A 52,210-nucleotide genomic window follows, 5' to 3' on the forward strand; every position below is an offset into this window, starting at 1 on the left:
CCGCTCTCCGAATCGACCATTGTCGGCACTTCGATCGGCCGCGCCCTGACCGGGCAGCGGCCGGTGGCGTTCATCCAGTTCGCCGATTTCCTGCCGCTCGGCTTCAACCAGATCATTTCCGAGCTCGGCTCGATGTACTGGCGCACCGATGGCAGCTGGCAGGCGCCGGTGATCCTGATGGTCAGCTGCGGCGGCTACAAGGCAGGCCTCGGCCCGTTCCACGCCCAGACCCTCGAATCGATCCTCGCCCATGTGCCCGGCATCGATGTGGTGATGCCCTCGAGCGCCGGCGACGCGGCCGGGCTGCTTAACGCCGCCTTCCAGAGCAAGCGGCCGACAGTCTTCCTCTACCCCAAAAGCGGCCTCAACCTTTCCGACCGTCGCACCTCCGACGATACGGCGAAGCAATTCGTGGTCCCCGGCAAGGCGCGCGCCGTGCGCCAGGGCAACGACCTGACGCTGGTCACCTGGGGTAACCCGCTGACCCAGTCGCTGCTCGCCGCCGAGACGCTGTCGGGCGCCGGCGCCGAGCTCGACGTCATTGACCTCCGCTCGATCTCGCCCTGGGACGAGGATGCCGTGCTCCGCTCGGTCCGTCGCAGCAAGCGGCTGCTGGTGGTGCACGAGGACAATCACACTGCCGGCTTCGGCGCCGAAGTGATGGCGACAGTGATGGAAAAGGCCGGTCTCCCGGTCAGCGCCAGGCGCGTCACCCGCGACGACATCCACGTGCCGTTCCAGTTCGAGCGGCAGATCGATACCCTCCCCTCCTACCGCCGGATCATGGAAGCCGCCGCCGCGCTGCTCGAGTTCGATCTCGCATGGGAAGCGCCCAAGGCCGATGCCGGCCCTGCCGCCATCGCGGCGATCGGCTCGGGCCCCGCCGACGATGAAGTCGAGGTCGTCGAGCTCCTGGTGAAGCCGGGCGACATGATCAAGACCGGCGATCTGGTCGCGGTCGTCGAGGCCACCAAGGCCGCCGTCGACGTACAGGCGACCGTCACCGGCAAGGTGCTGTCGATCCCGGTCGAACCCAAGCAGAAGATCGCCGTGGGCGCACCGCTGATGTTCGTCGAGGCCGACGCCTCGGTGGCGCGGCAGCAGGCGACCGTTACCGCCGAGCGCATCGACAAGGCCATCCTGAAGCGCCGCGGCGCGCCGCAGCCCGCCCCCGTTACCATCGGCCGCGCCGAGGTTCCCGTCGGCGTTGCCGGCATTGCCGGGATCACCGGCGGGCGCAAGGTGCACAATGCCGACCTCAAGGGCAACTGGCAGACCCGCGACGCCGGCGACATCGTCAAGCTGACCGGCATCGAGAGCCGTCGCTGGGTGCAGCCTGGCGAGACGGTATTTTCCCTCGCCGTGTCCGCCACGCAGAAACTGCTCGACGAGCAGCAGCTCGAAATCAGCGACATCGACCTGGTGATCGCGGCCACCGGCACACCCGATGTGATCACCCCGTCGCTTGCCTGCCGCGTCGCCGACGCGGTCAGCACCGCCGGTCGAGCCAGCCTGCCGGCCTACGACATCAATGCCGCCTGTTCCGGCTACCTCTACGCGCTGGCCAATGCCCGCGACTACGTCACCAACAACCCGAACGCCCGGGTCCTGGTGGTGACGTCAGAGGTGCTGTCGCCGCTGCTCGACCAGAACGACTTCAACACCGCTGTGCTGTTCGCTGATGCCGCCACTGCCTCCTTGGTGCAGGGTCCGGGTCACGAACAGCCGACGCTGTTCACCTTTGCCCAGCCGACGATCGCCGGCGCACCGGAATCGGGCGAGCTGCTGAGCGTGCCGCGCGCCGGTGAGGGCTATATCAAGATGAATGGCCGCGAGGTGTTCGCCGACGCCGTCCGCGCCATGTCGGCGACGCTGACCTCGGCCTGCGCGGCGGAAGGCATCACCATGGACGATATCGACCTGATGGTGCCGCACCAGGCCAACCAGCGCATCATCGACGCCATTGCCCGCCGCTCGGGCCGCCCGGCCCACTCGATCATCCGTAACCTCGGCAATACCAGTTCCTCGACCATCCCGCTGGCGCTGATGGACGCGCTGCCCACCACCAAGCCCGGCGACCGCCTCGGCCTCGTCGCCTTCGGTGGCGGCATCACTTACGCGGCGGCAATCGCCACGGTGGGTTCGGGGCGCTAGCGGTCGGCACCAGCCCCTGCAGCAGGCCGACCAGATCGGCCTGTCGATGCATGCCGGTCTTGCCGAATACCGCCTGCACCTGGTTGCGCACGGTCGCCGCGCTGGCGCCGGTGCTCGAGGCGATCTGGCCGATGGTCATGCCGCCGCCGAGCGCCCGGGCGATCCTCGCTTCCGCCGGCGTCAGGTCGAACAGCCCCTGAATCACCGTGGCATCGGGCAACTCGCGCAGGGTCACCGGCGTCATCAGCAACACCGCCGCCGCCCCGGTGAACACTTCGCGAGCCGACGCACGGATCGGCAGGATGTGGGCCACCATTGCCGCATTGCCGTCCCCCGCGGGAACGGGGATCGAGCGCACCGGCCCGGTATGGAGCCCGGCCTCCGCGGCCTCGAGCGCCGTGGTCAGCATTTCGTCGGCTCGCGGATTGGCGAGGCCCAGGCGCGTCGGGCGCGACTGCACCACCGAGGGGGTCAGCGCCTCGAGCATGCCGTTGGTGGCGATGGCTGCACCGCGCGGTCCGAGGACGGCCGCGGGAATGCCGACCATCTCGAGCGCCGCGACGGCTCCCTGGGCGCGCTCGAAGGCGATGCGCGCCGACATCAGTGCCGCCCGCGCCAGGTGCGGCCGCAGCAGGTCGAGGCGCTCCACCACTTCGCGCTCCACCGGCCCATCCTCGAGCCGGCGCTCGCCGTGGAAGATCAGCAGATCGCCGGTCGGCACCTTGATGCCGGTTGCCACGCCCCAGCCAAAACCGCGCGGCACGAAGAACTCCTTGCGGATTGGGTCGGCTTCCCATTCCTCGCGGCTGAACACATCGAGATCGGTGACGAAGCCGGGATGGTCGTAGGCGAGGAGGCGCGCTGTACGGTCGTCGCGCCCAGGGTAGCCGCCCTCAAAATAGCCGCGTGACATCTCCTGCAAGCCTGGCGACGCCGTCCAGTGAGCAGCCTCGCCGCGCACCGCAAACAGCACCGTTCCCGCGACACCGCCGAGCTCCCCGAGTTCCTCGAGCACGCGCGGCCAGAGATCGGGGACAGCCCCGGCCTCGTAAATTCTGTCGACTAGTTCGTCGTCCTCCATCCGCCGCTTCCTCGAGCATGTGCCGCCTGAGTGACGTAACTCATGGCACCTCGCATTAGTTCAAATGCATCATGCGCGCGCAAGACGTTACCGGTAACAGTAGGCATGCGCCAAGGTGGCCCTGGGCGCTCATCTCGATTTCGGGTCTTCGGATGGTTGTTGGCCGGTGGCGGAGCTGCCGGCCAACTTCGTTATTCGGCGTCCGCGATTAGTCGGCGTCAACGACCTTGTCGGCATAGCCGGTGACACGTGCCGCCAGCGAGGCTTCCATGAAGTCGTCGAGATCGCCATCGAGCACCGCGGAGGTGTTCGAGGTTTCGTGCCCGGTGCGCAGGTCCTTCACCATCTGGTAGGGCTGCAGCACGTAGCTGCGGATCTGGTGCCCCCAGCCGACATCGGTCTTGGCCGCCGATTCTGCGTTCGCCGCTTCCTCGCGCTTCTGCAACTCGATCTCATAGAGCCGCGCCTTCAGCATCGCCATCGCCGTCGCACGGTTCTTGTGCTGGCTGCGCTCCTGCTGGCAGGCGACGACCACGCCGCTTGGAACGTGGGTAATGCGGATTGCCGAGTCGGTGGTGTTGACGTGCTGGCCACCGGCGCCCGATGAACGGTAGGTGTCGACCTTGAGGTCAGACTCGTTGATCTCGATGTTGATCGTCTCGTCGACCACTGGATACACCCAGGCGCTCGAAAAGCTGGTGTGGCGGCGAGCCGCGCTGTCGTAAGGCGAGATACGGACGAGGCGGTGCACGCCCGATTCCGTCTTCAGCCAGCCATAGGCATTGTGGCCGGTGATCTTGATGGTCGCAGACTTGATGCCGGCTTCTTCGCCGTCATGCATTTCCATGACGTCGATCTTGAACTTCCGCCGCTCCGCCCAGCGCGTGTACATGCGCAGCAGGATATTGGCCCAGTCCTGGCTCTCGGTGCCGCCGGCGCCGGAGTGGATTTCGAGATAGGCGTCATTGGCGTCGGCTTCGCCGGAGAGCAGCGTCTCGACTTGAGCGGAACGCGCCTCCTTCAGCGTCTCCTGCAAGGCCTGCTCGGCCTCCTTGATCACGTCGGCGTCGTTCTCGGCCTCGCCCATCTCGATGAGCTCGGAGTTGTCGCGGATCGATGCCTCGAAGGCCTTCACGGCCTTCACCTGCACGTCGAGTTCGTCACGCTGCTGCATGATCGGCCGCGCCTTCTCAGGGTCGGCCCAGAAGTTGGGGTGCTCGGTACGTGCGGTCAGATCGTCGAGACGGGCTTCAGCTGTATCCCAGTCAAAGATGCCTCCTCAGCAGGCTTACGACCTGCTCGATTTCGGCGATGACCTTGGTGATTTCGGCGCGCATTTCTATCCTCAAATCCGTTGCCGCTCATGTAGTTGAGACGAAGGGTCCAATCAACCCGTTCTTCCCCGCGTCACCTGTGCATGCTAGGCAGCGGGCTTGTTAGCGAGGGGCCGGCCGTGACGGAACGCATCGAAGGGGTAAGCTTCGTATCGAGCGGCACGCCGGAGGCGGATCGCGCTGCCGACCTGCTGCGCCAACGCTATGGTGACAACGGCTTCGATCAGGCCACCATCGTCGTCGCCCTCGGTGGCGACGGCCTGATGCTGCAGACGCTGCATCGCAAGATGGGCAGGAACGTGCCGGTCTACGGCATGAACTTCGGCTCGGTCGGCTTCCTGATGAACGAGTTTTCCGCCGACGGCCTCGCTGCGCGCCTCGCCGCTGCCAAGCCCACGCACATCTATCCGCTCGAAATGAACGTCCGGCTCGCCGATGGCTCGGAACACCGGGCGCTGGCGCTCAACGAAGTGTCGCTGTTCCGCATGACCTATCAGGCGGTGAAGGTCGAAATCCTCGTCGATGGCCAGCCGCGGCTCGAAGAGCTGATCTGCGACGGCGTGCTGCTGGCGACGCCGGCAGGTTCGACCGCCTATAACCTTTCGGCGCATGGGCCGATCCTGCCGATCGACTCACCGCTCCTGGCGCTGACGCCGATCTCGCCGTTCCGTCCGCGCCGTTGGCGTGGCGCCATTCTCAACAACCGCGCCGTCGTCACCTTCCGCACCCGCGAGGCCGAGAAGCGCCCGGTGAGCGCCGTTGCCGACAATGTCGAATTCCAGCGGGTGATCGAGGTGACGGTGCGCGAGAACCGCAGCCAGAAGGTGACGCTGCTGTTCGATCCGGGCACCGGGCTCGACGAGCGCGTGCTGAGCGAACAGTTCCGCTACTAGGTCAAGTCACCGTTGGGGCGCACAGTTTGCTCCAGGCGGGTCGGGCGGTCATCTCGTCCGACGGTTCAACCTGGTCGCGAACGCCTAAGCCGCAGGCAGCGCCAGCCGTTCGTCAGCCTCGAGCTGCGGCAGGGCCATCTTCGACTGCGTCATCCCCGCGAAGACCGACATCACGCCACGCGCCGCCCGCCGGGCGAGAATGACGTTCTGTTCGCTGAGATAGGCAAACGCCTCCTCGAGCTCAGGCGGGATCACCCCGTCATGCTCGACGATCAGCTCTTCGGTCAGTGCCGTCACGACGAAATGCCGCGCCGCAATATCATCGGCGAGGTCGGCGGCACGGGCGTGAAAGATCAGCCGCGCCAGCATGTTGCGTACCGCTTCACTGAGACCGCAGCGCGAGAACAGCGCGTTGAGCGCCGACCGGCTGCCATGCTCCAGGAGTGTGAACACCTTGTCGCGCGGCGTCTCGGACAGCTGCGCCACGCAATCGGCAAAGAACAGCACGTGCCCCTGGACGATGGCATGCAGCATCACCCGGGTCGAGACGAACTCGGCTTCCACCAGCTCTGCCGCATAGGGCGCCCTGCCCGCCGCCGCTTCCTGCTCGCCGATCGCCGTCAGCGCCGTATCGGTCGCATCGCGCAGCAGCCGCTCCAGCCGATGCGGCGCCACCGCTCCGCTGACCATGCGTGTGCTGCGCAGCGCTACCGCGACGGCCTGAACGAGAACGAGCCGCGCATCAGCCGGCAGGTCATCGCGCGCCAGCAGCAACCCACGCAGCTCGGCGTCGTCGGCGCCCTCACGGTCCGCCACCTGGCGCAGCATCGTTGGAGAGAACGGCACATCCGGTCGATCCAGCAGCTTGGCCAGTAACGGTCGTCCGCCTCTGGCCACCAAGGCCTCGGCGACCCGCTGGCTGAGCCGCTCGCGCGTCGCCGTCGCCATCAGCATGGCCTCGTCGGCGCCGCGGATCAGCGCCATCAGGTCGGCATCGACCAGCGCGGGAGAATACTGCACCACGGCGCGTGCAATCACCGGGCTATCCTGCAGCAGCGCCAGGAGGATCGGCCGCGGCGCCTCCACCGCGTGCAGCAACCCATAGGCCAGCGCACCGCGCACTCGAACCGAGGGATCGTCAAGAAAGCCGATCAGCGCCGCATAGAGCGCCGCATGCTCGTCGGCCGGGCCATAGTGGTTGAGATAGGCCATGGCGGCGAGGTGGGCCGCCTGCCCCCGCTCCTCGCTGTCGCGCGATTGGCTCAGCGCGACGAAATCCTGGTACGCAACCATCAACCTCTCCGCGGAGCGGGATCGGGAAAAGTTCTGAGGCTTTTCCGGTTCGATCTCGCGACAAAACAAAGACTCGGAGCTAGAGTGCGATTCCACGAAGCGCAATCCAGCTCTCGGCGCTGAGAAAGACGCTATCGGGGAAGGCTTAAGGAACGGTTCACCATAATTTCGGCGGCTTGGGCAGCGTGCCGTCCTGCCCGTAAAGCTGGGTGAACAGCGCGCTTCCCTGCGCTTCCGACGCCGGGCTCAGCAGCGTCCGCGCCTGTACCTCACCGTCGCTGGAGAACAGCGAGGTGAACGACATGTCATCCGGCGAGAACCGCGATGGGATCGGGGCCGTGTCCCACTTGCCTGCCGGCGCCGCCGGGTCGACCGCCAGCTGCTGCGCGGCAAAGCGCGGATCGACGGCGCCGTCGTGCTTGGCGACCAGCGCCCGGTAGACCTCGCGAATCGTCCGCGCCTCGCCGCCCTCGTAGAAGATCGTCCGGTTGGCCTTGGCCTGCTTGGGGAACAGCTTGGCGGCGATCTGGTCGGGATCCTGGAGGCCGGCATTGAACAGCTTCTCCGCCCCCTGTGCCCCAAGGAAATGCGCGATGTAGAGCTCGCCCGGGCTCGGCATGCGGCCGAACTTCTCGAACAGATACGCCCCATTGCTCCGGGTGAACGCCGCCGCCATATCCGAGGCGATCTGCGGATCTTCACGCAGTTTCAGAACTTCCTGCCGCAGCGCCTTGTCAGCGATATAGTAATCGCCGTCGGAATCGACCTTGATGGCGTCCGCGTATTGCCCGTAGCCGAGCCGCGGCCCCTCCTCCTTCATTACCTGCAGCCAGGTGCTGTCGAGGAACTGGAACAGCCCGGTCGCACTCGACGTCCGGGCCTTGGCTTCGGGGTTGAGGCTGCTTTCACGGATCGCCGTGCGCAGCAGGTAGTCGAAGTCGACATCGCTCTTCGCCCCTGCCGTGTCCATGGCATAGGCAAGTGGCTGCGGCACCGATATCGGCTTCACGCCCATCGACTCGAGGGGTCCGTTGCTAACGTTCGGTTAACCAATCGCCCGCGACTGGTTAACGAATGGTTAGCCCTGCCACCTCGTCACCACTTCATCGAGGTTCGGCCGGTCGCGGTCTTCGATCACCGTGGTCGGGGTGCCGATATGGATGAAACCGACAAAGCGTTCGCCGCCGCGCGCCCCGAGCATGGCCTGCGCCTCGGTGTCGAAACCGTACCAGCGGTTGGTCCAGCTGGCGGCAAAGCCCAGGGCAAAGGCGGCGTGCGAGAGGTTGAAGCAGACATTGCCGGCCGATAGCAACTGCTCCATCTCCGGCGCCTTGGGGTTGGGCTTGGGCGACAGCAGCACGCCGATGGTCACCGGAGCCGGCAGGAACTGCCGCCGCTCGATATCGAGCCCAGCCTCATCGAGTTCGGGCCGCTTGCGCTTGGCGATCTCGGCGAGCTTGTCGCCGGCTTTGATCCGGTCGTCACCCTCGATCAGAATCAGCCGCCACGGCACGAACTTGCCGTGATCTGGCACGCGCGTGCCGATGGTCAGAATCTCGCGCAGCTCGTCCGGCGTCGGGCCCGGATCCTTGAGGAAGCCGATACCGACGGAACGGCGGGTTTTCAGGTAGTCGCGCAGTGCGGCGTTGATGGGCATGGTCTGGTCCTTGCGAGCGTCCGGTCCTTATGACACAGCTTTTCCCCAATCCAAGCGTAGGCACGCGAGGCATTTTGAAGCGAGGCGCTGCGGGGCGCCGGTTGCGGAGTCTTAGGGTGAAGCTCAGGTACTGGATCGGCATTCTCGGGATCGCGGCGATGCTCGCGCCGATGCTGGCGATCGCCGAGGATCCGCCGGTTCCCCTGCCCCGCCGTGCCGATCGCATGCCGCAGCAAGCCGTAGAGCAACTGGCCAACGCCCCTGCCGCCGAAGTCGCGATCCCCGAGGCGACGGAGACCCCCGTCGTCGATCCGGGGCCGGCTGCAGCCGCCGCCGAAGCCGTGGCGGTCAACACCACGCCGCAACCGGTGACGCTGATGGCCAAGATCACCGAGGACGGCAATTCGCTGCCCGACGGTGTCACCTGGCGCGTTTTCGAGACCCGCACCGATGCCTCCGGCGACCTGGTGCTGGCGCAAAAATCCGATGACGCCACCGCACATCTCGAACTGCCGCCCGGCAGCTATGTCGTGCACGTCGCCTATGGCCGCGCCCAGACCACCGACACGCTGACCGTGGCCGAGGGCGAGAACTCTAAATCTCTGATCCTTGATGCCGGCGCCATGCGCCTCAACGCAGCGGTGACCGGCGACGTGGCGATCCCGATCAACCTGCTGCGTTTCGATATCTACACCAGCGGCAGCACTGAGGCGGATCGGACGCTGGTGGCGCAGAACCTCAGCCCTAACGACATCGTCACCCTCAACGCCGGCACCTACCACATCGTGTCGTATTTCGGCGACGTGAACGCTGTGGTGCGCGCCGACCTCCGAGTCGAGCCCGGTCAGCTGACCGATGCAACGCTCTACCATCGCGCCGCGCAGATCTCGTTCAAGCTGGTCAGCGAGGCCGGTGGCGAGGCCATTGCCGATATCGACTGGACGGTGAAGACTGCCGACGGACAGACCGTCTTCTCCAATATCGGCGCCTTCCCCTCGACCGTATTGGGTGAAGGCGATTACCTGGTCTTCGCCAAGCGTGGCGACCAGGTCTACAACCGCGAGTTCCAGGTCCAGCCCGGTGCGGCCAAGGAGATCGAGGTCCTCACCGCGGTCTATTGAGGCCATCTCGAAAAATCTTCACAGCCCGTGTCGATCTCTCGATCGGTCGCTCGTCGTGTCACTGCAGCAGGATGAACTCGCGCCATACGGGCCGCGACGTCCGGGCACAAGGAGACCGAAGATGCGCTTCATGATCATCGTCAAAGCCACCGCCGACAGCGAAGCCGGCATCATGCCGCCGCCCGAGAGCTTCGAGGCGATGGGCCGCTTCAACGAGGCGCTCATCAACGCCGGCGTGCTGCTGACGGCTGAGGGCCTGCACCCCTCGAACCAGGGCGCCCGCGTCACCTCGGAGGGCGGTAGCCTGATCGTCAGGGATGGCCCGTTTGCCGAAACCAAGGAACTGATCGCCGGCTTCTGGGTGATCAGCGCCAAGTCGCGCGACGAGGCGCTCGAGTGGGTCAAACGCATCCCGTTCGACGATGGCGAGACCATCGAGCTCAGGCGCGTATTCGAGGCGGCCGACTTCGCCGAGATCGTCCCGGCAGAGGCCGTCGCCCAGGAACAGGCCTGGCGCGACGCCACCCAGAAGCCCATCACCAACTAACGACAACACGAGGACATCGACATGAAGTTCATGGTCATCCGCCGGGCGGACGCCGAGACCGAGGCCGGAGTGATGCCTGGCGCCGACCTGATCGCCGAAATGACGCAGTTCCACGAAGACGCGGCCAAGGCCGGCATCGTCATCGCCGGCTCCGGCCTGATGCCGACCTCCCGCGGCGCCAAGGTGAAGTTCAACAATGGCAGGCCCACCGTCATCGACGGCCCTTTCACCGAGGCCAAGGAGCTGATCGCCGGCTACACCCTGATCGAAGTGCCGTCGCGCGAGGCGGCGATCGAGTGGGTGAAGACCTGGCCCAGGCTCGACGGTCACGGCAATGTCGAGATCGAGATCCGCCAGCTGTTCACCGAAGAGGATTTCGGCGAGGCCTATACCGAGGCCATGGCGAGCAGGGACGCAGCCCGCAACCCGGTCCGCAACCCTGAGTAAGCCACCTTGCTCACCCCAGGGATGAGCAAGGTGCTCACCCCAGGGATCACCATCTTGCTCCGCCGGATCGGATTTGGTCTGATCCGCTGCCATGACCGAAAGAGATACCCATCGCGCCATCGAGGCGGTGTTCCGCATCGAGCAGGCCAAGCTGATCGCTGGTTTGACCCGAATCGTGCGCGACGTCGGCCTTGCCGAGGAGCTGGCGCAGGATTCGCTGATCGTCGCCCTCAATCACTGGCCGGAGAGCGGCGTCCCGCGCAACCCGGGCGCCTGGCTGATGCAGACGGCTAAGCGCCGCGCTATCGACTATTTCCGGCGCAACAAGATGGCGGCGCGCAAGCTCGACGAGCTCGGCTACGACCTGCGGGAGATCGAATCCACCGCGCCCGATCTCGATACCCCGCTCGACGACGATGTCGGCGACGACCTGCTGAAGCTGATCTTCACCTCCTGTCATCCCGTGCTCTCACCCGAGGCGCGGGTGGCGCTGACGCTCCGCCTGCTCGGCGGGCTCACCACCGACGAGATCGCTCGCGCCTTCCTTTCCGCCGAGCCGACCATTGCCCAGCGCATCGTGCGCGCCAAGAAGAGCCTTGCCGAGGCCGGCATGCCGTTCGAAGTCCCCCGCGCCGAGGAGCGTGCCGGTCGCATGGCGTCGGTGCTCGAGGTGCTCTACCTGATCTTCAACGAAGGCTACTCCGCCACCGCCGGCGATGACTGGACCCGACCGCAGCTCTGCGAAGAGGCGATGCGGCTGGGCCGCATCCTCGCCGGGCTGGCGCCCGACGACGCAGAAGTCCATGGGCTCGTCGCGCTGATGGAGATTCAGGCGTCCCGCCTCCGCGCCCGTACCGGCGCCAATGGCGAGCCCGTGCTGCTGCTCGAGCAGAATCGCGCCCTGTGGGACCAGATGCTGATCCGCCGCGGCCTCGCCGCCCTCGACAGGGCCGAGAACCTCGTCGGCGCCGGCCCTTACGTGCTGCAAGCCGCCATCGCCGCCTGCCATGCCCGGGCCCGCAAGGCCAACGAGACCGACTGGCGGCGCATCGCGGCGCTCTACGACATGCTGGCCGCGATGACCCCAAGCCCGGTGATCGAGCTCAACCGCGCCGTCGCCCACTCCATGGCCTTCGGCCCAGCCTCCGGTCTCGCCATCCTTGATGCGGTTGCCGACGACCCGGCGCTCAGGGGCTATCACCTGTTGCCCAGCGTCCGCGGCGACTTCCTGGTGAAGCTCGGCCGGCTGGCCGAGGCCCGGCTCGAGTTCGAGCGTGCCGCCGGGCTCACCCGCAACGAGCGCGAGCGCATCCTGCTGCTCGACCGCGCGGCCGCCTGCCAACCGGCCGCTTGAGGTCTTCCCGTCGCGACTATCTGCTCTGCGCGAATTGTTCTGAAGCAGAACGCTGTTCCGCTATCTCCGTTACATTTCACAGTGCTATAGAGCGAGAGCTTGCAGCAGAAGCATACAGTATGGCTCAACCCGACCGCCGATTGGTCCCGATCGTATCGCTGGACATCGTGGGATATTCCCGCCTTGTCGAGCGCAGTGAACGTCAGACCCTGCGCCTCGTGCAGCGGGTCTACGATCGGCTGATCTCGCGCACCATCGGCGCCGCCGGCGGCAAGGTCTTCAAGACCATGGGCGATGGCCTCCTGGCCGAGTTCAACAGCGTCGTCGCCGCCGTGCAATGGACCGCCGACCTGCAGCGCCAGATCCATGAGCGCAAGATCCATGCCCCGGGCGGCGAGATGTTCCAGGTGCGCGCCGGCATCGTGCTCGCCGACGTGCTGGTGGCGGGCAACGATCTCTACGGCTCCGGGATCAATCTCGCCGTGCGCGTCCAAAGCCATTCGCCGGCCGGCGGCATGTGCATCACCAAGTGGATGTACCAGTACCTCGACGGCACCATCGAGCTGCCCTTCGTCGACATGGGGCCGACCGAGCTCAAGAACATCTCCAAGACCGTCCGCATCTATGCCTGGCATCCCTCCGGCCTGACGCGCCCGCAGCAGCCCGAGTCACCCCCGCCTCCGCCGCCGAGCAACCGGCCCTCGGTGGTCGTCTTGCCGTTCGACAATCTCTCGGGCGAGGCCGATCAAAGCTATTTCGCCGACGCCGTGGTCGAGGAAATCACCGCGACGCTCAGCCGGGTGAAGGACTTCTTCGTCATCGCCCGCAATTCGGCCTTCACCTACAAGGGCCGCGCCGGCATCGACATCCGCCAGATCGGCCGCGATCTCGGCGTGCGCTACGTCGTCGAAGGTTCGGTGCGCCGGGTCGGCGAGCGCGTCCGCATCACGGCGCAGCTGGTCGAGACCGAGGCGGGCAGCCACATCTGGTCCAACAAGGTGGACGGCGCCGTCGCCGACCTGTTCGACCTGCAGGATCGCATGGCCGCCGAAGTGGCGAGCGCCATCCAGCCCTCCATTCGCCGCGCCGAAGTCGAGCGGGCGCGCAAGAAGCGTCCGGAGACGCTTGCCGCCTATGACCTGGTGATGCGCTCCCTGCCCCACCTGTGGTCGCATAGCCCCGACGACAACCGCGAGGCCATCGACCTGCTGGCCCGGGCCCTGGCGCTCGAACCGCACTACGGCCTTGCTGCAGCGCTGGCCGCCTGGGCGCACGGCCAGCAGGTCGCCTATAACTGGACGGCGGATTTCGCCGCCGAGCGCCGCACTGCTGGTGCGCTGGTCGAAACCGCCTCGCAGCACGTTGCCGACGACCCGACTGCCCTCACCGCCCTCGCCTCCGCCATGATGATGCTCGGCGGCGACGTGCGGCAGGCCGCGACCTTCGCTGATCGGGCGCTGGAACTGGACCCGAACCACGCCTGGGCCTGGATGCGCCGCGGCTGGGGCCACGTCTATCTCGGCAACCCCGAAGACGGCCTTGCTGCCTTCGAGCGCTCGGCGCGGCTCTCGCCGATGGATCCGTTCGCCTTCAACGTGCATCTGGGCATGGGGTTGGCCAATTTCGCCGCCGGCCGGCCACAGCAGGCCATCGACTGGGCGCAGCGCGCCATGTCGGAGCGCCCCGGCCTCACCTGGCCGCATCGTGACCTCGCGGTCTACTTCGCACACCAGGGCGATCTGGCGGCGGCCCGCGACGCGCTGGAGCGTTTCCAGCGTGCGCATCCGGATGTCACCCTCGCTTCGATCGGCGATGGACTGCGCTTCATGTATCCGTCATTGCTGGCGCGCTATCTGCAAGGCCTGCAACTGGCCGGATTGCAATAGGCAACTCGCGGCGCAACTTTATCCATTCCGTAAGCAGTTCACCAACACCGGATCGGCATTGTCGCCTGGGCTTTGGGGGTTTGAGCTTGGATATCCGTCTCGAGAAACGGCTTTCGCCGCGGCGTAACACTATTATCGAGGCGACGATCGTCTTCGACGGTGGCCGTACGCGGATCCGTTGCATCATCCGCAACCTGTCGGAGACCGGCGCCAAGCTCGAAGTAGCATCCGTTACCCGCATCCCCCGCACCTTCGATCTCGTGGTCGACAAGGTTCGCCCGCAGGCCTGCATCGTCATCTGGCGCTCCGTCAAGGAGTTGGGCGTGCAGTTCCGCGACCCGATAATTCGCTGAACCCCGCCTGAACCGCAGGTTCGGAATCCATTCAAAGCCCGCCTCCTATCAGACCGGCCATCGAAGCGGACGACACGCTCCGCCTCATCTTCCGCCTTCGGGTGGAATGCTCGTCTAACAGGAGAATAGAATGCAGAAGACTATTGCGCTGGCTCTGCTGGCTGCATCCATTGTTGCCTTCCCGGTCGCCACCCCGTCGTTCGCTTTCGACGCCAGCAAGAGCACGCTGTGTGGTCCCGACGCCCCGGAAGGCTACAAGCGCCCGGGCGGCTACTGCGATACCATCACCGAGAACAAGTCGCTCCTCGAAACCGAGGAAGGCTGCACCCAGTATCTGCCGAGCAGCTTCTTGCTCGGCACCTCGGCCAAGCCGGTCCTCGTCGCCGAGTACTGCGACGACGACTGGATGCTCCCGCTCGCGGCTGTCTGAGAACTCTCGGGAAGCGGTCTTTGGGCCGCTTCCTCTTTCAGCCTATTCAAATGCCGTTCATCTGCCCTATCTTAGGTATGGCAGCACGTTTCGGACACACGTCCCTTGGGGGGACTCGCAATGTCGAGGCATGCATTTTTCATCGCCGGTGATCGCGTCGTTCACGTCGCCAATCCCTGTGGTGCCGGTTTCCAGTATCAGGCGCAGTCGCACACGCTGCCGCCGCAGGCCCAGGTCGGCCCGCATCAACACGACGCGGCTGAGACCGTGCTCGTGGTGCAGGAGGGCATGCTCGAGCTGATGGTCAACGGCGCGGCCGGCTATGTCGCCGCCGGATCGTTCGTCCGTATCCCCGCCAAAGCCTGGTTCGCTTACCGCAGCGTCGGCGACGAGGCCGCCCGCCTGCTCTGCCGCACCGCACCGGCGCAACCGGCTGGCGATGGCTGCAAGATCACTATCCAGATCGCCGCCGCTTAGCCTGGCGATCTCTTCTTCGAACCAAGGGGCCTGTCCGTCTGGACGGGCCCTTTTCGTTTGCCTTCGATTCCGGCCAAACAGTCATAAGTCGTATTATGATTATGAACCGACATTGAATGCCGGGTTTCGGCTTCAATTCACGCCGGCCTCATTAAGCCTCTCCACATCGGCGGACGACATGCCCGCTTCCCCCTGCCAGTCCGCTGGCAAATCCGTTCAGGAGAGACGACTTGAAGAAGATCCTTGCCATTGCCCTGCTGCTCGCAACTTCGGCAGCATTTCCCGTTGCCACCCCGGTGCTCGCCGACTCGAGCACCAATGCGCTGTGCGGCCCCGATGCGCCTGAAGGCTACAAGCGTCCGGGCGGCTATTGCGAGCAGCTCGACCAGGGCTCGCTGGTCCAGTCCGACGGGGACTGCAACTACGTGATCGAGAGCATGCTGACGATGCTGAAGCCGGGTCAGACGATCCTCGTCGCCGAGAACTGCTACTACGAAGTCCCGGTCAAGCTCTGACAGCTCAAATGAAAGGGGCCGCATCGCTGCGGCCCCTTTCGTATCTTGCTATAGAGCCTGCTGCTTGAGGTCCGGTGGTACGGCCTCCGCTATCAGCTCGACGATCGCGTCGGTTGCGGCGATCACCTTCTGGCCTTCGGTGCCGAGGCGACGAACCGATACGGTCCCCTCCTCCGCCTCGCGCTTGCCGACCACGAACATCAGCGGCACCTTTTGCACCGAGTGCTCGCGCACCTTGTAGTTGATCTTCTCGTTGCGCGCGTCGAGCTCGGCCCGGATGCCGCCGGCCTTCAGCCGGTCGACCAGCTTCTGTGCATAGTCGTCGGCGTCCGAGACGATGGTCGCGACCACCACCTGAGTGGGCGCCAGCCACATCGGCATCTTGCCGGCATAGTGCTCGATCATCATGCCGATGAAGCGCTCGAGCGAACCGAGGATCGCGCGGTGCAGCATCACCGCGTACTTCTTGGTCCCGTCCTCGGCGACGTACATGGCGCCCAGCCGCTCCGGCAGCACGTAGTCGAGCTGCAGCGTACCGACCTGCCAGGAGCGCCCGATGGCGTCCTTCAGGTGGAACTCGAGCTTGGGGGCATAGAAGGCGCCCTCGCCCTCGGCGATGACGAAGTCGTAGCCGGTGGCCCTGAGCGCATCGCCCAGTGCCTTCTCCGCCGCGTCCCAGCGCTCGATGGTGCCGCCGAACTTCTCCGGCCGCGTTGCGAGCTTGATGACGACATTCTCGAAACCCATGTGCTCGTACACCGAGTACAGCAGGTGGACGAAACGCTCGGTCTCGGCCTGGATCTGCTCCTCGGTGCAGAAGATGTGGGCGTCGTCCTGCGTCATCTGCCGCACGCGCAGCAGCCCATGCAGCGCCCCATGCGCTTCGTTACGGTGGCAGCAGCCGAATTCGGCCATGCGGATCGGCAGGTCGCGGTAGCTCTTGATGCCCTGGTTGAAGATCTGGATGTGGGCCGGGCAGTTCATCGGCTTGAGCGCCATGAGTTCCGCCTTGCCCGACAGCACCGGACCGGTCTCCTCGGTGCCGGGCACCTCGTCAGGCACCACGAACATGTTTTCGCGGTACTTGCCCCAGTGCCCCGAGGCCTCCCAGAACTTGGACGACATCAGCTGCGGGGTTTTCACCTCGTTGTAGCCGTTGGCGTTCACCCGGCGGCGGATATAAGCCTCCATCTGGTTGTAGAGGACATAGCCCTTGGGGTGCCAGAACACCGACCCCTGGGCTTCCTCCTGCAGGTGGAACAGGTCGAGATCCTTGCCGATGCGGCGGTGGTCCCGCTTCTCGGCTTCCTCGATCATGTGCAGGTACTCGTCGAGTTCCTTCTGGCTGGCAAACGCCGTGCCATAGATGCGGCTCAGCACCGGATTGTTGCTGTCGCCACGCCAATAGGCGCCGGCCACCTTGGTCAGCTTGAACGCCGTCCCGATGTCCTTGGTCGAGCGCATGTGCGGGCCGCGGCAGAGGTCGAACCACTGGCCCTGCTTGTAGATCTTGATCATCTGGTCGGCCGGAATGGCATCGACCAGCTCGACCTTGAAGTTCTCGCCCTTGGCGGCGAACACGCGCTTGGCCTCGTCGCGCGACCACACTTCCTTGGTGAAGGCGGCGCCGCGCGCGATGATCTCGGCCATCTTCTTTTCGATGGTGGCGAAATCGTCCTCGCTGAACGGCGTATCGCGCTTGAAGTCGTAGTAGAAGCCGTTCTCGATCACCGGACCGATGGTGACCTGCGTCTCAGGCCACAGCTCCTGCACCGCCTCGGCAAGCACGTGCGCCGCGTCGTGACGGATCAGCCCGAGCCCATCGGCGCTGTCGCGCATCACGAACTCGATCTTGCCGTCTGCCTCGAGCGGATCGGACAGGTCGCTGAGAACCCCGTTCCACTTCATGGCGACCGTCTTCTTGGCGAGGCTTGGGGAGATGCCCTCGACCACGGTGGTCCCGGTGGTGCCACGCGCATAGTCGCGTACTGCACCGTCGGGGAACGTCACCTTGATCATTTTCATCTCCAATGGAAATTGCCGGCGGAAGTGCCGGCAAGGCGGGGTGTCTAGCATGTGTCGCGGGGCTACGCCAAGCGGACGCGCAAATGCGCCCGGGGCGTGCTGGCCCCGGGCGATGTCATCAGTCCGACCGGGCAGAGGCGGTGGAGCGCTAGGTTCGCCGGCTCGATACCGCTCTGCCGATGGCAATAAGGATGCAGGCGCCGATCACGCCGGCAATCAGGTAGCCAAACCAGCCACCGAATGAGATGCCCAACAGCCCGAACACCAGACTGGCGACGATGGCGCCAACGATGCCAAGGATGATGTTCATCACCACGCCGCTGCTATTGTTCATGAACCGTCCGGCAAGCCATCCCGCTATGCCGCCGATGATGATCGCCGCAAGCCAACCCACGCCGTCGAAAGCCATCGCACGTTTTCCTTCTCGTTAAGTCGCTAGCCAGGCAGAACATTCCGGCTGGCAAGCAATAACGACGGACAACGAAAAACGATCCGTGGCTACGTCCACCGGCCATAGGCACCTGCGATCCTCGCAGGACCCATCCAGCGTCCGGCAAGCTCAGCGAAAGCCCACCCTCCAAGGTGCCCCTGGCGCACAACCGATATCGCTCACTGACCGGTTTACAAATCGGCGACAGCAAAGGATTGTCGCTCGAAGTACTCAAAGGGGGGCGAACATGCGCCGGACAATACTGCTGATCTTGGCCGCTCTCGTTGCGGCCTGCTGCTTGGCCACCCCCGCCTCGGCTCAGTCACTACCACTCAACAAATGGTACAAATACTGCGATGCGGATGACACCTGCATCGTCGAGTACCGGATTCCCAAATGGCAGGTCATCTTCCAGATACTGATCCGGCCGACGGCAAAACAACCAATTATCGCGGCGGCAATCTGGTGGCGCGACGCTGAACGAAAACCGGGCATGACCTGGCAGATCGACGACGGAAAGACACTGAATGTCCCCTATATCGAGTGCAGCAAGATAAGATGTTCGGCACAGGTCGAACTCAACAACGAATACCTTGACGTTCTTCGCAAGGGCTCGGCTTACCATCTGGGCGCGACGCGTGAGGGCCAGTATGTGCTGGTCGACGTACCGCTTCGCGGCTTTCGTGCCGCCTATGACGGCAAGCCTTCGATGACGTGGGACAAGCGCCGCAAACTGCAGGAAGCCGGGAACTTGCTCTACTAAGGAGCAGCGCCCCTACTTCCAGCGCCCGTAGCTCCATGGCGCATACCAGTGCGCGTCCGCCGGCAGCGCCTCCGGTACCGGGTCGTAGCCGTGCGTGCCACCCGGCCGGCACCGGACGATCCGCGCCAGGCCCATCCAGCCGCCGGGCCAGAAGCCGTGCCGCCAGATGGCATCGCGGGTGAACTCCGAGCAGCTCGGTGCGTGCCGGCAGGTGCGGCCCATGAACATCGACAGCGAGTAGCGATAGCCCTGTATCAGCCCGTAGGAGACGAGCTTGAACGGCCAGTCGACAATGCTCCAGAACACCTGGGCGATGCGCTGCATCAGCCGGCGGCCGCCACCTGCGGGGCCTCGATCTTGTCCAGTGCCTCGCACACCGCGTCGAACACCAGCAGCGTCGAGGTGTGGCGCGGGCGGTATTCGCGCACCGGCTCGAGATACTTGAGATCGATCCACTTGTCGCCTGACGGCGGCGGACCATCGGCCTTGAGCATCGCCGTCATCTCGTCGCGTACCCGGCGGAACTCGCTGACCGGCGTGCCCACCACATGCGTTGCGACCACGGCGGCCGAGGTCTGCCCCAGCGCGCAGGCCTGGATGTCATGGCCGTAGCCGGTGATCACCCCGTCGATGACATTGATATCCACCTCGATGGTCGAGCCGCACACCCGGCTGACCTTGCGAGCGCTGGCATCGGGATCGGTGAGCCGCCCCGGCCTTGGCTGATTGCCGGCGAGTTCGAGGATCCGGTCCGAATAAAGATCGCTGAGTTCCATCTTTTTCGCGAAACTGTTTCTTGGCCGCTGTCGTTGCCCACCTATATAGTGATGGAGATGCAACAAGTCAGCGGCGTCCATCGTCACTGACACCATACCGGGAACCGTGGGGCGACGTATTGCGTCTGTCGCCTGCTATTGACCGAGGAACCAAAGATGGACGCCAGCGCCAAGCCGCAGCACGTCAAGCTCGTCCCTGAAATCACCCGTCCCAGCCGCGAAGAAGCGGAAGCGGCGGTTCGCACGCTGATCGCCTGGGCCGGCGACGACCCGACGCGCGAGGGCCTGCTGGAAACCCCGCACCGCGTCACCAAGGCCTACCGCGAGTTCTTCGCCGGCTATGGCAACGATGCGCGCGAGGTGCTGCACAAGACCTTCAAGGAAGTCGGCGGCTATGATGACGTCGTGCTGGTGCGCGATATCCCGTTCTCGTCGCATTGCGAGCACCACATGGTGCCGTTCTTCGGCAAGGTGCACATCGCCTACCTGCCGCATGACGGCGTTGTCGGGCTGTCCAAGCTCGCTCGCCTGGTCGAGGTCTATGCCCGCCGCCTGCAGGTGCAGGAGAACATGACGGCGCAGATCATCGACGCGGTGAACGAGCACCTCAACCCGCGCGGCGCCGCGGTGATGATCGAAGCCGAGCACATGTGCATGTCGATGCGCGGCGTGCGCGCCCACGGTGCGCTCACCATCACGCAGCGCTTCACCGGCGTGTTCGCCGAGGACCGTAACGAGCAGGATCGTTTCTTCGCCATGGTCGGCAAGCGGTGACGTCACGCGCAGGGCGCTGACCGCAACCGCGATCAAGTCTGCTATATCTGGGCGGGCATAGGGTGAGCCCATGTCCGCCGTCGCCAAGACCCTCTGGATCATCGAATCGCGCTTCGGCATGCCGCTGACGCTCGAGGAAATGGCCGTACATGCCGGCGTTTCGCGTTTCCACCTGTCGCGCATCTTCCCCCAGGTGACCGGCTACTCGATCTCCACCTATCTCCGCGGACGCCGGCTCACCGAAGCGGCGAAGGCGCTGGCCGGCGGCGCCCCCGATATCCTTGGCGTCGCGCTCGATGCCGGTTACGGCTCGCACGAGGCCTTTACCCGCGCTTTCCGCGCCTTGACCGGCCTGACGCCCGAGGAAGTGCGGCACCGGCGTCGCCTCGACGACCTGCCTTTGCTCGAGCCGCTGCGCATGGATCCCGAGGTGCCGGTGGACCTGTGCGCGCCGCGCATCGAGGACCGCGGCCCGATCCGCGTCGCGGGGCTGGTCGCACGCTATGCCGCGAACGCCGATGCCGGGATCCCGGCGCAGTGGCAGCGCTTCGGCCCCTATGTCGGCAACGTTCCGGGCGAAATCCCGGGCGTCTATTACGGCCTCTCCGGGCGCTATTTCAGCGAAACCGGCGAGTGCGAGTACATGGCCGCCATGGAGGTGCGCGAGACCGCCGAGCTGCCGCGCGAGTTCACGCTGGTTACCGTGCCGGCTCAGCGCTACGCCCGCCTCGCCCATCGTGGCCATATCACCACCATCCGCTCGACCATCGAAGCGATCTTTGCCCAATGGCTGCCGACCTCCGGTTATCGCAAGAAGCACGCGCCCTGGAGCTTCATCGAGTATTACGGACCCGACTTCAACGAGCATACCGGCCTTGGCACGGTCGAAATCTGGATCGCGCTCGAGGATTGAGCGCGAGCCCGGTGCGGGATAGAACCCCGCCATGAGCACCACCTTTGCCGACCCCAGCACCCTGGACCATGAGCAGCGCGACGAGGGCACTGTCTTCGCCCCCAAGTTCGACGCGCACGGTTTGATCACAGCCGTGGCCCAGGAGGCAGGTTCAAACCGTGTCCTGATGGTCGGCTTCATGAATGCAGAGGCGCTGGCCCGTACTATCGAGACCGGAGAGGTTCACTACTACTCGCGATCGCGCAAAGCCCTTTGGAAGAAGGGAGAAACGTCCGGCGAGATCCAGCGAGTGGTGGAACTCTCGGTCGACTGCGACCAGGACGCCATCCTGATGCTGGTCGAGCAGACCGGCCGCGGCGCCGCCTGCCACACCGGCCGGAAAAGCTGCTTCTACCGCATCGTCGAAAGCGCCGGGACGCTGCGCCACAGCGGCGAGCCCCGGCTGTTCGATCCGGCTGAGGTCTACAAAGCTCAGTAATGCGGCGGCGGCGGTTCGACCGCCGGCGCCAGCGCCGGATGCGCCTCGACGTCGCGCAGCTGCGAGCCGAGGTTGCTGAGTTCGCGCTTCAGCGCCTCGATCTGCTTGAAATGCTCGGCCAGCGCCGCGTTCAGTTCCTCGATCGCCTGATCCTGGAAGGCGATCGTCGTCTCCAGCGTGACCATGCGGGCCGTGAGGTCAGTGATATCGCTCATTTGCTCTCCTCCTCAGAGGCGGCGGGGCGGCGTTCGAACAGCGGCGTGAGAAACAGGCCGGCGAGGAAGCCGCCCAGGTGCGCCTGCCAGGCGATGCCAATCGACTGCCCGATCAGCATGGGCAGGAACGGTACCGCTGCGTTGAGCACCAGCCACACCACAATGAAGAAGGCGGCGCGCTGGTTGCGCATCAGCTCCCCGAGACTCGCCATCCGGCGCCCGAGCACGTGCTCGGCGCCAGTCTCGGGATCGCGCCCGACGATCACCGGCTGGAAGATGAAGCGGCACGCTACCCCCGTAAGGCCTGCGACGCCACCTGAGGCGCCGATCAGCAGCTGCACTTCCGGCAGCGTCGTTGCGGCGAACGCCGCGGCGCCAACCGCGGCGCTCGCGAGGAAGAGAATCACCGTGGCGCGCGGCCCATAGCGACGGGCCACCGGGGTGCCGAAAATGGCCAACCAGGCGCAATTGATTAAAAGGTGCTCCCATCCCGCATGCAAAAAGGCGTGCGTGAACGGTGTCCAGAGCAGCGGTATCCACCCTCCCTCGAACCCTGCTCCGGGGATGCCGCGAGCCGGGATGAAGGCCAGCCAGTAGATGAGCTGGAGGTCCCCTTGTTCGTTAAGAACGAAGGCTCTGGCGAGGTGTACGGCCAACATCAGGCCCAGCAGCGCGGTCACCACGCCGGGCAGCAGAATGGCTGGCTGACGACCGTCAGACGTCTGATTTTGTTGGTGATTTCGCTCGTCAGACATGAAAACTCCCGGTTTTCCGGGCTTTGTAGCCCATTCCCCCGACTTATCCACACGGGGCCCGCCGCGTTAACCCTAACAATTGTTTAAGGGCGATTTCCGCTCGGGCTTTTGTCACTCTTGCTGTTGCGGCGGTCGCCCCTTCTCCGGGACGCGATGCTCGGGGTTTGGGAACAAGGCAAAAAGACTATGCAAAAGGCCAGCACCAAGGCGCTGTTCGACTATTGGAATGCGCTCCGCGGTTCTCGCAGTGCTCCGGATCGGCGCGATATCGACCCGACCCGAATCCGCTCCGCCCTCGCCAACACCTTTATCCTCGAGCTCAACGATTCCAACGAGTTCGATTTCCGCCTCGCCGGCTCGCATCTCTGCTCGGCCTATGCCCGTGAGCTGAAAGGCCGCTCCTTTACGCGTCTGTGGCACGAACGTGACCGCGACGCCATCGACACCCTGGTCCGCGCCGTCACCGAGGATCATGCGGTTGCCCTCGTCACCTTTCAGGGCACGACGGCGGTGCACACGCGCCTGTCGGTCGAGACCATCCTGCTGCCGTTGCGTCACAACGGCAGCACCCAGACGCGCCTGCTCGGCGCCATGACCTCGATCGACGAACCCTATTGGTTCGGCGTCCAGCCGATCATGGAGCAGCGCATCACCGGCCTGCGGCTGATCTGGCCCGACGACGTGTCGCTCGCCGACATGGCGAGCGATGTCGCGGCCGCCGTGCCGGCCGAAGACCTGGTTTTTGCCAGCGCCGGAGCAGCCGTCCCTGCCCCGATGAGCGCCACCGTGTTCGGGCGCACCGCCCGCCGTTACGCCCATCTCGCAGTGATCGACGGCGGCCGGCGGTAAAGCGAGATCAGGAAAAAGCCTGTCCCCGCGAAGGCGGGGATTGCAGACTTTTCCGCTTCGATCTCGCGGCAAAGCAGGGACTGGAGCGACAGTGCGGTTCAAGGAAAAGCAAATGCTGCTCCAAAAATCGCCGATTTGGCGCATTGCGCGCCGCAAGCCTTACCTTCGATTAACCAAGAGCGGACTAGTGTAGGCCAATCAATCGCTTGGCCCCCGGCAGGTCCCTCTGATGCTCACCGACAACGCACGCTCCGCGCGACCTGCCCGCTCGTATGCGCAGCTGCCGCGCTTCCAGCGCGTCAGGGTCTCGCTGCTCGGCCGCTACATGCTTACCGATCGCCGTGAGTTTCCCTGCCAGGTGCTCGAAATGTCGCCGGGCGACGCTGTGGTGATCGCGCCGATCTCGGGGATCGCCGGCGAACGCGTCATTGCCTACATCGATCATCTCGGCCGCATCGAAGGTGACGTCACCGACGTCATCGACGGCGGCTTCAAGATGGACATCGTCGCGACCTCGCGTAAGCGCGACAAGATGGCCGCCCAGTTGACCTGGCTCGCCAACAAGGACCTGCTCAACCTGCCGGAAGACCGCCGGCACGAGCGCGTGGTGCCCGACAACCGGCACTCCACTGTCGTCCTCGACGATGGCCGCCGCTACAATTGCAAGATCATCGACATCTCGCTCTCGGGTGCCGCGATCGAGCTTGCCGTCCGCCCCGCCATGGGTACGCCGGTGACGCTCGGCCGCATGCGCGCCCGCGTCGTCCGTCATTTCGGCGACGGCGTCGCGGTCGAGTTCGTCTCAGCCCAGGAAATGCTCACCGTCGTGCAGCAGAACCTGCGGGTCAACTAGAGCGCTTCGCTGTTCGTTGCGAGCGCTCTGACCCGCCTCTGATTTCCATCCGCACCGCTATGCCTAACGAGTCCTCACCAGGATCGTTCGAATTCGCATAAAAACTAGCTTGCAGTTTTTCGTTCGGGGCAATTCGGCCCCGGCATCGTGGCTTCCGTCAGGGGGCAACCACGATGTCGAAGTTCAAAGGGTTCATCGCAGCGGCAGTCGCAATCGGGATGGCGGCATTCATTCTCGCCATGCCGGCACATGCCGACCAGGTCGATTTCACCAACCCCGCCTTCGCTCCGGCCGGCGGCATCACCAGCATCCCGGTGGGCGCCTCCGAGTTCTGCAAGTCGCATCGCAGCGAATGCAAGGCCAACCCGAACGCCGTTGGCGCCATGGCGCTGAACGAGGCCCGCTGGTCTGAGCTGGTGCAGATCAACAACGTCGTCAATTCGGCCATCACCGCCATCACCGACGAGGACTATTACAAGGTCGCCGAGTACTGGGCGTACCCCGATGACGGCTATGGCGACTGCGAGGATTTCGCGCTGGCCAAGCGCAAGGCGCTGATCGCTGCCGGCTGGAACCCGTCGACCCTGCTGGTCACCGTGGTCCGCGAAGCCAAGGGCACCGGCCATGCCGTGCTGATGGTCCGTACCGACCGTGGCGACCTCGTGCTCGACAACCAGGATGGCCGCATCCTCGTCTGGAACGAGACGCCCTACACCTACCTGAAGCGCCAGTCGCAGGCCGACGCCGGCCAGTGGGTCGACCTGGTCGATCCCCGCACCACCTTCGTTGCGTCGAAGTAAGCGTCAGCCGAGCGCAGCCAGCGCCTCGGCTTCGATGCGCCTTATCCAATCACCCTTACAGGTGCTGTAGTCGTGCGAGCTGGCTCGATGCTCCTCGAAGCAGTGTCGCTTTACGGCCTCGTACTGGGCGGCGAGTTCGGCGTGAGCCACCAGATAATCGCGAAACGCCAGATGTCGCCCGATCGCGGCAGCACCCACCTGGTAGCAATGCAGGTGAACGCGGCGCTTGCCGGTCTCAGGATCGTCGAGCGTACAAAACCGCCGGCCGGCGAGGCCGTACCCCCCCCACCATCGATACCCCAGTGCCTCCACCTCCAGCCGCATGGCATCGAGCGCGTCCAGTGAGCGAACCACGGGGACAATGTCCAGGGTGGGCTTCGCCACGATGCCCGGGATGGCGGTCGATCCGACGTGATGGACGGCAAGCAGTTCCTCGCCAAGCGTCACGGCAAGCCGCTCGACTTCCGCCGCCACAGCACTTGCCCAAAGCCGGTCATGCGGCTTCAGTTCGACGGGAACGGGTGGTGCCACGCGCCGGCCGGCAGCTGGCTTACGCCGTCAGCGCGAAATAGGTGCCGACGAACATCAGGCCGGTGATGAAGGCCCAGCCGAAGCCGACGAATGCAGCGATCAGCGCCGAACTGATCGACAGTGTACCGTTGCGATCATGCTGCCAGCCCAGCTGCAGCATGATGATCGGACCACACACGAAGCTCAGTGCCAGGTAGCCGAGGCCGTGGGCAATGGTCTTGCCGTCATAGCGCAGCACCGCCTGTGCCTTCGCCAGCCACTGATAGAGGTAGGTGCCGACACCGGCGATGGCGAGCCCAACCGCCATGATCAAGCCTGCCAGCAGCAATTCCCTGAGCATTCACGCACCCTCTGAATGATCGTCTTAACTCTTTGTTAAGCATATCCAGCGCCCAGTGGGATGTCACCTGACGCACACAACACTGGTTAATTTGAGAGCGATGGCCCGCGAGGCTCAGGTCCACAGACCCCATCACCACGCGATCGGCTTCAATCTCGCCGCCATCGCCGTGCTGCTGGCTCTCGTCGGAATCGGCTTTGCCTACCTGATCGACGCCGCTGGCCGCAGCGCCCGAACGCAGGCGCACCGCCTTGACACTGAGACCACCCTGACCCGCACGCTCGGCGGGCGCGATCTCGAAATTCCGCTATCGTGGTTTCGCTACGAAGAGCAGCGGATCGAGGGCTTTGCCAAACAGATCGACCTGCGCTTCGAGCTGCCGTTCGGTGTCGACGGACACAGCGAGCCGGTGGATGTGACGCTGCTGCCGCGCAGCCGGGCGCGACCGAGCGCAGCCCTGCTCGACGGAGTATATCTCCACCAGTTCCTGCCCGAGCAACTGGCCGGCCCACCAGGTCTCGTGGGCAAGCCTTTGCGCGCCGACGGTGGTTATGCCGATGAAGTGGTCTGGTACGACCCGCTGTCGGCCGAGCCGTTCGTCGCCAAATGTTCGAAGCCGATTGCCTCGGCGGCGACAGGCCAGTGCCTGAGGACAGTCTATCTCGGGCCGGGCATCGCGGCGGTCTACGCCTTCCCCGAACCCGCGCTGCAGCACTGGCGTGATTTCGATGCGGAACTCACCGCCAGGCTGGGGCAGATCGGCGCGCTCTGAGGCGCGCGCCGCGCAGGCTCTGCTTAGTGGATCTCGTCCAGGTCGACGTCCAGAATAGCCATCTGGAAGTTGTAGGAGCGGTCGCCGTCCTCGTCGTCGACATAGATCAGGCCGAGGAATTCCTCGCCCAGATACACTTCCACGCTGTCGTTCTGCTTGTTGCGCGGGCGGACATCGATGTTCCGGTTGCCGAACTTCTGCTGCAGAAACTTCTGGAGCTTGATGATTTCAGGATGGTTCACGGCGGCTCCTTCAAGGGCATTCGCGGGGTCGATTTGGGATCGCCACAATAGGCATTGCGCCCCGGCGGGCAATCCCGTGCCGCGCATTTTTCCGCGATGAAGGGCGCAAAAAGTGGCGGAAGCGCCGCCAATCAGCGGCAGAATCAGCCGGTGAGGTCCTGCACCACGGCCAGTTGATCCATCACGGACGCCGGATGCGGCGTGCCGGCCTCGCCGATGATCCGCGCCGGAACGCCGGCCACTGTCACCCGCGGCGGCACTTCCTTGACCACCACCGAGCCGGCGCCGATACGCGCGCAGTCGCCCACGCGGATATTGCCCAGCACCACGGCGTGCGCGCCGATCAGCACGCCATTGCCGATCTTGGGGTGGCGATCTTCCTCGGACTTGCCGGTGCCACCCAGCGTCACGCCCTGCAGGATCGAGACATTGTCACCGATGCTGGCGGTCTCGCCGACCACGAAGCCGGTGGCATGGTCGAGCATGATGCCCTTGCCGATGCGCGCCGCCGGGTTGATATCGACCTGGAACACCGCGCTCGAGCGGCTCTGCAGATAAAGCGCGAAATCCTTGCGCCCCATCAGCCACAGAGCATGCGCGAAGCGGTGCGTCTGGATGGCATGGAAACCCTTGAAATAGAGGAAGCAATCGACCGCCTTGTGCAAGGCGGGATCGCGCTCCAGCGTCGCTGCGAGATCGGCGCGCGCCTCGAGCCCGATCTCCGGGCGCGACTCCTGCGCTTCGCGGAACGCCTGGCGGATCAGGTCGGCTGAAACATCCGGGTGGTCAAGTCGCTCGGCCAGACGGTGGGCGAGCGCATCTTCGAAGCCGTCGTGGTTGAGCACGTTGGAATAGAGCAGATTGGTCAGCGACGGTTCGCTGGCCACCACCTGGCGGGCCCCCGAAACCACCGCGTCCCACACCGGGTCCATGGCCGTGACATTGGCCGTTCTCAAATTCGTGCTCATAACGCTCTCCATCGGCGGATGCCGATATAAGCCAAAACGTGCTCCGATACCAACCCATAGCGCACAGATTGGTTCGCGGGCCCTGAACTCGCGCTGAATGGTTACTCCTGGGCGTGCCGCGCGAGGAATTCCAGTGCCGCCGCCTTGAACTGCTTGTCGCCGGTCGCGCGCATGTGATCGCGCCGCTCGATGGTGAACGCCTCGCCCTCAGGCAGCAGCGCCGCGAGTCCTGCCGCCGAGCCCGCCATGTCGTCGTCGCTGCCCACCGCCACCAGCACCGGCTGGCTGATACGCCGGACATCGGCTTCGCGCATCGGCTCGCGCGAGTTGACCATGCAGGCGGCGAGCGCCGCGCGGTCCGCCTTGTTGTGGTCGGCAAAGATGCGGAACTGCCGGCCGGTGCGCCCGGTCACCTGGTCCAGCGACTCGGCGGTCAGCGCCGAGATGATCTCCTCGCTGTCCTCGAGGCCCGAGATCAGGTTGAGTCCCATGCCGCCCCACACGGCGCAGCTGACCGCGTCCGGATCCTGCAGCATAAGGTAGGCGGCGATGCGGGCGCCCATCGAGTAGCCCATGATCGGTGCCCTGCCGATGCCGAGATGGTCCAGCAGCCGCTTGGCGTCCCTCGCCATCTCATGCGCGAAATAGAGCTGCGCGTCATAGAGTTTTCGCGAAGCGCCATGGCCGCGATTGTCGAAGGTGATCGGCTGGTACCCCGCCTCCACCAGTGTCTCCACCCAGCCCGTGTCGATCCAGTTGACCTTCCCCGACGAGCCAAAGCCGTGGATCAGGAGGATCGGCCTGCCCTCGCCATGCACGTCATAGGCGATGGAAATTCCGGCTGAGCTGAACTGGGGCAAGGGAGCGGCCTTTCGATTGGGGCGCTGGTTTAGCAAGTGTGGAGGCATCGTCAAAGCTACATCCGCTGGCGCGAGCCGCCCCCGCCGGATCATCAAGCGGACTCTTGGCTTCCCGGCTTCGCGCCGTTATGTTCCGGCCGAATTCGAACCCGAGGACCACCCGATGGCGCACGAGAGCACCCCGCATTTCCACAATACCCAGGGTCTGCCGCGCATCGAGGTCGGCTCCAAGGAGTTCATGTGCGTCGGCGCCCTGCCCCCGTTCGACCATCCGCACATCTATATCGACATGGGCAAGGACAACGAGACGGTCTGCTCGTACTGCTCGACGCTCTACGTCTTCAATCCGCAGCTGGCGCCCGGCACCTCCGAGCCGCTCTCGGCCGTCTATCACTCCGAAGCCGCCTGATTTCCCGATGTCCGGCAACGGACGCACCGTCTACATCGCGGGAGCCGGCATTGCCGGCATGACGCTGGCGCTGGCGCTGGCCAAGTTCGGCGCCACCGTCGTCGTGCTCGAGCGTAACACGCAGGTGCAGGAAGTCGGCGCCGGCCTTCAGGTCAGCCCTAACGCGCGGAAAATCCTTAACCGGCTGGGCCTCGACAAGGCGCTGGCTGCAAAGGCGTTCGAGCCCGCGGGCATCGACATCTATCCCTATGGCGCCAGCCAGCCGCTGGTGACGCTGGAGCTCGGCCAGGTGATGGAGCAGCGCTCCGGCGTGCCCTATACCGTGATGCACCGCGCCGATCTGGCCGACGTCCTGTACCGGGCCTGCAAGCGCTTCGCCAATATCGACCTGCTGTTCGGCGTGCGTGCCTACGATGTGGTGAGCCATTCGCGTGGCGTTTCGGTCACCGTCGATGAGGCCGATGGCAAATCGCGTTCGGCCCGGGCCTTTGCCTTTATCGGCGCCGACGGCGTCAACTCACGCACCCGCACCGGCGTTCTGATGGGGCCCGAGGCGACCTATTCCGGCATGGTCGCCTGGCGCATCACGCTCGGCCAGTCGGAGCTCGATGGCGTCTTGGCGCCGGATCGCACCAGCCTGCTCTGGGGGCCGGGCTATCATGCCGTAACCTACCCGTTACCGCACCGTCACCAGGTCAACGTCGCGCTGTTCGCCAAATCCAAGGCAGCACGCACCTTTGGCGCGGAGCCGCCACGCGCCCCGGACCTGCCCTGGGCCGCGCTGAAGAGCCGGCAGTTCGCCGCCATCCGCGAGGCCGCCGGCGACCAGTGGGGCTATTGGCCGGTCTCCACCATCACCACGCCGACCTGGTCCGAAGGCGGCGTCGGCCTCATCGGCGATGCCGCACACGCCATGCTGCCGTTCCAGGCGCAGGGCGCCGCCATGGCCATCGAGGACGCCGCCATCCTCGCGCCGCTGCTGATGACCGAAGCTGATGCCGACTCGGCGCTCCGTCGCTATGCCGCTTTGCGCCAGCCGCGCGTTGAGCGGGTACGAAAGCTCTCCAACTCCAACGGCGTTGCCTTCCACCTGGAGTGGCCGTTCACCCTGGCCCGTAATGCCCTAGTGAAGCTGCAAGGCCCGCGCGGGCATTTGCAGCGCCTCGACTGGCTCTACGGCTACGACGCCGCGCCCGATCCCGAGGGGCTGCCATCTGCGCCGCGCTTGCCGCGGCCGGATGTCCACTAGATCGTTGCCGCTTGCCTTCGTTGAAGGCGATGTGTCAACTGCCGCTCCAAAACTGGGAATAATCGCCCCGCATGTCTGTTTCTCCGCAATCCAATCTCACGCTCGCCTGCGTGCTCATCACCATCTTCCTGGATATGCTGGGCTACGGCATCATCCTGCCAGTGCTGCCGCAACTGATCGGCCAGCTCTCGGGCGGCAGCGTTGCGCAGGCCGCGGTGATCGGCGGCTATCTGGTTTTTGCCTATTCGCTGATGCAGTTCCTGTTCGGCCCGGCGCTCGGCAACCTGTCCGACCGCTTCGGCCGCCGCCCGATCATCCTGATCGCACTGGCGGGGCTGACCATCGACTATACCATCATGGGCTTTGCCAACTCGATGGTGCTGATCTTTATCGGCCACACCATTGCCGGCATCTCCGGCGCCTCGGTGGCGACAGCAACCGCCTACATCGCCGACATCACTCCACGTGAGAAACGCGCCCACCGCTTCGGGCTGATCGGCGCCGCCTTCGGCCTCGGCTTCATCTTCGGCCCGGTCATCGGCGGCCTGCTCGGCGAACTCGGGCCGCGCTGGCCGTTCTACGCAGCGGCTATTCTCGCCGGCGCCAACCTGCTGTTCGGCTTCTTCGTCCTCCCCGAGAGCCTGGCCAGGGACAAGCGGCGCAAGTTCGATATCCGCCGCGCCAACCCGTTCGGCGTGCTGTGGAGCTTGAGCAAGAACCCGGTCGTCCTCTGGCTCATGGGTTCGCTGGGCATGTTCGTCCTCGCCAGCCAGTCCTTCCCATCGGTGTGGAACTTCTTCACCATCGAAGTGCTGAGTTTCTCGTCGGCGCAGATCGGCGTGGCGCTCGGCTGTTTCGGCTTGGGCTTCGCCGCTAGCCAGGCGCTGCTGGTCGGGCTGCTGACCAAGCGGATCGGCGAGTGGTCCACGGTGTTGCTCGGCATGCTGGCCGCCGCGATCGCCTTCATCGGCACGGCCTCGATCCACTCCGAGATCCCGCTCTACTTCTTCCTGATCTTCGGTTCGCTCGCCGGTGTCGCCGGCCCGGCCATCAACTCGCTGATGTCGCGCCAGGTGCCCGACGATGCGCAGGGCGAGTTGCAGGGCGCCATCAACGCCACCAACTCGCTGGCCTCGATTCTTGGGCCCCTGCTGGCAACCCAGCTCTTCAGCCACTTCACCCAGGCCCAACCCGGCACGCCGGGCTATTTCCCGGGCGCGCCGTTCCTTGGCGCCGGCATCCTGGTGATCGTGGCAGCGCTGCTCTTCATTTACACGGTGCGCCGCTTCGACCTGATGCATCGCCCGCGCGTGGCGAAGAAGGATCACATCCACGAAATGGGTCAGCCCGGCCAGCAGCAGACCCCGCCGCATGACGAGAACGGCGATCCGGTCGAGCGCCCGGCAGGCGAATAGCACAAATGAAAATCCCCGCTTTCGCGGGGATTTTTCTTGGTGCGGCGGGTGTTGCTTACTTCCCCAGCGTTGACGGCCACTTGCCGTGCTGCTCGCCTTCGCGGTCGGTGAGGATGAAGCCGTGCGCACCGAAGAAGTCGCGCTGGCCCTGCGTCAGGTTGGCCGTGCCCTGCGCCTGGCGGTAGCTGTCGAAATAGGCGAGCGAGGCGCTGAGACAGATCAGCGGGAACTCGCCGATCGCCCCTGCCGCGACGATCTTCCGCAGCGATTTGTGCGCGTCCTGCATGATGGTGACGAAGTCCGGCACCATCAGCAGGTTGGTGGCCTCGCCCTTGGCGTAGGCCGCCGACATCTGGTCGAGGAAGCGCGAGCGGATGATGCAGCCGGCGCGCCAGATCTTGGCGATGGTGGCGAGCGGCAGGTTCCAGCCGAACTCTTCCGAGGCCTTCGACAGCACCGCAAAGCCCTGCGCATAGGAAACAATCTTGCCCGCCAGCAGCGCCTTCTCGAGCTCAGCGAGCGATACGTCAGCCTTGCCGGCGGACGGCTTGCCATAGGCAGCCTCGGCAGCCACGCGCTCTTCCTTCCGCGACGAGATCGAGCGGGCCGCGACGGCGCCCTCGATCGCGGTGGCCGGCACCGCGAGTTGCTGCGCCGCGATGGCGGTCCAGGTGCCGGTCCCCTTCTGGCCGGCCTTGTCGAGGATCAGCTCGACCAAAGGCTTGCCGGTCCTGGGCTCGATCGCCTCAAGCACATAGCCGGTGATCTCGATGAGGTAGGAGTTGAGCGGACCCTGGTTCCAGTCCTTGAACACTTTTGCGGCGGCCGCCGGGTTCATCCCCAGCCCGTCGCGCATCACGCCATAGGTTTCGGCGATCATCTGCATGTCGCCATACTCGATGCCGTTGTGGATCATCTTGACGAAATGGCCCGCGCCGCCTTCGCCGAGATAGGCGCAGCACGGCTCGCCGTTGAACTTGGCCGAGATCGCCTCGAGGATCGGCTGGGCGTTCTTCCACTGCTGCTCGGGGCCACCCACCATGATCGACGGGCCATGGCGCGCACCTTCTTCGCCACCGGAAACACCGATACCGAGAAAGCCGATACTCTTGGATTTCAGATACTCGTAGCGCCGCTGGCTGTCGGTGTAGAGCGAGTTGCCGCATTCGAGGATGGCGTCGCCCGCTTCGAGATGCGGCAGCAGCTGCTCGATCATCTCGTCGACCGGCTTACCGGCCTTGACCATGATGATGATCGAGCGCGGCCGCTTCACCGACTGGATGAACTGCACCAGGTCCGCTTCCGGGACGACCTTCTGATCAAGCCCCTGCTCTTTCGCCATCGCGACGAAATCGTCGATCTTCGAGGCAGTGCGGTTGTGCACCGCGATGGTGTAGCCGTTCTCGGCGATGTTGAGCGCCAGATTGGAGCCCATTACTGCGAGCCCGATCAGGCCGATATCGGCAGACGCCATCATTATCTCCATTGGGAGTCATTAGGATTTCTTTGCGCGGCTTTTTGGCACGGGCGACGCCCGAATGCCACCCCATCGGAGACCGGACGCAGCTACGCTGTGCACGTCCCTCACCACGAAGGTCTCTTGGTCTTACCAAGCCGCGCGTCATCTACTAGTCTCGCGCCGCCTGAGCCTGGGAGGGGCACTGACTTTGGACTCGATTTCTCTATTCAATCTGAGCGGCAAGCGCGCTCTGGTCACCGGCTCGAGCCGCGGCATCGGCTTCGGCATCGCCGCGGCGCTCGCCGGCGCCGGCGCCGAGGTGATCCTCAACGGCCGCGATCCCGCAGCCCTCGGAGAAGCCGCCGCTCGTCTCGCCGATGACGGCGCGCTGAACGTCAAGGCCCTCGCCTTCGACGTCACCAGTGAGGACAGCGTCGAGGACGCCATCGCTCATGCCGAGACGGAGATCGGCCCGATCGATATCCTCGTCAACAATGCCGGCATGCAGCACCGCGCGCCGCTCGAGGAATGGCCGCTCGAAAAGTTCAAGCAGGTCATCGACACCAACCTGACCTCGGCCTTCATCGTCGGCCGCGCCGTGGCGCGCGGCATGATCGCCCGCAAGCACGGCAAGATCATCAATATCTGCTCGGTGCTGAGCAACTTTGCCCGCACCTCGGTAGTGCCTTATGCCGCCAGCAAGGCCGCCATCGCCAACCTGACCCGCGGCATGGCGGTCGATTGGTCCAGGCACGGCCTCAACGTCAACGGCATCGCGCCCGGCTACATCCGCACCGAGCTCAACGAGGCGCTGCTGAAGAACCAGGAGTTCAACGCCTGGGTCGAAAAGCGCACGCCCATGGGCCGCTGGGGCGAACCCGCCGAACTGGGCGGCGCCGCCGTCTTCCTTGCCTCCGAGGCTTCCACCTTCGTCAACGGACACATCCTCTATGTCGACGGCGCCTTCACTGCCACCGTTTGAGAATGCCCGCATCATCATCGCTATGGGGGTGTCGTCGTCAGGCAAGTCGGCGACCGGCGCGGCCATAGCGCGGCGGCTGCACGCCCCGTTCCTCGACGGCGACGGCTATCACCCGCCCGCCAACAAGGAAAAGATGCGCAACGGCATCCCGCTCACCGACGCGGACCGCTGGCCCTGGCTGGAGACGCTGGCCGGCGCGCTGCATGACGCGGCCGAGCAAAAGGGCGTCGCGGTCGGCGCCTGCTCGTCGCTGAAGCGCGCCTATCGCGATTTCCTCACCGAAAAGGCGGGAGAGCCGATCCTCTTCGTCTTCCTCGATGGCGACATCGACACCATCCGCAAGCGCATCGAGGCCCGCAACCACGAGTTCATGAGCCCAAAGCTGCTCGACAGCCAGTTTGCGACGCTCGAGCGCCCCGACCCGGATGAGAACGTGCTGGCGGTTTCGATCGCAGATCCGATCGAAACCGTGGCCAGCAGGGTGGTCAAGCAACTCGGCCACCTGAAGGTATTCAAGCGAGGGCAATGACCCTGGCCTAGAACCCGAACGAGAACTGCCCGGTCGGCGAAGCAGCCTTTTCCAGCGCCAGCATTTCCATCTTGGCCCGGACCCCACCAGGCGAAGAGAAGCCGCCGGTGCGGCCGTCGGCGGCCAGCACCCGGTGGCAGGGAACGATCAGCGGGATCGGGTTGGCGCCCATCGCAGCGCCCACCGCCCGCGACAGCACCACGTCACCGAGCCAGCGGGCGATCGCGCCATAGGTGGTGGTCTCGCCCCAGGCGAGTTCGCGGATATGTTCGTAGATGCGGCGGTTGACCTCGGGCACCCGTGACAGGTCGAGTTCGACATCGGCGAAATTGTCGTTCGTCCCCTCGGCATAGGCGAGAATCCGCGCAGCGATCTCCGACTGACCGCTCGCATCCTCGACGCCCCCGGACTTCTCGAGCCGCGCCCGCATTTCCTCGGGCGTATCGCCCGGCAGCAGCACGCGCGAAATCCCGGCATCGGTCCAGCCGATCGCCATGGGTCCCAGAGCCGTGTCGAGCATGCGGTAGCGCATGAGGCTGAATGTAGTGAGCGTTCGCGGCGGAATGAACCCGAAAACTACGAAACTCCCGTCGCCATCAGCCACTCGCGCAGTTCGCGCCTGAGGAACCCGCGCAGCGTCCCCTCGCGCGAGAACCCCCACCACAGCACGGCGCCCTGCCACTGGCTGGCCATCAGCCGGCCGAGCAACTCCTGCCGCGCCGGATCCTGGCTGAGTCGCCGCCCCAGCGCCTGCGTCATCGCCTGGTTCCACGCCACGCCCCGGGCCCGCAGCGCCGGATCGCGAAAGTCCTCGCGGAGCAACAGCAGGCCCTGCGCCGCCTCGTCGCCCGCGCCATAGCCCGCCGACAGCCGAACCAGCAGCGCGATCGCCCCTTCCGGATCGACCGCATGGCTCGCATCGGCGCCGGCAACGTTGAGATCGAGCTGATCCCACATCCATAGGAGCGCCGCGCGCAGCAGTGCCTCGCGATTGCCATAACGCTGCACCAGTGTCGCCGGCGACAGGCCGGTGACTGCCGATGCCGAGGCGAAGGTCAGGCCGGCCGGGCCTTCGCGCGACACCAGCGCGGCGACTGCTTCTACGACATCCTCGTCAGAAATCTTGCGGGGTCTGGACATGGCTTCCAATATAAACGAATGTTCGTTTATAAACGCCTTACAGAAGTGCCAACAAGGAGAATCGTCATGGCCCGCATCGTCGGTTACATCGCTTCGAGCCTCGACGGCTTTATCGCCGACCCTCAGGAGTCCCTCACCTGGCTCACCCAGCGCACCGATATGCAGCTGGGTGAGTTCGACTACAACCTGTTCATCAAGCGCATCCGCACCGTGGTGATGGGCCGCGGTACCTATGACTGGCTGGTGCGCGAGAATATCCCGTGGCCCTATGGCGAGCAGCGCGTCATCGTCGTCACCTCGCGCCCCCTGCCCGCGCCGATCGGTCAGCTTGAGACCCGCACCGATATCGATGCGCTGGTCGCCGAACTGCGTGCGCTTGACGACGGCGACGTCTGGATGCTCGGTGGTGGCCAGCTGCAGATGGCGTTCATGGAGCGCGGCGCACTCGACGAGATCGAGATCTATGTCATCTCGCAACTGCTCGGCGGCGGCTTCCCGCTGTTCCCAGCCACCGGGTTCGAAAAGAGCCTCAAGCTGCTGTCGTCGAATACGCTCGGCGCCGGCTGCGTGCGTCTGCACTACAGTTTTGAGTAAGGCGTCGCCCTAAATAGGTTGGCTCTCCAGCACGATTTCCCACTTGTCGCCGAGCGCGATCTGGATTTCCGAGACGAGGAACGGCAGCAGCGCGTTGAACTCGTTGCGGTCGCGCTCGGAGATCCGCCATGTCGGGTCGTTCGGGTTGTCCCAGTTGACCTGCCGGTCGTAGAGCTCGTTGAGCCGCGTCAGCCGGCGGATAATGTCGTTGGAAAAGCCCCAGAAGCCGATCTCGGTGGCGTGGCCGTCGACGAACAGCGGGGCCAGCCCGTGGCTGACCATGCCGAAATCGACCAGGAACACCACCTGCTTCACCGTGGATCGCGCCCCAGTTTGCCGAGGCTCCCAAGCCGCTGCCGGCGCCTCGTCCGCCCACGCGACGGATCCTGTCTTGCTCGAGGTCATAGGACCTCCGCCATGTGCCGGAAATAGGGCGGCACCGCCCCCGGTCGGAGGCGTGGCCTCCGCTTCGACTCAAGATAGCTCACTGTCTATCGCCCCTCAGATCCGTCCGCAGGGCAAGGTTAGCCAGTTCGTCACTCGTGGGCAATTTTTGCCCAAACGAGTATCTGCCTGCTTGTGCAAAAGCTCAGGTGAGCCACACCGCAACCAGCGCCACGACAGCGGGAATCGTCTGTATGAACAAGATCTTGCGGCCAACCGTGACCGCCCCGAAGGCACCAGCGACGGCAACGCAGAGCAGGAAGAAGATCTTGATCGGATCGCCGGCCTCACCCAGCCAGATGCCCCAGATCAACCCGGCCGCGAGGAACCCATTGTAGAGTCCCTGGTTGGCGGCGAGCGTCTTCGTCTCGGCAGCGAAGGCCGGCGTCGTGCCGAACGCCTTCATCCCCTGCGGCTTGTCCCACAGGAACATCTCGAGGATCAGGATGTAGATATGAATGAGGGCGATGACGCCCGTCAGGATGCTGCCGATCATGCCCGCGACTCCATGCTGGATGCCCGCAGCGTAATGCAAAAAGGCCGCCCGGTGGGCGGCCTTCACGCGAGTCGATCCGGCAGCTCAGCGCTTGAGTGCGTCGCGCGCCGCTTCCTTGACCTTGCCGGCGGCCTTCTGGACCGAGCCTTCCACCTTGTCGGCGGCGCCGTCGGCCTGCAGCTTGCGGTCGCCAGTGGCCTTGCCGATGGCTTCCTTCACATTGCCGCGTGCCTGCTTGGCTGTGCCCTTGATCTCGTCCTTATGCATTTCCCGGTCTCCCTGGGGTTTGGCGTTCGGGGCGAATAATGCAGGCCGGCGGCCAAACGTTCCGGCCGCCAGGCGAATTAACCCGGCGGCCATGATCCTACGCCTGCCGGTTGGCATAGACCTTCATCGAACCGGACAGGTACTCGGCGAACCCCGGCTCGATCGCCTCATAGCGCGCGATGAAATCCGGGTGCGAGAGATAGAGGTCGGCGAGGCCGGCATAGGCCTCTGGCGGGCACGGCCTGCCCCACATCTGAGACACCCACGCCCGATGCCGCCCGAGCAATGGATCGAGGCTGGGTGAGCCCATCGGCAAGCCGCGGCGCAGACCCTCGGCCAACCCCTGCTCCATGTCGTGCAGCTCCTGGTTGAGCTCAAGCTTTTCGGCTTCCGACAGGCTTTCATACTTGCGCTTGCTGAGCGCGATGCGCTCCGGCATGTCACCGCCGTACTGTTCCACCAGCCAGGCCTCATACTCGGCCTGCTTGTCGGGCGAGATGCCCTTGTACAAATCCGCGTTTCTCATCGCGCGATCTCCTTCCAGACTGGCGATCGTGCGGTCGATCGTCCGGACAAGTTGGGCATAGCGCTTCGCTTCCTCGTTCAGCCGTTCGCGCTGCAGGCGCAGCGCTTGCAGCCGGTCGAAGCCCGGCGCATCGAGGATGGCGCCGATCTCTCCCAGCGGGATGCCGAGCTCTCGATGCAGCAGGATCTGCTGCAACCGCAGCAGTTCCTCCTGTCCGTAGTAGCGATAGCGGTTCTGCCCGGTGAACGCGGGGCGCAGAAGGCCGATCTGGTCGTAGTGGTGCAGCGTCCGGACCGATACCCCGGAAAGCTTCGCAACCTCTTTGACCGTCAGTGTTTTCATCGCACGCGTTCTCCGCGGGCTAAGGGGATAGTCCCTGACGCTACGTGAGGGTCAATATCGATTTGCGCAAAAGCTGCGACGCCGAGCTTCACACCGCATCAACCAGCCCTCCCGCTATCCCCGATAAATGTGGAAACTCGGTATTTCGTCGGCCGTTTCTCCCCGACAGACTGGGAGCGCTTTCAGGAAAAGGCCCGTCCCCGCGAAGGCGGGGTTTGCAGACTTTTCCGGTTCGAAAGCGCGACAAACAACGGACTTGGAGCATTTCGGCGAAATGCTCCAGACGTCTGCGAGGTGAAATGGCCCAACGGATCGACATTCAAGACCTGCTCATCTGGGCCTTTCGCCACCAGTCGGTGGAGACGGCGACCGGGGCCGATCCGGACGCGCTTACGGTCTACTGGGCAGTACTTGCCCTGCCCGTGCCGCACGCCACGGTGATCCGCCGTTTCGCCCGCGAGGCGCGCCGCCCCGATTGGCACGCTGCCCATACCCGCTGCGTTTCGCTCGACGGCGTCCGCCGGTCGCGCCGGCTCTACACCGAATGGGTCCGGGCATTGGTGGTCCTGCAGCGCACGCTCGAAGGCGCGCTCGGCCGTTTCACCGTCACCGGCCCCAGCCTCGACGACCAGCCCTGGCTACGCGAGCGCCTGCGGGCTTAGCTACACTGCCGCACTAACCGAGACAGCGCGTCCGATGAACCGGTGAGACCGAAGCTGTGGATCGGATAGCGACCGTCGGCATCGACGACGCTCAGCCCCTCGCCCGACTTCAGCAGCGCCATCAGCGGTCCGTTCGCCGGCACCTCGCTGGCGAACAAGCCATCCATTTCCTGGTAGCTCATCGACAGCCGCTGGGTAGAGACCCCCACAGTAAAGTCGACGTCGGTTACCTCGCCCAAGTCCGGTGACCGCTCGGCGCCCGCTGCGAGGTCATAGCGGATGAACACCTCACCGGCCGAGCAGGTGAGGAACAGGTAGGTATCCGGCCGATCCGTGGCGCAGGCAGCGACAGTGAACACCAGTCCACCCTCGTCCTCCTGTGCGCCCGCCGTCCAGGTCTCACAGGCCTCCTCGGCCACCGCCGGCACCACCCCTAGCAGCAGGGCGGCCGCGAAAAGCGCCAGCCGCATCATGGTGCTTCGCCAAGATAGCTGACCTCGATTCGCTGGAACAGCGGGCCTTCCTTCATGGTGCCGAGCCACTTGTTGAATTCGGCAACATCCTCGAAACCCGCCTTCTTCGCATCCGCCTCGGTCACGGCGGATGGCGACATGTCGTCGATCCGGCCGATCTGCAGCAACCCCACCTTGGTCTTCAGCGTCCCGCCCGGCTTCACTGTCGGCCTGATCCAGCGTCGGAACTGCAGCGTGACATCGCCGCGCTTGATCGCCTCCAGCACCTCGAGCTTCAGCAGCATAGGTCTTTCCTCCAAAAGCTGGCGCGGGCGGTAGGGCTCGAGATCGAGGACGTTTGCGGAACCCTGCGTCCGAGGCCCTGCAGAACGTTCCGCCCCTGCCCTTTCAAGCCTTCCGATGTCCGGCGGGCCGGTGTCAAGGTCGCAGCTCGACGGCTCGAGGACCGCCTGAGCTTTCGGAGCGACGGTTGCGGTGAAGGACTACGCGCTGACCACATCTGGCCGAAAGCGGCATCGCGAGCAGCTGCCCGAAGCTCGCATCTGTGAACTGGGAGTTGAATGACCTCAGCGATGCCCCAGCAAACTTCATTAGTTGCAGATATCGTCGTCTCGGTACTTCCGCGCGCAAGAAATAGCGGCTACGGTCAGGATAGGAGACGGCCATTCAATTCAATCGGATTTCCTGATGTGAGAACTGACCTGTCACAGCCCCCGGGAACAGTTGCAGAACGAACGACCGGCACTATTCCTCGACTTCTGATTGTTCCACCACGCCACAGCTCGCCGCTGGTTGACGTACAAGATCACAAGATCGCGCTGTCGCTCGTCACAGATGTTACGCTCAGCCTTTGCAGGAGCCGCCTCTACGATGTAATCGCGCCACACTCGGCAATGAAGCTGACGAGCGGTCCAATCTGGGAAGAGATGCTCCCCGCCGACTACGTCGTTCTGACTGACGTCGTGCTTTGCCAGCGAGAACTGCCATTTGCGTTGATGAGTATCGACGTGGTCGCAACGGGTCTGGGCCGGCGAATCTACCGCAGTGAAGTCGAGCTGCGCTCGGGTGCGCTGCAAGGCATCCATGACAGTTTTTGCGCAGTACTCGTCGATAAGATCTGCGGCGAAATCGGCGCCTACGAGTTGCAGCAATATCGACGGACCGGCGCCGCATCGGCATATGTCCACTACCTGATCGCCATGCAACGGCGGGATCGCAACGATCTCAACTCCTTGCTTCGCGCCCAGAAATCGCTGGAGCGCTCGATCCAGTTGTCGCCGGACTTTGCGCCGGCGCTGGCCCAGCTGGCGCGAACCAAGACACTGGAGTGGCTGGAGCGCGGCAGCGCGGATCGCACACTGCTCCACGAAGCTCGACATCTGGCGCAGCGCGCTTACGGCTATGAACCGAACGACAGCGCCAGCCTGCGCGAGATCGGCCACGCCACATTGTACCTGCATGACCTCGCCGGCGCCCGTGAGCTTTTCGAGGCGGCCCATGAGTTCGCCCCGAACCATGCTGACCTGCTTGTCGACCAGGCAGACGTTCTCACCCACCTTTCCCGGCACGACGAAGCCGAAGCCAAGATCTCGCGGGCTCTTTCCCTCAATCCGCTGGCACCAGACGACTATTACTGGATCGCCGGAGCCGTCAGCTTCTTCCGGGGCGAATACCGGCAGGCCCTGACGAGATTGTCAGCGATGGAGTCCCCGGGGCTGGCGCTGCGCCTGATGGCGGCCTCTGCGGCGATGCTGCACGACAAGCAGGCTGCGGCAGCATACCGGGAGCAAGCGTTGGCCCGGGATCCCGGGTTCACGGTTGAAAAGTGGCAAAGCCTCTATCCGGCCCCCAATCCGGACGACACGGCGCACTATCTCAACGCTTTGCTTTTGGCTGGTTTCTCTCGCCACGCCTAAACTCTATCTTAATTCGATTGTGGGCCTCCTGCCGTGTCATCAGGAGGATTGCAATTGAACACTTCATCCGCTTCGCCGAAGATCGCCCAGGTTGCCAAGGCCCTGCCGGCTCTGCCCCGCATTCCCAGCCGCAAGTTCTTCCGGCAGTAATCGGTGGACGGCGCCGTTTCGACGCCGTCAAGCTGGTTTGAGTATGGCGAACGCAATACGCCGGCCGCGCTGACCGTTGAGCGATTGCGGCCGCATCTTGCCTCGCTCGGCATCACCCGACTGGCGCGCCAGACTGGCCTCGACCGTATTGGCATCCCCTGCTTCTCAGCAATTCGGCCCGCTGGACTGACGCTTAGCGTCAGCCAGGGAAAGGGGCGCGACGATGCCAGCGCCATGGCATCGGCGCTGATGGAGGCCGCCGAGTTCACCATTGCCGAGCGATCGGAAGTCCTCTCCCGGCTAGCCACCGCCGATGCGCTTCGGCTGGCCGGCGAGAGCTACTACGATGCGGCCCGCCTCTTGCCACCCGATCGCCCGCTGCCCACCGGCGCACCGATCCGCTGGCTGCAGGGAAGCAGTTGGCCCCACAATGAGCCCCTCTGGATCCCCCGCGACGCCCTGACGATCGGCGAGGACGCCGCCGACCTGCCGGAAGTTGGCCGCAGCACCAACGGCCTCGCCTCGGGCAACACCACCGAAGAAGCGCTGTTTCACGCCATCTGCGAGTTGGTGGAACGAGACGCCACCTCCCTGTGGTCACTCCTCCCGGACGCCGCGAGGCTCGCGACGGAGTTCCCGATCGAGGCCGTGGATGATGCCGTGATCAGGGCATTCGGCAAACAGATAGGGGATGCCGACCTCGAGCTTCGGCTGTTCGACCAGACCACCAACCTTGGCGTCCCGTGCGTCATGGCCGTGATCAGCGAGCGCCCCTCCGACAGCACCAGATTGTTCGATATCGCCGCAGGTTATGGCTGCCACCCGACAGGAACCCGCGCCATTGGCCGCGCCATCACCGAAGCGGCGCAGACCAGAATTACCAACATCGCGGGCGGTCGAGACGATTTCCTGCCTGCCGAGTATTTCGAGCAGGCAGACGAGTCGATCGCGTTCCTGGAGCATCCTGGCCCAGGCGAGGCGCGCGCCCCCGCTTGGCTGCCGCCTGATACGCCATTGCCGCAACTGCTCGAGCAGTTGGCGGAGCGCATCGGGCCCACCGCCGAGATCGTCTGGAGCGAACTGGGCGGTGCCCCCTACGGCATCTCAGTGGTGCGGGCGCTTTCTGCGGTGCTCGAGGACAGGGAAACCAACGTCAACTGGTCACCTGGTCGGCGGGCGCTCGAGGTGCTGGCGCTATGAGGGTGCTGTTCGTCGGGCCATCGCTTTACGGCGAAACGCCGGATCTGGCGGGTATCTCGGTCCGCCCGCCGGCAAAGCAGGGAGACATCGCCCAAGCCGTCCTCGACGGCGCCGAGGCCATCGGCCTGGTTGATGGTTTTTTCGATGCCGTGGCGGCGCCATGGCACAAGGAAATCCTCTTCGCCCTCGCACGCGGCGTGACCATGCTCGGATCATCCTCGATGGGGGCGCTTCGTGCGGCCGAATGCGCGGCGTTCGGCATGGTTCCCATCGGCGAGATTGCAGAGGCCTACTGCAACGGGGCCCTCGACGATGATGCCGCGGTCGCGATTTCCCACGGCCCCGAAGAACTCGGCTACCCTCCGTTGACCGAGCCTCTGGTCAACGTAAAGCCGACGCTCGATCGATTGCGCAACCGGCAACTTATCTCCGAGGTAGAACAGCTGCGCATCTGGGACCGAGCCTGTCGGCTCTATTTCAAGGATCGCTCGCTGGAAGCCCTGCTCCCCTCAGAGGAGCGCCGGGAAATCCTTGCCGCCTATCGCGAGCACCGGGTCAACCGCAAGGCCGAGGATGCGCTGCTGCTGATCGCCGAGCTGAAGCGCAGCACCGTACGCGGCAGCCCGCTCTCGGCAGAGCCGCAGCATCCTTCGTTCTTTTCGAGGCACATCCTCCCTGGCATGCTCGGGTGACGCCAGTTGCGTTCAACGAGCGAGACATCAGGCCCACGGTCAGGCACACTGCCCCACCGGCTCAACGGCCATGCGGATGATTCCGATCTTTGAGTGGTGCGGGCGGTGGGACTCGAACCCACACGGGGATACCCCCTCCGGATTTTAAGTCCGGTATGTCTACCATTCCATCACGCCCGCGGCCGCTGAGCACTGCCACATCGGCTCGGACACTGACAACCACACAATTTGCCGCCATAGTCATTGGCGGCAGAAGGAGAGTGCACCGTGCCCAACGCGCGACCGAACCTGGTCGGAGTCAACATCTACGGCGGCCTTGGGAACCAGATGTTCCAGTATGCGGCCGGGTTGACCCTGTCGGAGCGACTCGGGACGGAGCTGTGTTTCGACATCCGCCACTACGAGCGCAGGGATCGCGGCGACCGCCGGCTGGGCCTGCGCGACTTTGGCATCGAGCTGCAATCGGCGCGGGTGCCGCCATTCAAGATCGGCCGCCGAATCGGCGCCGCGCTGCGGCTGTTGCCCAACCCCTTCCGCGGCGGCTCACGACTCGTCAGCATCGAGGGGTTTGATCCACGGTTTCTCGAGCTGAAGGCCCCCGCCGCCTTGTCCGGCTTCTTCCAATCCTGGCACTATTTCGAAGGGCACGAGGCATCGGTTCGCCGGGCATTCGACGTGCAACGGCTCGCAACGCCGCGAACCGCCGAACTCGCCGCCGAGATCGCGGCGGCGAAAAACCCTGTCGCCGTCCATATCCGGCGTGGCGATTACACTGACTCGCCCGAGACGATCGCCTTCTTCGGCCTGCTCCATGCCGACCACTATTTCAGGGCGAAATCCGCACTGGAAGCGAGAGTGGAGGAGCCCACCTACTTCCTGTTCAGCGACGATGTCGACATCGCAAAAGCCGAACTGGCAGGCTGGCCGGGGTTGCGGCCGGTGACCGGCTTCTCGGCCTACGAGGATATGTTCCTCATGTCCTCGTGCCGGCACTTCATCATCGCGAACTCGACCTTCAGCTGGTGGGCCGCGTGGCTTGGCGCCGCGCCGGACAAGCTGGTTATCGGGCCCCAGCAGTGGTTCGGGCCGGACTATCCGTATCCGGTCGATCCGACCGATCGCTCGCCGCCGGGCTGGCTTCTGGTCTGAACCGTCAGTCATCGAGACTCATTGCGTGCCGCAAACCCTGACATCAGCCGTCAGGGTCGGTGCACTATCCCTGTCGCTCCAACCTGGCACAGGAGGCCGACATGCAGTTCATCGACCGCTACCCCATCACCGTCACCGACCAGTTCATCGCCTGCCGCGATTTCTGGGCCAGGCACCTGAGCTTTTCGGTGATCTTCGAGAACGAGTGGTTCGTGCTGATGCAGGCCGATGGCGCCAGCATTGCCTTCATGTCGCCCAGCCACCCGTCGTGGCCGCCGGGCCCCGAGGGCTACGCGGCCGGCACCAGTATGGAGCTCGAGGTGCAGGACGCCGCGGCGGCGCTGGAGGAAGTGCGGGCCAGCGGCAAGGAGCCCGACTACCCGTTGACCGACGAACCCTTCGGCCAGCGCCGCTTCAGCCTGAAGGACCCCTCAGGCCTGTGGATCAACGTGGTGCAACAGCTTTAGGTTTCACCACACTTGCACGATCATAGCGTATTCGCTATATAGCTCATATGCGATAATCATGATCGAGTGAGGCCATGACCAAGATTGCTGATCTCAAGAAGCGGCTGATGGAGGATCCGACCTTCAAGCAGGAGTACCAGGCGGCGGAAGGCGAGATCGCCATCATCGAAGCGCTGGTGAAAGCCCGTACGCACGCCAAGCTCTCGCAGGCGGACCTCGCCAAAAAGATCGGCACCACGCAATCAGCGGTCGCGCGACTGGAAGGGGGACATGTCTCCCCCTCCCTGTCGACGCTCCGCCGCTATGCAGAGGCGACCGGGGCAAGGTTGAAGATCGACATCGAACTTACGACGGACTGACGGTCAGTCCGTAGCGCCGGAGATCGGCGGCACATAGGCGACGTCGAGATCCCACGGGAAGAAGATCCAGGTGTCCTGGCTCACTTCGGTGATGAAGGTGTCGACCATCTCGCGGCCCTTCGGCTTGGCATAGACAGTGGCGAAATGCGCGCCGGGGAGCATGTCGCGCACCACGCGCGCCGTGGCTCCGGTATCCACCAGGTCGTCAACGATCAGGATCTTGCCGCCATTGCGGGCCTTTTCCAGCAGCTCCGGGGCGATCGGCTTCAGCACCTTGATGCCGCTCTGGTTCTGATGGTCGTAGCTCTTCACCGCGACGCTCTCGACCACCCGAATGTTCAGCTCGCGCGCCACGATCGCCGCCGGCACCAGGCCACCGCGGGTGATCGCCACCAGCGCATCGAACGGCCCAAGCGCCTGCAGCCGCCAGGCAAGCGCCCGGCTGTCGCGGTGGAACTGGTCCCAGGTGACTGGGAAAGATTTCTGCTGGGTCTGGTTCACTTGCTTCTCCTGGACGGCCCGGCCGCCTCGATCTCAAACGGGGCCCCTGCGGGCCGGAAACTCAGTAGGCCTCGACTTCCGTCGAAAGCCCGGCGGCGCGATGCGCCTCGGCGACCATCTCGCGCACCCGGCCGGCAGCCTCGGCGAGCCGCGCCTCGTCGGACGAGCGCAGCACCAGCTCGGTCATCACGAAAGTCTGCCCCATCTGCGGGTAGCTGCCCATCTTTACATCGGGGAACTCGTCCTGGATGCGGCCGAGCGGACCACCAATGCTGCCTTCGCCCACGCGGCACCGGATGGTGATCGACTTCACCTTCTTGCCGCCCTGCAAGGTCGGCGCGATCGCCTCGAGCATGGCCAGCATGATCTTGGGCACGCCGGCCATGACGTGGACATTGCCGATGCGGAAGCCCGGCGCGGCGCTCACCGAGTTGACGATCAGCGTTCCGCCTTCGGGAATCCGCGCCATGCGCAGCCGCGCCTCGTTGACCTCGGTGCCGGTCTGCTTCCAGCGCGCTTCCAGCAGGGCGCGCGCCTCGTCGTTGATCGGCAGCTTGACGCCGAACGCTTTGGCGATGGCGTCGGCGGTGATGTCGTCATGTGTCGGCCCGATGCCGCCGGTAGTGAAAACGTAGGTGTAGCGTGCCCGTACGGCGTTCACCGCGGCGATGATATCGTCCTCGACGTCGGAAACGACGCGCACTTCCCTGAGTTCGATCCCAAGCTCGGTGCAGAAATCCGCCGTCGCGCCGATATTCACATCCTTGGTCCGGCCGGACAGGATTTCATCGCCGATGACAACGAGGGCGGCGGTAACGGCTTCGGGCGATGGCATGGTGGCCCCGGATTTGCGAGGCACAATGCATTGCCTCACCAAAGCCCGAAAGGTCAAGCAATCCGGCGGGTCATCGGGGCCGGTGCCCACAGTATTGCCCGTGGGCTGGCAACGCCAACACACTTCCAATCCTTGGCCCGAACGCCTACTTTCGTTTCGAACGGAGCTGCCATGATCACCTACGTCGAAGCCGAAACCAAAAGCCGCCGCACCTCGGGCGTCATCCCGCTGCACGGCGAAGCGGGCTTCAACGGCATGCGCAAGGCCGGCCGCCTGACCGCCGAAGCGCTCGACCTGCTGGTCGATGCGGTGAAGCCCGGCGTCACCACCGCGGCGCTCGATCGGCTCGCCTACGAGTTCGCCCGGGATCACAACGCGATCCCGGCAACGCTGTTCTACAAGGGCTACCGCCACTCGATCTGCACTTCGATCAACCACGTCGTCTGCCACGGCATCCCCGAGGAGCGGCCGTTGCGTGAAGGCGACATCGTCAACATCGACCTGACCTTGATCGTCGATGGCTGGTACGGCGACAGCTCGCGCATGTACCCGGTGGGCGAGATCAGCCGTAAGGCCGAGCGCCTGATCGACGTCACCTATGCCGGCCTCGCCGCCGGTATCGCTGCGGCCAAGTCAGGCGCCACCACCGGCGATATCGGCGCCGCCATCCAGGCGCTGGCGGAAGCCGAGCGGATGAGCGTAGTGCGCGATTTCGTCGGCCACGGCGTGGGGCAACTGTTCCACGACGAGCCCAACATCATGCATTTCGGCGTGCCGGGCACCGGTGTGCCGCTGAAGCCGGGCATGATCTTCACCATCGAGCCGATGATCAATCTGGGCCGCCCGCACGTCAAAATCCTCGCCGATGGCTGGACCGCGGTAACCCGCGACCGCACGCTCTCGGCCCAGGCCGAACACTCTATCGGCATCACCGAGACCGGCGTCGAGATCTTCACCTCCTCGCCGCGGGGGCTGTTCAACCCGCTCGATGCCCGTCGCTGACCGATGAGCGAGGGGGAGAAGCCATCGCCGGATGGACTCGGCGAGGCGGCTCCGCCCCACTATCTCGGCCATCGCGAACGTGCCCGGCAGCGGTTTCTCCAACTCCGCGAGCAACACATCGAGGATTACGAGCTGCTGGAGCTGATCCTGCAGATCGTCATCCCGCGCAAGGATACCAAGCCGCTCGCCAAGGAGCTTATCAGAGCGTTCGGCTCATTTTCCGGCGTGTTCTCAGCCACCCCGCAGCAGCTCGACGAGATCAAAGGCCTCGGGCTGGTCTCGGCCACCAACCTCAAGATCATCCAGGCCGCCGCCCAGCGCTTCGCGCGCGATCGCATGGTGCCGGACATGCCGGTCCTCAACTCATGGAGCACGCTGATCGATTATTGCCGCGCCCAGATGGCGTTCAACGATATCGAGCAGTTCCGCATCCTGTTCCTCGACAAAAAGAACCGCCTGATCGCCGACGAAGTGCAGCAGACCGGCACGGTCGACCACGCCCCGGTCTATCCGCGTGAGGTGATCAAGCGCTCGCTGGAACTGAGCGCCAGCGCGCTGATCCTGGTGCACAACCACCCCTCGGGCGATCCAACGCCTTCGCAGGCGGACGTTGAGATGACCCTGAGGATCAACGACGTCGCCCGGCCGCTGGGGATTACGGTGCACGACCACATCATCATCGGAAAGTCGGGCCACGCATCGATGAAGGGGCTGAAGCTCATCTGACGGTTCGTCCCAGCGTGCCGATCACCAGCGCTGCAACGAGCAGAACCGCGGCGACGGCGAACGTGATGTGCATCCCGCCCGCGACCGCGTCCGCAGATGCCGTCGTGACATCAGCCGCCGCCGACCCGAACGCGAACACTGCCCCCATCACGGACGCTCCGGTGATCAGACCGAGATTGCGTGACAAGTTGAGCATCCCCGAGACGACGCCCCGCTCGCCGGCGCCAGCAGCCATCATGACCCCGCTGTTATTGGCCGCCTGAAACAGCTGATAGCCCGGCGTCAGGACGACCATGGCAGCAATATAGCCGGCGACACCGAACGCCACCGGAATCGCAGCGAGCCCAACCACGCCGGCCACCATCGCGACGAGCCCGACGATGACCATCAGTCGCGCGCCGAGGCGGTCGACCATCCGCCCCGCCAGCACGCCACTCAGCGCCGAAACGACTGGGCCAACCGACATCGCGATGCCGACCAGCGCGGCGTCGAGCCCCAGCGCATGGGACAGATAGAACGGCCCGACCACCAGCGTCGCCATCATCACCGTCGACACCAATGCGTTCATGGCGAGGCTGGCGCCGAGTCCGGACCGGTGGAACATCGCCGGCCGGATCAATGGCGACGCGGCTTTCGTCTCGGCCAGCAGGAAGAACCCCACTCCGAACCCGGCAGCTGCCAGCAGGGCGATATTGAGCAACCCGAAGTTCCCCCGCCCGATGGTCATGGCCAGGGCATATGCCGCCAGCGTCATGGCGAGCAGCAGGGTACCCACCCCGTCGAAGCCGCCCCGCCGCACTGTCGCAGCGCGGCCATCGACCGGCAGGCAGCAGTACGCGAGGACGAACGCCACCAGACCGAGCGGGACGTTGACCAGGAAGATTGCCCGCCAGCCGAACCCGGCAATCAGCAGACCACCAAGCGAGGGGCCGAGCGCCGTGCCGACAGCCGACATGGTCCCGAGCAACCCCATGGTCCTGCCCGTCTGCGCCTTCTCGATCGTGTCCCCGACAAAGGCCATCGCGAGGGCCATCATGATGGCAGCGCCGAGCCCCTGTAACGCCCGGGCGGCAACCAGCAAGGATAGACTGGGGGCTGCCCCGCAGGCCACTGAGGCAATGGTGAACAGCGCAATCCCGCCCAGCAGCAGGCGCCGACGGCCGATGATGTCGCCCAGCCGTCCCACGCTGACGATCAGGGTTGTGATGGCGAGCAGGTAGGCCAAGACGATCCACTGCACATCCTGGAACGAGGCATCGAGCGCCTCGGCCATTGTCGGCAACCCGACATTGGCAATGCTGGTACCAAGTGAGGACAGCAGCATCGCCAGCGACAGCGCGGCGAGGGCCAATCCGGGGCCTCGTACCGCGGCACGAATATCAGAACGCATCAGGCTCTCCTTGGTCAGCCCTGACTAGTTCTTTCCCTGGCATGGCGGAACACGCAGCATTTGCACTTCATTCGTGCGCTCAACGCCACATCACTATAGAGTCGGCGCATGTCGACGCCCGATCTCAACCTGCTCGTCACCCTCGATGTGCTCCTCGCTGAAGGCAGCGTGGCGCGCGCGGCCCGCCGGTTGCGCCTCAGCCCATCGGCAATGAGTCGGGCCCTGGCGCGATTGCGCGAGACCACCGGCGATCCGCTGCTGGTGCGGGCCGGTCGCGGCCTCGTGCCGACGCCGCGGGCGCTCGAACTCCGCGAGCGGGTCAGTCAGTTGGTGGGGGATGCGCAGGCGGTGCTGCGGCCGCAGGAGATGCTCGACCTCACGCGGTTGGATCGAACCTTCACGTTGCGAAGCAGCGACGGTTTCGTGGAGAACTTCGGACCAGAGCTCATTGCTCGCGTCAACCGAGAGGCGCCGGGCGTGCGGCTGTGGTTCGTGCAGAAAGCCGAAAAAGCAACCGGATCGTTACGCGATGGCAGCATCGACCTTGAAACCGGTGTGGTGGACCAGACGGCCGGGCCGGAGGTGCGGGCGGTCGCCCTGTTCCGAGACCGCTTCATCGGGGTCGTCAGGACGGGTCACCCACTGAGCGAGGCGGAGATCACGCCTGCCAGCTACGCTACCGGCCGACACGTTCATGCCTCGCGGCGCGGCCTCGGCAAGGGCTTGGTCGACGAAGCGTTGGAACAGCTTGGCTTGCAGCGCGAGATCGTTGCGATCGTCGCCGGCTTCGCAGCCGCTCTGGCTCTGGCACGTGCCTCGGAGCTGATCGCCACAGTTCCTGAGCGCCACACCGGAAATCTGCGTGCCGGAATGACCAGCTTTCAACTGCCGGTCGCCGTACCGGGGATCACAGTGTCATTGCTCTGGCATCCGCGACTGGATGCAGATCCGGCGCATCGCTGGTTGCGGAGCTGTGTCCGCGACATCTGCGCCGGACGAAGCAACGTGTCGGTCTAGTCTGACGCCTCAGGCACCGGGGCCGCGCTCCTGGCGGCCAGCATCCGCCCGCGAACCGCTTTCACCACGCCCATTACCGCCTTGTTGGCCTTGAGCTTCTGCCGCAGCACCTGCCAGCCGAAGTGCCCCTTGGCGGCAACCGCGCCCAACGTCGTCAGCGGCACGTAGTGCTGGCGCACCGGCAGCTTGAGGTTGCACCAGTGGCGCTTCTCGTCGGTGAAGCCGGCGCCCATATCGAAGACACGGTAGCCGGCATCGAACACCGTCTGCATCACCCGCAGCAGGCACTGCTTGCCTGGCGAGCCGGTCTGGATCGTCGCGTCGTCGCTCATCGACGAGATGAGGCAGAACAGCCGCTCGCCATGCACAATATTGTAGCGCACCGCGACGATCTCGCCATTGAGCCGCAGCACATGCAGGCGCACATCGATGCCGGCCGCCGACGACAGCGTCGCGTCGTAGAATGCCCGTACGCCTGGCTCGGCAAACGGATCCGGCACGCCCATGGCGACGAAGCGCGCCGCGCGCTGGCGGAACATCACCTCGAGGATCGGCAGGGCCTCCGGGCCACCACGCACCTCCTCGAACTCCACCTGCCCCAGCGCCTCGAGCCGCTCGCCCTGCTGGCGATCGTGCTTGCGGCGCGATTTCGAGCGCTGCGTGGTGTTGGCATCGTCCCAGCTCGCGAACTGCGCCCGATAGAGCGTCTCCGCCTCGATCGTCTGGCCGAGCTCGGCGAAGATGTCGACGCCCCCGACGAACAGCTGCGGCACCGATTTCAGGTAGATCAGGTCGGCGCCATCGAGCCGCTCCAGCATCGCCGACCACAGCGCCGCCCGCTCGACCGAGCCGAGCGTCGCGAGCCGCGCCGCATCGACCAGTGGCGCGTTGCAGCCGACATGGGCCCCTGGAAACCACGACAGCAGCCGTACC

General features: G+C 65.0%; 64 protein-coding genes and 1 tRNA gene (2 of these 65 cut by a window edge). 35 read left to right on the forward strand and 30 right to left on the reverse strand.

What is annotated here, in order from left to right:
- A protein-coding gene (locus tag ACSQ23_RS15190) for a beta-ketoacyl-ACP synthase 3 (RefSeq protein WP_436091097.1) crosses the window boundary here: on the forward strand, positions 1-2,154 show its 3' portion. Its footprint begins 1,170 nt before the window's first position; only the last 2,154 of its 3,324 coding nucleotides appear in the window; its start codon lies off the left edge, out of view; the stop codon is at positions 2,152-2,154.
- Here ACSQ23_RS15190 and ACSQ23_RS15195 read toward each other — a convergent pair.
- Positions 2,111-3,235 (reverse strand): helix-turn-helix transcriptional regulator, encoded by a 1,125-nt coding sequence (locus tag ACSQ23_RS15195; RefSeq protein ID WP_056000133.1) that lies wholly within the window; start codon positions 3,233-3,235, stop codon positions 2,111-2,113. The two genes, ACSQ23_RS15190 and ACSQ23_RS15195, sit on opposite strands and share 44 nt — an antisense overlap.
- Positions 3,236-3,443: 208 nt before the next feature.
- Positions 3,444-4,572, reverse strand: a protein-coding gene (prfB, locus tag ACSQ23_RS15200) for a peptide chain release factor 2 (RefSeq protein ID WP_436091098.1) whose coding sequence is annotated in 2 segments (ribosomal slippage) — positions 3,444-4,502 and positions 4,504-4,572 — 1,128 coding nt in all. Because the reading frame shifts where the segments join, the coding sequence is not laid out codon by codon here.
- Between the two features lie 116 nt (positions 4,573-4,688).
- On the opposite strand from prfB, the gene ACSQ23_RS15205 reads away from it, so the two are divergent.
- Positions 4,689-5,462 carry an NAD kinase gene (locus ACSQ23_RS15205; RefSeq protein ID WP_436091099.1) on the forward strand — a complete coding sequence of 258 codons (774 nt, stop codon included), beginning with the start codon at positions 4,689-4,691 and terminating at the stop codon, positions 5,460-5,462.
- Positions 5,463-5,546: 84 nt separating this feature from the next.
- Here the strand turns inward: ACSQ23_RS15205 and ACSQ23_RS15210 are convergent, their stop codons facing one another.
- The 3 genes from ACSQ23_RS15210 to ACSQ23_RS15220 form a co-directional block, all read right to left on the reverse strand.
- Positions 5,547-6,755 carry a DUF2336 domain-containing protein gene (locus tag ACSQ23_RS15210; protein WP_436091100.1) on the reverse strand — a complete coding sequence of 403 codons (1,209 nt, stop codon included), beginning with the start codon at positions 6,753-6,755 and terminating at the stop codon, positions 5,547-5,549.
- A 157-nt stretch (positions 6,756-6,912) separates the two neighbouring features.
- Complete coding sequence (locus ACSQ23_RS15215; protein WP_436091101.1) at positions 6,913-7,764, reverse strand: lytic transglycosylase domain-containing protein; 852 nt, start codon at positions 7,762-7,764, stop codon at positions 6,913-6,915.
- Between the two features lie 69 nt (positions 7,765-7,833).
- Entirely contained in the window at positions 7,834-8,412 is a 579-nt protein-coding gene (locus ACSQ23_RS15220) for a nitroreductase family protein (RefSeq protein ID WP_082528240.1), read from the reverse strand.
- 116 nt (positions 8,413-8,528) lie between these two features.
- Here ACSQ23_RS15220 and ACSQ23_RS15225 point away from each other — a divergent pair, with 116 nt between their 5' ends.
- The 9 genes from ACSQ23_RS15225 to ACSQ23_RS15265 all read left to right on the forward strand — a co-directional run bounded on the left by ACSQ23_RS15225 (position 8,529) and on the right by ACSQ23_RS15265 (position 15,542).
- Positions 8,529-9,533, forward strand: a complete 1,005-nt coding sequence (locus ACSQ23_RS15225; RefSeq protein ID WP_436091102.1) for a hypothetical protein — start codon at positions 8,529-8,531, stop codon at positions 9,531-9,533.
- A 121-nt stretch (positions 9,534-9,654) separates the two neighbouring features.
- Positions 9,655-10,080 carry a YciI family protein gene (locus ACSQ23_RS15230; protein ID WP_436091103.1) on the forward strand — a complete coding sequence of 142 codons (426 nt, stop codon included), beginning with the start codon at positions 9,655-9,657 and terminating at the stop codon, positions 10,078-10,080.
- Between the two features lie 21 nt (positions 10,081-10,101).
- Positions 10,102-10,527 carry a YciI family protein gene (locus ACSQ23_RS15235; protein ID WP_436091104.1) on the forward strand — a complete coding sequence of 142 codons (426 nt, stop codon included), beginning with the start codon at positions 10,102-10,104 and terminating at the stop codon, positions 10,525-10,527.
- A gap of 91 nt (positions 10,528-10,618) precedes the next feature.
- Positions 10,619-11,881 carry an RNA polymerase sigma factor gene (locus tag ACSQ23_RS15240; RefSeq protein ID WP_436091105.1) on the forward strand — a complete coding sequence of 421 codons (1,263 nt, stop codon included), beginning with the start codon at positions 10,619-10,621 and terminating at the stop codon, positions 11,879-11,881.
- A gap of 119 nt (positions 11,882-12,000) precedes the next feature.
- A complete protein-coding gene (locus ACSQ23_RS15245) occupies positions 12,001-13,767 on the forward strand; it encodes an adenylate/guanylate cyclase domain-containing protein (protein WP_082528241.1) in 1,767 nt (588 codons plus the stop codon).
- An 86-nt stretch (positions 13,768-13,853) separates the two neighbouring features.
- On the forward strand, positions 13,854-14,120 hold the full coding sequence (locus ACSQ23_RS15250) for a PilZ domain-containing protein (RefSeq protein WP_055881985.1): 267 nt from the start codon (positions 13,854-13,856) through the stop codon (positions 14,118-14,120).
- A gap of 130 nt (positions 14,121-14,250) precedes the next feature.
- Positions 14,251-14,550, forward strand: a complete 300-nt coding sequence (locus ACSQ23_RS15255; RefSeq protein WP_055881987.1) for a hypothetical protein — start codon at positions 14,251-14,253, stop codon at positions 14,548-14,550.
- 120 nt (positions 14,551-14,670) lie between these two features.
- Positions 14,671-15,027 (forward strand): cupin domain-containing protein, encoded by a 357-nt coding sequence (locus ACSQ23_RS15260; RefSeq protein WP_055881989.1) that lies wholly within the window; start codon positions 14,671-14,673, stop codon positions 15,025-15,027.
- A gap of 230 nt (positions 15,028-15,257) precedes the next feature.
- A complete protein-coding gene (locus ACSQ23_RS15265) occupies positions 15,258-15,542 on the forward strand; it encodes a hypothetical protein (RefSeq protein ID WP_055881992.1) in 285 nt (94 codons plus the stop codon).
- Positions 15,543-15,590: 48 nt separating this feature from the next.
- On the opposite strand, the gene thrS is transcribed toward ACSQ23_RS15265, so the two are convergent.
- Both thrS and ACSQ23_RS15275 read right to left on the reverse strand, forming a co-directional pair.
- On the reverse strand, positions 15,591-17,561 hold the full coding sequence (gene thrS, locus ACSQ23_RS15270; protein WP_436091106.1) for a threonine--tRNA ligase: 1,971 nt from the start codon (positions 17,559-17,561) through the stop codon (positions 15,591-15,593).
- Between the two features lie 154 nt (positions 17,562-17,715).
- Complete coding sequence (locus ACSQ23_RS15275) at positions 17,716-17,976, reverse strand: GlsB/YeaQ/YmgE family stress response membrane protein (protein ID WP_055881997.1); 261 nt, start codon at positions 17,974-17,976, stop codon at positions 17,716-17,718.
- 268 nt (positions 17,977-18,244) lie between these two features.
- Between ACSQ23_RS15275 and ACSQ23_RS15280 the strand changes: the two genes are divergently transcribed.
- Positions 18,245-18,760: an invasion associated locus B family protein gene (locus ACSQ23_RS15280; protein WP_436091107.1), complete on the forward strand. Its 516-nt coding sequence runs from the start codon at positions 18,245-18,247 to the stop codon at positions 18,758-18,760.
- A 12-nt stretch (positions 18,761-18,772) separates the two neighbouring features.
- Here the strand turns inward: ACSQ23_RS15280 and yidD are convergent, their stop codons facing one another.
- Positions 18,773-19,084, reverse strand: a complete 312-nt coding sequence (gene yidD / locus ACSQ23_RS15285) for a membrane protein insertion efficiency factor YidD (protein ID WP_056000161.1) — start codon at positions 19,082-19,084, stop codon at positions 18,773-18,775.
- A complete protein-coding gene (locus ACSQ23_RS15290) occupies positions 19,084-19,536 on the reverse strand; it encodes an iron-sulfur cluster assembly scaffold protein (RefSeq protein ID WP_436091108.1) in 453 nt (150 codons plus the stop codon). The genes yidD and ACSQ23_RS15290 overlap by 1 nt, the downstream gene beginning before the upstream one ends.
- Before the next feature lie 156 nt (positions 19,537-19,692).
- Here ACSQ23_RS15290 and folE point away from each other — a divergent pair, with 156 nt between their 5' ends.
- The 3 genes from folE to hisI all read left to right on the forward strand — a co-directional run bounded on the left by folE (position 19,693) and on the right by hisI (position 21,701).
- Complete coding sequence (gene folE / locus ACSQ23_RS15295; protein WP_436091109.1) at positions 19,693-20,310, forward strand: GTP cyclohydrolase I FolE; 618 nt, start codon at positions 19,693-19,695, stop codon at positions 20,308-20,310.
- A 70-nt stretch (positions 20,311-20,380) separates the two neighbouring features.
- Positions 20,381-21,223, forward strand: a complete 843-nt coding sequence (locus ACSQ23_RS15300; protein ID WP_436091110.1) for an AraC family transcriptional regulator — start codon at positions 20,381-20,383, stop codon at positions 21,221-21,223.
- 31 nt (positions 21,224-21,254) lie between these two features.
- On the forward strand, positions 21,255-21,701 hold the full coding sequence (hisI, locus tag ACSQ23_RS15305) for a phosphoribosyl-AMP cyclohydrolase (RefSeq protein WP_055882013.1): 447 nt from the start codon (positions 21,255-21,257) through the stop codon (positions 21,699-21,701).
- On the opposite strand, the gene ACSQ23_RS15310 is transcribed toward hisI, so the two are convergent.
- Entirely contained in the window at positions 21,695-21,916 is a 222-nt protein-coding gene (locus tag ACSQ23_RS15310; RefSeq protein WP_056000167.1) for a SlyX family protein, read from the reverse strand. The two genes, hisI and ACSQ23_RS15310, sit on opposite strands and share 7 nt — an antisense overlap.
- Complete coding sequence (locus ACSQ23_RS15315; RefSeq protein WP_082533439.1) at positions 21,913-22,671, reverse strand: rhomboid family intramembrane serine protease; 759 nt, start codon at positions 22,669-22,671, stop codon at positions 21,913-21,915. Before ACSQ23_RS15315 ends, ACSQ23_RS15310 begins: the two co-directional genes overlap by 4 nt.
- A 186-nt stretch (positions 22,672-22,857) precedes the next feature.
- On the opposite strand from ACSQ23_RS15315, the gene ACSQ23_RS15320 reads away from it, so the two are divergent.
- The 3 genes from ACSQ23_RS15320 to ACSQ23_RS15330 all read left to right on the forward strand — a co-directional run bounded on the left by ACSQ23_RS15320 (position 22,858) and on the right by ACSQ23_RS15330 (position 25,173).
- On the forward strand, positions 22,858-23,520 hold the full coding sequence (locus ACSQ23_RS15320; protein WP_055882023.1) for a PAS domain-containing protein: 663 nt from the start codon (positions 22,858-22,860) through the stop codon (positions 23,518-23,520).
- A 229-nt stretch (positions 23,521-23,749) separates the two neighbouring features.
- Positions 23,750-24,373 (forward strand): PilZ domain-containing protein, encoded by a 624-nt coding sequence (locus ACSQ23_RS15325; protein ID WP_055882026.1) that lies wholly within the window; start codon positions 23,750-23,752, stop codon positions 24,371-24,373.
- Between the two features lie 173 nt (positions 24,374-24,546).
- Complete coding sequence (locus ACSQ23_RS15330; RefSeq protein WP_055882029.1) at positions 24,547-25,173, forward strand: transglutaminase-like cysteine peptidase; 627 nt, start codon at positions 24,547-24,549, stop codon at positions 25,171-25,173.
- Between the two features lie 3 nt (positions 25,174-25,176).
- Here the strand turns inward: ACSQ23_RS15330 and ACSQ23_RS15335 are convergent, their stop codons facing one another.
- Together ACSQ23_RS15335 and ACSQ23_RS15340 are read right to left on the reverse strand one after the other, a co-directional pair.
- Positions 25,177-25,704 (reverse strand): GrpB family protein, encoded by a 528-nt coding sequence (locus ACSQ23_RS15335; protein ID WP_436091111.1) that lies wholly within the window; start codon positions 25,702-25,704, stop codon positions 25,177-25,179.
- A 19-nt stretch (positions 25,705-25,723) separates the two neighbouring features.
- Positions 25,724-26,044: a DUF6949 family protein gene (locus tag ACSQ23_RS15340; protein ID WP_055882035.1), complete on the reverse strand. Its 321-nt coding sequence runs from the start codon at positions 26,042-26,044 to the stop codon at positions 25,724-25,726.
- Positions 26,045-26,144: 100 nt separating this feature from the next.
- Here ACSQ23_RS15340 and ACSQ23_RS15345 point away from each other — a divergent pair, with 100 nt between their 5' ends.
- Positions 26,145-26,816, forward strand: a complete 672-nt coding sequence (locus ACSQ23_RS15345; protein ID WP_436091112.1) for a hypothetical protein — start codon at positions 26,145-26,147, stop codon at positions 26,814-26,816.
- A 23-nt stretch (positions 26,817-26,839) separates the two neighbouring features.
- On the opposite strand, the gene ACSQ23_RS15350 is transcribed toward ACSQ23_RS15345, so the two are convergent.
- The 3 genes from ACSQ23_RS15350 to ACSQ23_RS15360 all read right to left on the reverse strand — a co-directional run bounded on the left by ACSQ23_RS15350 (position 26,840) and on the right by ACSQ23_RS15360 (position 28,886).
- Entirely contained in the window at positions 26,840-27,058 is a 219-nt protein-coding gene (locus ACSQ23_RS15350; protein ID WP_055049303.1) for a DUF3126 family protein, read from the reverse strand.
- A gap of 143 nt (positions 27,059-27,201) precedes the next feature.
- Positions 27,202-28,026, reverse strand: a complete 825-nt coding sequence (gene cysE / locus ACSQ23_RS15355) for a serine O-acetyltransferase (protein ID WP_055882041.1) — start codon at positions 28,024-28,026, stop codon at positions 27,202-27,204.
- A 101-nt stretch (positions 28,027-28,127) separates the two neighbouring features.
- Positions 28,128-28,886 (reverse strand): alpha/beta fold hydrolase, encoded by a 759-nt coding sequence (locus ACSQ23_RS15360; RefSeq protein WP_055882043.1) that lies wholly within the window; start codon positions 28,884-28,886, stop codon positions 28,128-28,130.
- A 163-nt stretch (positions 28,887-29,049) separates the two neighbouring features.
- On the opposite strand from ACSQ23_RS15360, the gene ACSQ23_RS15365 reads away from it, so the two are divergent.
- The 3 genes from ACSQ23_RS15365 to ACSQ23_RS15375 all read left to right on the forward strand — a co-directional run bounded on the left by ACSQ23_RS15365 (position 29,050) and on the right by ACSQ23_RS15375 (position 31,959).
- Positions 29,050-29,295: a zinc-finger domain-containing protein gene (locus ACSQ23_RS15365; protein WP_055882046.1), complete on the forward strand. Its 246-nt coding sequence runs from the start codon at positions 29,050-29,052 to the stop codon at positions 29,293-29,295.
- 7 nt (positions 29,296-29,302) lie between these two features.
- Positions 29,303-30,544 (forward strand): FAD-dependent monooxygenase, encoded by a 1,242-nt coding sequence (locus tag ACSQ23_RS15370; RefSeq protein ID WP_436091113.1) that lies wholly within the window; start codon positions 29,303-29,305, stop codon positions 30,542-30,544.
- A gap of 71 nt (positions 30,545-30,615) precedes the next feature.
- Positions 30,616-31,959: a TCR/Tet family MFS transporter gene (locus ACSQ23_RS15375; RefSeq protein ID WP_436091114.1), complete on the forward strand. Its 1,344-nt coding sequence runs from the start codon at positions 30,616-30,618 to the stop codon at positions 31,957-31,959.
- Positions 31,960-32,014: 55 nt separating this feature from the next.
- Here the strand turns inward: ACSQ23_RS15375 and gndA are convergent, their stop codons facing one another.
- On the reverse strand, positions 32,015-33,433 hold the full coding sequence (gene gndA / locus ACSQ23_RS15380) for an NADP-dependent phosphogluconate dehydrogenase (protein ID WP_436091115.1): 1,419 nt from the start codon (positions 33,431-33,433) through the stop codon (positions 32,015-32,017).
- A 187-nt stretch (positions 33,434-33,620) separates the two neighbouring features.
- Between gndA and ACSQ23_RS15385 the strand changes: the two genes are divergently transcribed.
- Both ACSQ23_RS15385 and ACSQ23_RS15390 read left to right on the forward strand, forming a co-directional pair.
- Positions 33,621-34,400 carry a glucose 1-dehydrogenase gene (locus tag ACSQ23_RS15385; protein ID WP_407065079.1) on the forward strand — a complete coding sequence of 260 codons (780 nt, stop codon included), beginning with the start codon at positions 33,621-33,623 and terminating at the stop codon, positions 34,398-34,400.
- Positions 34,369-34,929 (forward strand): gluconokinase, encoded by a 561-nt coding sequence (locus ACSQ23_RS15390; RefSeq protein WP_055882063.1) that lies wholly within the window; start codon positions 34,369-34,371, stop codon positions 34,927-34,929. The genes ACSQ23_RS15385 and ACSQ23_RS15390 overlap by 32 nt, the downstream gene beginning before the upstream one ends.
- Before the next feature lie 7 nt (positions 34,930-34,936).
- On the opposite strand, the gene ACSQ23_RS15395 is transcribed toward ACSQ23_RS15390, so the two are convergent.
- Together ACSQ23_RS15395 and ACSQ23_RS15400 are read right to left on the reverse strand one after the other, a co-directional pair.
- Positions 34,937-35,449, reverse strand: coding sequence for a methylated-DNA--[protein]-cysteine S-methyltransferase (locus ACSQ23_RS15395; RefSeq protein WP_436091116.1), 513 nt, complete (start codon positions 35,447-35,449; stop codon positions 34,937-34,939).
- Positions 35,450-35,505: 56 nt separating this feature from the next.
- Positions 35,506-36,069 (reverse strand): TetR/AcrR family transcriptional regulator, encoded by a 564-nt coding sequence (locus ACSQ23_RS15400; protein WP_436091117.1) that lies wholly within the window; start codon positions 36,067-36,069, stop codon positions 35,506-35,508.
- Positions 36,070-36,135: 66 nt separating this feature from the next.
- On the opposite strand from ACSQ23_RS15400, the gene ACSQ23_RS15405 reads away from it, so the two are divergent.
- A complete protein-coding gene (locus ACSQ23_RS15405; protein ID WP_056000213.1) occupies positions 36,136-36,663 on the forward strand; it encodes a dihydrofolate reductase family protein in 528 nt (175 codons plus the stop codon).
- Between the two features lie 9 nt (positions 36,664-36,672).
- On the opposite strand, the gene ACSQ23_RS15410 is transcribed toward ACSQ23_RS15405, so the two are convergent.
- The 4 genes from ACSQ23_RS15410 to ACSQ23_RS15425 form a co-directional block, all read right to left on the reverse strand.
- Complete coding sequence (locus tag ACSQ23_RS15410) at positions 36,673-36,978, reverse strand: hypothetical protein (RefSeq protein WP_055882073.1); 306 nt, start codon at positions 36,976-36,978, stop codon at positions 36,673-36,675.
- Positions 36,979-37,252: 274 nt separating this feature from the next.
- The gene (locus ACSQ23_RS15415) at positions 37,253-37,603 is read right to left on the reverse strand and encodes a DUF1304 domain-containing protein (RefSeq protein WP_436091118.1); all 351 of its coding nucleotides are present in this window, start codon (positions 37,601-37,603) and stop codon (positions 37,253-37,255) included.
- Between the two features lie 84 nt (positions 37,604-37,687).
- Positions 37,688-37,870: a CsbD family protein gene (locus tag ACSQ23_RS15420; protein ID WP_055882077.1), complete on the reverse strand. Its 183-nt coding sequence runs from the start codon at positions 37,868-37,870 to the stop codon at positions 37,688-37,690.
- Between the two features lie 97 nt (positions 37,871-37,967).
- Positions 37,968-38,738 carry a MerR family transcriptional regulator gene (locus ACSQ23_RS15425; protein WP_055882079.1) on the reverse strand — a complete coding sequence of 257 codons (771 nt, stop codon included), beginning with the start codon at positions 38,736-38,738 and terminating at the stop codon, positions 37,968-37,970.
- A 299-nt stretch (positions 38,739-39,037) separates the two neighbouring features.
- On the opposite strand from ACSQ23_RS15425, the gene ACSQ23_RS15430 reads away from it, so the two are divergent.
- Positions 39,038-39,400, forward strand: a complete 363-nt coding sequence (locus ACSQ23_RS15430) for a hypothetical protein (RefSeq protein WP_055882081.1) — start codon at positions 39,038-39,040, stop codon at positions 39,398-39,400.
- Here the strand turns inward: ACSQ23_RS15430 and ACSQ23_RS15435 are convergent.
- A complete protein-coding gene (locus tag ACSQ23_RS15435; RefSeq protein ID WP_436091119.1) occupies positions 39,397-39,870 on the reverse strand; it encodes a hypothetical protein in 474 nt (157 codons plus the stop codon). The two genes, ACSQ23_RS15430 and ACSQ23_RS15435, sit on opposite strands and share 4 nt — an antisense overlap.
- On the reverse strand, positions 39,870-40,157 hold the full coding sequence (locus tag ACSQ23_RS15440) for a hypothetical protein (RefSeq protein WP_436091120.1): 288 nt from the start codon (positions 40,155-40,157) through the stop codon (positions 39,870-39,872). Before ACSQ23_RS15440 ends, ACSQ23_RS15435 begins: the two co-directional genes overlap by 1 nt.
- A gap of 405 nt (positions 40,158-40,562) precedes the next feature.
- Here ACSQ23_RS15440 and ACSQ23_RS15445 point away from each other — a divergent pair, with 405 nt between their 5' ends.
- From ACSQ23_RS15445 to ACSQ23_RS15455, 3 genes are all read left to right on the forward strand, one after another.
- Positions 40,563-41,789, forward strand: a complete 1,227-nt coding sequence (locus tag ACSQ23_RS15445) for a tetratricopeptide repeat protein (RefSeq protein ID WP_436091121.1) — start codon at positions 40,563-40,565, stop codon at positions 41,787-41,789.
- A 153-nt stretch (positions 41,790-41,942) separates the two neighbouring features.
- Positions 41,943-43,139 carry a YcaO-like family protein gene (locus ACSQ23_RS15450; protein ID WP_436091122.1) on the forward strand — a complete coding sequence of 399 codons (1,197 nt, stop codon included), beginning with the start codon at positions 41,943-41,945 and terminating at the stop codon, positions 43,137-43,139.
- Positions 43,136-43,831 (forward strand): TfuA-like protein, encoded by a 696-nt coding sequence (locus ACSQ23_RS15455; protein ID WP_436091123.1) that lies wholly within the window; start codon positions 43,136-43,138, stop codon positions 43,829-43,831. The genes ACSQ23_RS15450 and ACSQ23_RS15455 overlap by 4 nt, the downstream gene beginning before the upstream one ends.
- A gap of 94 nt (positions 43,832-43,925) precedes the next feature.
- Here the strand turns inward: ACSQ23_RS15455 and ACSQ23_RS15460 are convergent.
- Positions 43,926-44,011: transfer RNA gene (locus ACSQ23_RS15460), tRNA-Leu, on the reverse strand.
- Positions 44,012-44,098: 87 nt separating this feature from the next.
- Between ACSQ23_RS15460 and ACSQ23_RS15465 the strand changes: the two genes are divergently transcribed.
- From ACSQ23_RS15465 to ACSQ23_RS15475, 3 genes are all read left to right on the forward strand, one after another.
- The gene (locus ACSQ23_RS15465) at positions 44,099-44,980 is read left to right on the forward strand and encodes an alpha-1,2-fucosyltransferase (protein WP_436091124.1); all 882 of its coding nucleotides are present in this window, start codon (positions 44,099-44,101) and stop codon (positions 44,978-44,980) included.
- Positions 44,981-45,081: 101 nt separating this feature from the next.
- Positions 45,082-45,447 carry a VOC family protein gene (locus ACSQ23_RS15470; protein ID WP_436091125.1) on the forward strand — a complete coding sequence of 122 codons (366 nt, stop codon included), beginning with the start codon at positions 45,082-45,084 and terminating at the stop codon, positions 45,445-45,447.
- Positions 45,448-45,521: 74 nt separating this feature from the next.
- A complete protein-coding gene (locus ACSQ23_RS15475) occupies positions 45,522-45,806 on the forward strand; it encodes a helix-turn-helix domain-containing protein (protein WP_436091126.1) in 285 nt (94 codons plus the stop codon).
- A 3-nt stretch (positions 45,807-45,809) separates the two neighbouring features.
- Here ACSQ23_RS15475 and gpt read toward each other — a convergent pair whose 3' ends face one another.
- Entirely contained in the window at positions 45,810-46,307 is a 498-nt protein-coding gene (gpt, locus tag ACSQ23_RS15480; protein ID WP_055882106.1) for a xanthine phosphoribosyltransferase, read from the reverse strand.
- Positions 46,308-46,368: 61 nt separating this feature from the next.
- On the reverse strand, positions 46,369-47,142 hold the full coding sequence (locus ACSQ23_RS15485; protein ID WP_436091127.1) for a competence/damage-inducible protein A: 774 nt from the start codon (positions 47,140-47,142) through the stop codon (positions 46,369-46,371).
- Positions 47,143-47,313: 171 nt separating this feature from the next.
- Here ACSQ23_RS15485 and map point away from each other — a divergent pair, with 171 nt between their 5' ends.
- Together map and radC are read left to right on the forward strand one after the other, a co-directional pair.
- Positions 47,314-48,144, forward strand: coding sequence for a type I methionyl aminopeptidase (gene map, locus ACSQ23_RS15490; RefSeq protein WP_436091128.1), 831 nt, complete (start codon positions 47,314-47,316; stop codon positions 48,142-48,144).
- Between the two features lie 3 nt (positions 48,145-48,147).
- Positions 48,148-48,870 (forward strand): RadC family protein, encoded by a 723-nt coding sequence (gene radC, locus ACSQ23_RS15495; RefSeq protein ID WP_436091129.1) that lies wholly within the window; start codon positions 48,148-48,150, stop codon positions 48,868-48,870.
- Here the strand turns inward: radC and ACSQ23_RS15500 are convergent.
- Positions 48,863-50,260 carry an MFS transporter gene (locus ACSQ23_RS15500; RefSeq protein ID WP_436091130.1) on the reverse strand — a complete coding sequence of 466 codons (1,398 nt, stop codon included), beginning with the start codon at positions 50,258-50,260 and terminating at the stop codon, positions 48,863-48,865. The genes radC and ACSQ23_RS15500 overlap by 8 nt on opposite strands.
- A 108-nt stretch (positions 50,261-50,368) precedes the next feature.
- On the opposite strand from ACSQ23_RS15500, the gene ACSQ23_RS15505 reads away from it, so the two are divergent.
- The gene (locus ACSQ23_RS15505) at positions 50,369-51,277 is read left to right on the forward strand and encodes a LysR family transcriptional regulator (protein ID WP_056000251.1); all 909 of its coding nucleotides are present in this window, start codon (positions 50,369-50,371) and stop codon (positions 51,275-51,277) included.
- On the opposite strand, the gene ACSQ23_RS15510 is transcribed toward ACSQ23_RS15505, so the two are convergent.
- Positions 51,274-52,210, reverse strand: the 3' portion of a protein-coding gene (locus ACSQ23_RS15510) for a GNAT family N-acetyltransferase (RefSeq protein WP_436091131.1). Its footprint extends 287 nt past the window's final position; only the last 937 of its 1,224 coding nucleotides appear in the window; its start codon lies beyond the right edge, outside the window — the gene reads right to left on this strand; the stop codon is at positions 51,274-51,276. The two genes, ACSQ23_RS15505 and ACSQ23_RS15510, sit on opposite strands and share 4 nt — an antisense overlap.

Source organism: Devosia sp. LjRoot16 (assembly GCF_964252795.1).
Lineage (GTDB): Bacteria > Pseudomonadota > Alphaproteobacteria > Rhizobiales > Devosiaceae > Devosia_A.

Excerpts from the sequence above, each read along its gene's own strand:
- ACSQ23_RS15195 (WP_056000133.1), bottom strand. The coding sequence starts at position 3,235 with ATGGAGGACGACGAACTAGTCGACAGAATTTACGAGGCCGGGGCTGTC.
- ACSQ23_RS15210 (WP_436091100.1), bottom strand. The coding sequence starts at position 6,755 with ATGGTTGCGTACCAGGATTTCGTCGCGCTGAGCCAATCGCGCGACAGC.
- ACSQ23_RS15220 (WP_082528240.1), bottom strand. The coding sequence starts at position 8,412 with ATGCCCATCAACGCCGCACTGCGCGACTACCTGAAAACCCGCCGTTCC.
- ACSQ23_RS15230 (WP_436091103.1), top strand. The coding sequence starts at position 9,655 with ATGCGCTTCATGATCATCGTCAAAGCCACCGCCGACAGCGAAGCCGGC.
- ACSQ23_RS15235 (WP_436091104.1), top strand. The coding sequence starts at position 10,102 with ATGAAGTTCATGGTCATCCGCCGGGCGGACGCCGAGACCGAGGCCGGA.
- ACSQ23_RS15240 (WP_436091105.1), top strand. The coding sequence starts at position 10,619 with ATGACCGAAAGAGATACCCATCGCGCCATCGAGGCGGTGTTCCGCATC.
- ACSQ23_RS15245 (WP_082528241.1), top strand. The coding sequence starts at position 12,001 with ATGGCTCAACCCGACCGCCGATTGGTCCCGATCGTATCGCTGGACATC.
- ACSQ23_RS15255 (WP_055881987.1), top strand. The coding sequence starts at position 14,251 with ATGCAGAAGACTATTGCGCTGGCTCTGCTGGCTGCATCCATTGTTGCC.
- ACSQ23_RS15260 (WP_055881989.1), top strand. The coding sequence starts at position 14,671 with ATGTCGAGGCATGCATTTTTCATCGCCGGTGATCGCGTCGTTCACGTC.
- thrS (WP_436091106.1), bottom strand. The coding sequence starts at position 17,561 with ATGATCAAGGTGACGTTCCCCGACGGTGCAGTACGCGACTATGCGCGT.
- ACSQ23_RS15275 (WP_055881997.1), bottom strand. The coding sequence starts at position 17,976 with ATGGCTTTCGACGGCGTGGGTTGGCTTGCGGCGATCATCATCGGCGGC.
- ACSQ23_RS15280 (WP_436091107.1), top strand. The coding sequence starts at position 18,245 with ATGCGCCGGACAATACTGCTGATCTTGGCCGCTCTCGTTGCGGCCTGC.
- yidD (WP_056000161.1), bottom strand. The coding sequence starts at position 19,084 with ATGCAGCGCATCGCCCAGGTGTTCTGGAGCATTGTCGACTGGCCGTTC.
- ACSQ23_RS15290 (WP_436091108.1), bottom strand. The coding sequence starts at position 19,536 with ATGGAACTCAGCGATCTTTATTCGGACCGGATCCTCGAACTCGCCGGC.
- folE (WP_436091109.1), top strand. The coding sequence starts at position 19,693 with ATGGACGCCAGCGCCAAGCCGCAGCACGTCAAGCTCGTCCCTGAAATC.
- ACSQ23_RS15300 (WP_436091110.1), top strand. The coding sequence starts at position 20,381 with ATGTCCGCCGTCGCCAAGACCCTCTGGATCATCGAATCGCGCTTCGGC.
- hisI (WP_055882013.1), top strand. The coding sequence starts at position 21,255 with ATGAGCACCACCTTTGCCGACCCCAGCACCCTGGACCATGAGCAGCGC.
- ACSQ23_RS15310 (WP_056000167.1), bottom strand. The coding sequence starts at position 21,916 with ATGAGCGATATCACTGACCTCACGGCCCGCATGGTCACGCTGGAGACG.
- ACSQ23_RS15315 (WP_082533439.1), bottom strand. The coding sequence starts at position 22,671 with ATGTCTGACGAGCGAAATCACCAACAAAATCAGACGTCTGACGGTCGT.
- ACSQ23_RS15320 (WP_055882023.1), top strand. The coding sequence starts at position 22,858 with ATGCAAAAGGCCAGCACCAAGGCGCTGTTCGACTATTGGAATGCGCTC.
- ACSQ23_RS15325 (WP_055882026.1), top strand. The coding sequence starts at position 23,750 with ATGCTCACCGACAACGCACGCTCCGCGCGACCTGCCCGCTCGTATGCG.
- ACSQ23_RS15330 (WP_055882029.1), top strand. The coding sequence starts at position 24,547 with ATGTCGAAGTTCAAAGGGTTCATCGCAGCGGCAGTCGCAATCGGGATG.
- ACSQ23_RS15340 (WP_055882035.1), bottom strand. The coding sequence starts at position 26,044 with ATGCTCAGGGAATTGCTGCTGGCAGGCTTGATCATGGCGGTTGGGCTC.
- ACSQ23_RS15345 (WP_436091112.1), top strand. The coding sequence starts at position 26,145 with ATGGCCCGCGAGGCTCAGGTCCACAGACCCCATCACCACGCGATCGGC.
- cysE (WP_055882041.1), bottom strand. The coding sequence starts at position 28,026 with ATGAGCACGAATTTGAGAACGGCCAATGTCACGGCCATGGACCCGGTG.
- ACSQ23_RS15365 (WP_055882046.1), top strand. The coding sequence starts at position 29,050 with ATGGCGCACGAGAGCACCCCGCATTTCCACAATACCCAGGGTCTGCCG.
- ACSQ23_RS15370 (WP_436091113.1), top strand. The coding sequence starts at position 29,303 with ATGTCCGGCAACGGACGCACCGTCTACATCGCGGGAGCCGGCATTGCC.
- ACSQ23_RS15375 (WP_436091114.1), top strand. The coding sequence starts at position 30,616 with ATGTCTGTTTCTCCGCAATCCAATCTCACGCTCGCCTGCGTGCTCATC.
- gndA (WP_436091115.1), bottom strand. The coding sequence starts at position 33,433 with ATGGCGTCTGCCGATATCGGCCTGATCGGGCTCGCAGTAATGGGCTCC.
- ACSQ23_RS15390 (WP_055882063.1), top strand. The coding sequence starts at position 34,369 with ATGTCGACGGCGCCTTCACTGCCACCGTTTGAGAATGCCCGCATCATC.
- ACSQ23_RS15395 (WP_436091116.1), bottom strand. The coding sequence starts at position 35,449 with ATGCTCGACACGGCTCTGGGACCCATGGCGATCGGCTGGACCGATGCC.
- ACSQ23_RS15400 (WP_436091117.1), bottom strand. The coding sequence starts at position 36,069 with ATGTCCAGACCCCGCAAGATTTCTGACGAGGATGTCGTAGAAGCAGTC.
- ACSQ23_RS15405 (WP_056000213.1), top strand. The coding sequence starts at position 36,136 with ATGGCCCGCATCGTCGGTTACATCGCTTCGAGCCTCGACGGCTTTATC.
- ACSQ23_RS15415 (WP_436091118.1), bottom strand. The coding sequence starts at position 37,603 with ATGATCGGCAGCATCCTGACGGGCGTCATCGCCCTCATTCATATCTAC.
- ACSQ23_RS15420 (WP_055882077.1), bottom strand. The coding sequence starts at position 37,870 with ATGCATAAGGACGAGATCAAGGGCACAGCCAAGCAGGCACGCGGCAAT.
- ACSQ23_RS15425 (WP_055882079.1), bottom strand. The coding sequence starts at position 38,738 with ATGAAAACACTGACGGTCAAAGAGGTTGCGAAGCTTTCCGGGGTATCG.
- ACSQ23_RS15430 (WP_055882081.1), top strand. The coding sequence starts at position 39,038 with ATGGCCCAACGGATCGACATTCAAGACCTGCTCATCTGGGCCTTTCGC.
- ACSQ23_RS15435 (WP_436091119.1), bottom strand. The coding sequence starts at position 39,870 with ATGCGGCTGGCGCTTTTCGCGGCCGCCCTGCTGCTAGGGGTGGTGCCG.
- ACSQ23_RS15440 (WP_436091120.1), bottom strand. The coding sequence starts at position 40,157 with ATGCTGCTGAAGCTCGAGGTGCTGGAGGCGATCAAGCGCGGCGATGTC.
- ACSQ23_RS15455 (WP_436091123.1), top strand. The coding sequence starts at position 43,136 with ATGAGGGTGCTGTTCGTCGGGCCATCGCTTTACGGCGAAACGCCGGAT.
- ACSQ23_RS15470 (WP_436091125.1), top strand. The coding sequence starts at position 45,082 with ATGCAGTTCATCGACCGCTACCCCATCACCGTCACCGACCAGTTCATC.
- ACSQ23_RS15475 (WP_436091126.1), top strand. The coding sequence starts at position 45,522 with ATGACCAAGATTGCTGATCTCAAGAAGCGGCTGATGGAGGATCCGACC.
- ACSQ23_RS15485 (WP_436091127.1), bottom strand. The coding sequence starts at position 47,142 with ATGCCATCGCCCGAAGCCGTTACCGCCGCCCTCGTTGTCATCGGCGAT.
- map (WP_436091128.1), top strand. The coding sequence starts at position 47,314 with ATGATCACCTACGTCGAAGCCGAAACCAAAAGCCGCCGCACCTCGGGC.
- radC (WP_436091129.1), top strand. The coding sequence starts at position 48,148 with ATGAGCGAGGGGGAGAAGCCATCGCCGGATGGACTCGGCGAGGCGGCT.
- ACSQ23_RS15500 (WP_436091130.1), bottom strand. The coding sequence starts at position 50,260 with ATGCGTTCTGATATTCGTGCCGCGGTACGAGGCCCCGGATTGGCCCTC.
- ACSQ23_RS15505 (WP_056000251.1), top strand. The coding sequence starts at position 50,369 with ATGTCGACGCCCGATCTCAACCTGCTCGTCACCCTCGATGTGCTCCTC.